At 67.0% G+C, this 57,671-nt stretch carries 53 protein-coding genes (1 of these 53 only partly in view); 34 read left to right on the plus strand and 19 right to left on the minus strand.

The features are described 5' to 3' along the window. The first annotated feature begins 330 nt into the window (after positions 1-330). Positions 331-1,470 (plus strand): lactonase family protein, encoded by a 1,140-nt coding sequence (locus ACFTS5_RS06795; protein ID WP_378628104.1) that lies wholly within the window; start codon positions 331-333, stop codon positions 1,468-1,470. A gap of 88 nt (positions 1,471-1,558) precedes the next feature. Next, complete coding sequence (locus tag ACFTS5_RS06800) at positions 1,559-2,452, plus strand: HpcH/HpaI aldolase/citrate lyase family protein (protein WP_378628106.1); 894 nt, start codon at positions 1,559-1,561, stop codon at positions 2,450-2,452. A 58-nt stretch (positions 2,453-2,510) separates the two neighbouring features. Here the strand turns inward: ACFTS5_RS06800 and ACFTS5_RS06805 are convergent, their stop codons facing one another. From ACFTS5_RS06805 to ACFTS5_RS06825, 5 genes are read right to left on the minus strand one after another with little or no spacing between them, the layout of a single operon-like run. Then, positions 2,511-2,963 (minus strand): MaoC family dehydratase, encoded by a 453-nt coding sequence (locus ACFTS5_RS06805; protein ID WP_378628107.1) that lies wholly within the window; start codon positions 2,961-2,963, stop codon positions 2,511-2,513. A 12-nt stretch (positions 2,964-2,975) separates the two neighbouring features. After that, on the minus strand, positions 2,976-3,845 hold the full coding sequence (locus tag ACFTS5_RS06810) for a MaoC family dehydratase N-terminal domain-containing protein (protein ID WP_378628109.1): 870 nt from the start codon (positions 3,843-3,845) through the stop codon (positions 2,976-2,978). Further along, the gene (gene fabG, locus ACFTS5_RS06815) at positions 3,842-4,588 is read right to left on the minus strand and encodes a 3-oxoacyl-ACP reductase FabG (RefSeq protein WP_378628110.1); all 747 of its coding nucleotides are present in this window, start codon (positions 4,586-4,588) and stop codon (positions 3,842-3,844) included. The genes ACFTS5_RS06810 and fabG overlap by 4 nt, the downstream gene beginning before the upstream one ends. Continuing rightward, entirely contained in the window at positions 4,585-5,499 is a 915-nt protein-coding gene (locus ACFTS5_RS06820; protein ID WP_378628112.1) for an HpcH/HpaI aldolase/citrate lyase family protein, read from the minus strand. Before ACFTS5_RS06820 ends, fabG begins: the two co-directional genes overlap by 4 nt. Then, positions 5,496-6,659, minus strand: a complete 1,164-nt coding sequence (locus ACFTS5_RS06825; protein ID WP_378628114.1) for an acyl-CoA dehydrogenase family protein — start codon at positions 6,657-6,659, stop codon at positions 5,496-5,498. The genes ACFTS5_RS06820 and ACFTS5_RS06825 overlap by 4 nt, the downstream gene beginning before the upstream one ends. Positions 6,660-6,792: 133 nt before the next feature. Between ACFTS5_RS06825 and ACFTS5_RS06830 the strand changes: the two genes are divergently transcribed. From ACFTS5_RS06830 to ACFTS5_RS06875, 10 genes are all read left to right on the plus strand, one after another. Continuing rightward, the gene (locus ACFTS5_RS06830) at positions 6,793-7,254 is read left to right on the plus strand and encodes a MaoC family dehydratase (RefSeq protein WP_101463091.1); all 462 of its coding nucleotides are present in this window, start codon (positions 6,793-6,795) and stop codon (positions 7,252-7,254) included. Between the two features lie 36 nt (positions 7,255-7,290). Further along, positions 7,291-9,246, plus strand: coding sequence for an AMP-binding protein (locus tag ACFTS5_RS06835; protein ID WP_378628117.1), 1,956 nt, complete (start codon positions 7,291-7,293; stop codon positions 9,244-9,246). Positions 9,247-9,248: 2 nt separating this feature from the next. Further along, on the plus strand, positions 9,249-10,418 hold the full coding sequence (locus tag ACFTS5_RS06840; protein ID WP_378628119.1) for an acyl-CoA dehydrogenase family protein: 1,170 nt from the start codon (positions 9,249-9,251) through the stop codon (positions 10,416-10,418). A gap of 14 nt (positions 10,419-10,432) precedes the next feature. After that, positions 10,433-11,590 carry a CaiB/BaiF CoA transferase family protein gene (locus ACFTS5_RS06845; RefSeq protein WP_378628121.1) on the plus strand — a complete coding sequence of 386 codons (1,158 nt, stop codon included), beginning with the start codon at positions 10,433-10,435 and terminating at the stop codon, positions 11,588-11,590. After that, entirely contained in the window at positions 11,587-12,393 is an 807-nt protein-coding gene (locus ACFTS5_RS06850) for an enoyl-CoA hydratase/isomerase family protein (protein ID WP_378628123.1), read from the plus strand. The genes ACFTS5_RS06845 and ACFTS5_RS06850 overlap by 4 nt, the downstream gene beginning before the upstream one ends. Next, positions 12,390-13,562, plus strand: a complete 1,173-nt coding sequence (locus ACFTS5_RS06855; protein ID WP_378628126.1) for a CaiB/BaiF CoA transferase family protein — start codon at positions 12,390-12,392, stop codon at positions 13,560-13,562. Before ACFTS5_RS06850 ends, ACFTS5_RS06855 begins: the two co-directional genes overlap by 4 nt. Next, complete coding sequence (locus ACFTS5_RS06860; protein ID WP_378628128.1) at positions 13,562-14,218, plus strand: GntR family transcriptional regulator; 657 nt, start codon at positions 13,562-13,564, stop codon at positions 14,216-14,218. Before ACFTS5_RS06855 ends, ACFTS5_RS06860 begins: the two co-directional genes overlap by 1 nt. Positions 14,219-14,254: 36 nt before the next feature. Continuing rightward, positions 14,255-15,403 carry an acyl-CoA dehydrogenase family protein gene (locus tag ACFTS5_RS06865; protein ID WP_378628131.1) on the plus strand — a complete coding sequence of 383 codons (1,149 nt, stop codon included), beginning with the start codon at positions 14,255-14,257 and terminating at the stop codon, positions 15,401-15,403. Between the two features lie 13 nt (positions 15,404-15,416). Next, on the plus strand, positions 15,417-16,634 hold the full coding sequence (locus ACFTS5_RS06870; RefSeq protein WP_378628133.1) for an acetyl-CoA C-acetyltransferase: 1,218 nt from the start codon (positions 15,417-15,419) through the stop codon (positions 16,632-16,634). 105 nt (positions 16,635-16,739) lie between these two features. Then, positions 16,740-16,958 carry a hypothetical protein gene (locus tag ACFTS5_RS06875; RefSeq protein ID WP_378628134.1) on the plus strand — a complete coding sequence of 73 codons (219 nt, stop codon included), beginning with the start codon at positions 16,740-16,742 and terminating at the stop codon, positions 16,956-16,958. A gap of 67 nt (positions 16,959-17,025) precedes the next feature. Here the strand turns inward: ACFTS5_RS06875 and ACFTS5_RS06880 are convergent, their stop codons facing one another. Beyond that, entirely contained in the window at positions 17,026-18,420 is a 1,395-nt protein-coding gene (locus ACFTS5_RS06880; protein ID WP_378628136.1) for an MmgE/PrpD family protein, read from the minus strand. 26 nt (positions 18,421-18,446) lie between these two features. Beyond that, positions 18,447-19,928: an aldehyde dehydrogenase gene (locus ACFTS5_RS06885; RefSeq protein WP_378628138.1), complete on the minus strand. Its 1,482-nt coding sequence runs from the start codon at positions 19,926-19,928 to the stop codon at positions 18,447-18,449. 282 nt (positions 19,929-20,210) lie between these two features. On the opposite strand from ACFTS5_RS06885, the gene ACFTS5_RS06890 reads away from it, so the two are divergent. Both ACFTS5_RS06890 and ACFTS5_RS06895 read left to right on the plus strand, forming a co-directional pair. Continuing rightward, the gene (locus ACFTS5_RS06890) at positions 20,211-21,383 is read left to right on the plus strand and encodes a CaiB/BaiF CoA transferase family protein (RefSeq protein WP_378628139.1); all 1,173 of its coding nucleotides are present in this window, start codon (positions 20,211-20,213) and stop codon (positions 21,381-21,383) included. Between the two features lie 2 nt (positions 21,384-21,385). After that, positions 21,386-22,120, plus strand: coding sequence for a nitroreductase (locus ACFTS5_RS06895; protein WP_378628141.1), 735 nt, complete (start codon positions 21,386-21,388; stop codon positions 22,118-22,120). Positions 22,121-22,255: 135 nt separating this feature from the next. On the opposite strand, the gene ACFTS5_RS06900 is transcribed toward ACFTS5_RS06895, so the two are convergent. From ACFTS5_RS06900 to ACFTS5_RS06915, 4 genes are all read right to left on the minus strand, one after another. Further along, positions 22,256-23,470: a CoA transferase gene (locus tag ACFTS5_RS06900; RefSeq protein ID WP_378628143.1), complete on the minus strand. Its 1,215-nt coding sequence runs from the start codon at positions 23,468-23,470 to the stop codon at positions 22,256-22,258. Between the two features lie 112 nt (positions 23,471-23,582). Continuing rightward, entirely contained in the window at positions 23,583-24,719 is a 1,137-nt protein-coding gene (locus ACFTS5_RS06905) for a lactonase family protein (protein ID WP_378628144.1), read from the minus strand. A gap of 146 nt (positions 24,720-24,865) precedes the next feature. Continuing rightward, entirely contained in the window at positions 24,866-25,069 is a 204-nt protein-coding gene (locus ACFTS5_RS06910; protein ID WP_378628146.1) for a hypothetical protein, read from the minus strand. 123 nt (positions 25,070-25,192) lie between these two features. Continuing rightward, the gene (locus ACFTS5_RS06915) at positions 25,193-26,071 is read right to left on the minus strand and encodes a helix-turn-helix transcriptional regulator (RefSeq protein WP_378628148.1); all 879 of its coding nucleotides are present in this window, start codon (positions 26,069-26,071) and stop codon (positions 25,193-25,195) included. 194 nt (positions 26,072-26,265) lie between these two features. Between ACFTS5_RS06915 and ACFTS5_RS06920 the strand changes: the two genes are divergently transcribed. Next, positions 26,266-27,867, plus strand: a complete 1,602-nt coding sequence (locus tag ACFTS5_RS06920; protein ID WP_378628150.1) for a sigma-54-dependent Fis family transcriptional regulator — start codon at positions 26,266-26,268, stop codon at positions 27,865-27,867. Positions 27,868-28,115: 248 nt separating this feature from the next. Here the strand turns inward: ACFTS5_RS06920 and ACFTS5_RS06925 are convergent, their stop codons facing one another. Together ACFTS5_RS06925 and ACFTS5_RS06930 are read right to left on the minus strand one after the other, a co-directional pair. After that, on the minus strand, positions 28,116-29,549 hold the full coding sequence (locus ACFTS5_RS06925; RefSeq protein WP_378628152.1) for an MmgE/PrpD family protein: 1,434 nt from the start codon (positions 29,547-29,549) through the stop codon (positions 28,116-28,118). A 108-nt stretch (positions 29,550-29,657) separates the two neighbouring features. Continuing rightward, on the minus strand, positions 29,658-30,731 hold the full coding sequence (locus ACFTS5_RS06930; protein ID WP_378628154.1) for a LuxR C-terminal-related transcriptional regulator: 1,074 nt from the start codon (positions 30,729-30,731) through the stop codon (positions 29,658-29,660). Between the two features lie 211 nt (positions 30,732-30,942). Here ACFTS5_RS06930 and ACFTS5_RS06935 point away from each other — a divergent pair, with 211 nt between their 5' ends. From ACFTS5_RS06935 to ACFTS5_RS06980, 10 genes are all read left to right on the plus strand, one after another. Beyond that, a complete protein-coding gene (locus ACFTS5_RS06935; protein WP_378628157.1) occupies positions 30,943-31,992 on the plus strand; it encodes a zinc-binding dehydrogenase in 1,050 nt (349 codons plus the stop codon). Positions 31,993-32,003: 11 nt separating this feature from the next. Then, the gene (locus ACFTS5_RS06940; protein WP_378628158.1) at positions 32,004-33,020 is read left to right on the plus strand and encodes an ABC transporter permease; all 1,017 of its coding nucleotides are present in this window, start codon (positions 32,004-32,006) and stop codon (positions 33,018-33,020) included. 44 nt (positions 33,021-33,064) lie between these two features. Then, a complete protein-coding gene (locus ACFTS5_RS06945) occupies positions 33,065-34,138 on the plus strand; it encodes a sugar ABC transporter substrate-binding protein (RefSeq protein ID WP_378628161.1) in 1,074 nt (357 codons plus the stop codon). 6 nt (positions 34,139-34,144) lie between these two features. Then, a complete protein-coding gene (locus ACFTS5_RS06950) occupies positions 34,145-36,313 on the plus strand; it encodes an ABC transporter permease (RefSeq protein ID WP_378628163.1) in 2,169 nt (722 codons plus the stop codon). Beyond that, complete coding sequence (locus ACFTS5_RS06955; RefSeq protein ID WP_378628164.1) at positions 36,310-37,392, plus strand: hypothetical protein; 1,083 nt, start codon at positions 36,310-36,312, stop codon at positions 37,390-37,392. Before ACFTS5_RS06950 ends, ACFTS5_RS06955 begins: the two co-directional genes overlap by 4 nt. A 5-nt stretch (positions 37,393-37,397) precedes the next feature. Further along, a complete protein-coding gene (locus ACFTS5_RS06960) occupies positions 37,398-38,912 on the plus strand; it encodes a sugar ABC transporter ATP-binding protein (protein WP_378628166.1) in 1,515 nt (504 codons plus the stop codon). Between the two features lie 105 nt (positions 38,913-39,017). After that, positions 39,018-39,725 (plus strand): alpha/beta hydrolase, encoded by a 708-nt coding sequence (locus ACFTS5_RS06965; protein ID WP_378628168.1) that lies wholly within the window; start codon positions 39,018-39,020, stop codon positions 39,723-39,725. After that, a complete protein-coding gene (locus tag ACFTS5_RS06970) occupies positions 39,659-39,919 on the plus strand; it encodes an alpha/beta hydrolase (protein ID WP_378628170.1) in 261 nt (86 codons plus the stop codon). The genes ACFTS5_RS06965 and ACFTS5_RS06970 overlap by 67 nt, the downstream gene beginning before the upstream one ends. Positions 39,920-40,031: 112 nt before the next feature. Next, positions 40,032-40,559 (plus strand): cupin domain-containing protein, encoded by a 528-nt coding sequence (locus ACFTS5_RS06975; RefSeq protein ID WP_378628172.1) that lies wholly within the window; start codon positions 40,032-40,034, stop codon positions 40,557-40,559. A gap of 229 nt (positions 40,560-40,788) precedes the next feature. Next, positions 40,789-42,159 (plus strand): MFS transporter, encoded by a 1,371-nt coding sequence (locus tag ACFTS5_RS06980; RefSeq protein WP_378628174.1) that lies wholly within the window; start codon positions 40,789-40,791, stop codon positions 42,157-42,159. A gap of 15 nt (positions 42,160-42,174) precedes the next feature. Here ACFTS5_RS06980 and ACFTS5_RS06985 read toward each other — a convergent pair whose 3' ends face one another. From ACFTS5_RS06985 to ACFTS5_RS07005, 5 genes are all read right to left on the minus strand, one after another. Next, positions 42,175-45,477: a protein kinase gene (locus ACFTS5_RS06985; RefSeq protein WP_378628175.1), complete on the minus strand. Its 3,303-nt coding sequence runs from the start codon at positions 45,475-45,477 to the stop codon at positions 42,175-42,177. 91 nt (positions 45,478-45,568) lie between these two features. Next, on the minus strand, positions 45,569-45,859 hold the full coding sequence (locus tag ACFTS5_RS06990) for a WhiB family transcriptional regulator (RefSeq protein WP_378628177.1): 291 nt from the start codon (positions 45,857-45,859) through the stop codon (positions 45,569-45,571). Further along, on the minus strand, positions 45,856-46,065 hold the full coding sequence (locus tag ACFTS5_RS06995; protein WP_378628179.1) for a hypothetical protein: 210 nt from the start codon (positions 46,063-46,065) through the stop codon (positions 45,856-45,858). The genes ACFTS5_RS06990 and ACFTS5_RS06995 overlap by 4 nt, the downstream gene beginning before the upstream one ends. Positions 46,066-46,088: 23 nt before the next feature. Then, a complete protein-coding gene (locus ACFTS5_RS07000) occupies positions 46,089-47,207 on the minus strand; it encodes an NDMA-dependent alcohol dehydrogenase (protein ID WP_378628182.1) in 1,119 nt (372 codons plus the stop codon). Positions 47,208-47,350: 143 nt separating this feature from the next. Further along, entirely contained in the window at positions 47,351-48,208 is an 858-nt protein-coding gene (locus ACFTS5_RS07005; RefSeq protein ID WP_378628183.1) for an acyl-CoA thioesterase domain-containing protein, read from the minus strand. A gap of 226 nt (positions 48,209-48,434) precedes the next feature. Between ACFTS5_RS07005 and ACFTS5_RS07010 the strand changes: the two genes are divergently transcribed. Beyond that, positions 48,435-49,175, plus strand: coding sequence for a GntR family transcriptional regulator (locus tag ACFTS5_RS07010; RefSeq protein ID WP_378628186.1), 741 nt, complete (start codon positions 48,435-48,437; stop codon positions 49,173-49,175). Between the two features lie 92 nt (positions 49,176-49,267). Here ACFTS5_RS07010 and ACFTS5_RS07015 read toward each other — a convergent pair whose 3' ends face one another. After that, positions 49,268-50,416, minus strand: a complete 1,149-nt coding sequence (locus ACFTS5_RS07015; protein ID WP_378628187.1) for a lactonase family protein — start codon at positions 50,414-50,416, stop codon at positions 49,268-49,270. A gap of 234 nt (positions 50,417-50,650) precedes the next feature. Here ACFTS5_RS07015 and ACFTS5_RS07020 point away from each other — a divergent pair, with 234 nt between their 5' ends. From ACFTS5_RS07020 to ACFTS5_RS07055, 8 genes are all read left to right on the plus strand, one after another. After that, positions 50,651-51,781 carry a lactonase family protein gene (locus tag ACFTS5_RS07020; RefSeq protein ID WP_378628189.1) on the plus strand — a complete coding sequence of 377 codons (1,131 nt, stop codon included), beginning with the start codon at positions 50,651-50,653 and terminating at the stop codon, positions 51,779-51,781. A 65-nt stretch (positions 51,782-51,846) separates the two neighbouring features. Next, positions 51,847-54,180 carry a nitrate- and nitrite sensing domain-containing protein gene (locus ACFTS5_RS07025; RefSeq protein WP_378628190.1) on the plus strand — a complete coding sequence of 778 codons (2,334 nt, stop codon included), beginning with the start codon at positions 51,847-51,849 and terminating at the stop codon, positions 54,178-54,180. A gap of 12 nt (positions 54,181-54,192) precedes the next feature. Next, a complete protein-coding gene (locus ACFTS5_RS07030) occupies positions 54,193-54,624 on the plus strand; it encodes a roadblock/LC7 domain-containing protein (RefSeq protein ID WP_378628192.1) in 432 nt (143 codons plus the stop codon). Continuing rightward, the gene (locus ACFTS5_RS07035; protein ID WP_378628195.1) at positions 54,621-55,004 is read left to right on the plus strand and encodes a DUF742 domain-containing protein; all 384 of its coding nucleotides are present in this window, start codon (positions 54,621-54,623) and stop codon (positions 55,002-55,004) included. The genes ACFTS5_RS07030 and ACFTS5_RS07035 overlap by 4 nt, the downstream gene beginning before the upstream one ends. Then, positions 54,985-55,587, plus strand: coding sequence for an ATP/GTP-binding protein (locus ACFTS5_RS07040; RefSeq protein WP_378628197.1), 603 nt, complete (start codon positions 54,985-54,987; stop codon positions 55,585-55,587). The genes ACFTS5_RS07035 and ACFTS5_RS07040 overlap by 20 nt, the downstream gene beginning before the upstream one ends. Before the next feature lie 99 nt (positions 55,588-55,686). After that, the gene (locus ACFTS5_RS07045) at positions 55,687-56,109 is read left to right on the plus strand and encodes an ester cyclase (RefSeq protein ID WP_378628199.1); all 423 of its coding nucleotides are present in this window, start codon (positions 55,687-55,689) and stop codon (positions 56,107-56,109) included. Between the two features lie 120 nt (positions 56,110-56,229). Beyond that, complete coding sequence (locus tag ACFTS5_RS07050; protein ID WP_378628201.1) at positions 56,230-57,384, plus strand: lactonase family protein; 1,155 nt, start codon at positions 56,230-56,232, stop codon at positions 57,382-57,384. Positions 57,385-57,502: 118 nt separating this feature from the next. Beyond that, positions 57,503-57,671, plus strand: partial view of a MarR family winged helix-turn-helix transcriptional regulator gene (locus tag ACFTS5_RS07055; protein ID WP_378628203.1) — the 5' portion only. Its footprint extends 260 nt past the window's final position; the window shows 169 of its 429 coding nt (coding positions 1-169); it begins with the start codon at positions 57,503-57,505; its stop codon lies off the right edge, out of view.

Below are 57,671 nucleotides of genomic sequence, written 5' to 3' on the forward strand. Positions count from 1 at the left end.
TTCACAAAGCCGGTGGTTCATTAAACACCGCCTCCCTCCGACTGGCTTTTCGGAAATATTTGCCCCCAAACCCAAATATTGCGTTTCTTGGCCCGGGTCTATTTTGTTCCACAGGGCCCTTCTGCTGTTCGTTGAAATCCAGAATTACTGCTGACCGAAATATTTTGTATGTCCACATTATTGGACATCTTGTTGCTGGATTCCTGCTTAGCCTCGCAGAGGAAGGACGGCGCGCAGGTTGGCGCCTTTTTCCTTATGTGAGCGCATATCGCGCGAATTCTGATCGGTCGGGAGCAGCGGTGCTCGCCGACCAGCTGGAGGTTTCACGAAATGTTCTGGACCAAGAACTCTCGTCCCCGACGGGCCGCGGCCGGTCTCACCCTCGCGCTCGCTCTCGCATCGGGTAGCTGGCTGGATTCCTCGGTCGCACTAGCGGATCCGGGAGCGAGGTTTGTGGTGATCACCGGGGCCGGTTCGTCGAATATCAGCGTGCTGGGTCTCGACAGCGCAGGCGGGTTGTCGAAGGTGGCGGGATCGCCGTTCGCCTCGGGAACCGGTGCGCTGGCGGTGACGATTACTCCAGATGGCCGGAAGGTCTATTCGGCGAACGTCGTGTCGGGCACAGTGAACGGATTCGATCTCGGTGCCGACGGCAGGCTCACTCCTATCGCCGACGCGCACTTCGACCTCGGCAGCCCCGGTGTGGGAATCCTGGCGGCACCCGATGGCAAGACAGTGTTTGTGACCACCGGCACGGTGACGAACGAGATCCGTGCCTACCGGATCACCAGCACGGGCGGACTCACCCCGACCGGGGCAACTCCGGTGCCGATCCCTGGGGTCAGCGGACTGAGCATGCCCGCCATCTCGCCCGACGGAAAGTATCTCTTCATGGTGGGCTGGCTCGACGCCACGGTGCTGAGCTATGCCGTGGGGCCGAACGGCGCGCTGACGCAGGTGGATTCGGTACCCGCTGGATTGATGTCGACTATTCCCGGCGTCACTCCGGACGGACGCTTTCTTTACACCAGCAATGAGGCGGAGGGCAATGTATCGGGCTATTCGATCGGCGCCGACGGGAAACTGACACCGGTACCCGGATCCCCCTTCCGTACCGGCTTGATGCCGCTGCCGCACGGCGCGATGTTCACTTCCGACAGCAAACGCATGTACATGGCCGAGGCGATGGCGGGCGGCATCGCCGGATTCGAGATCGCCGAGAACGGCGCGCTGACCACGCTGCCCGGTACGCCCTACAAGGCGCCGGCGGGCACGCTGCCGGGCCGTGTTCTGGTCGACTCGGTATCGCAACATGTCTTCCTCATCGACACTCTCACCGTTCAAGGCACTTCACGAGTGCATACCTATGCGATGGCGCCCGACGGGCGGCTCACGTTGACCGATGCCCCTTCGGTCGATACCGGCCTGCTCTTCGCCGACGGGCCGAATGCGTGGGTGGCGACCCAGTGACGATCGGTCCGAGCCCCTCGCGCGGCGGGATATTACATATATTATATTCAGGAAGAACTCATATTTCAGCTGCCAAGGGAGGCACACGATGAAACCGTACCGCTCGATGCTCTTCGTCCCCGGTCACAAGGGCACCTGGGCCGACAAGGGCGTCGCATCCGGTGCTGACGCGCTGATCCTCGACCTCGAAGACTCGGTGCCCGCCGCCGACAAGATCGAGGCACGCGGCATCGTCGCCGCCACCATCGACCGCCTCACCGCCGAGGGCGTGCGCCCCGACCTGTGGGTCCGGGCCAACCCGGAGATCAGTGGACTTCTCGGCGGCGACCTGGAGGCCATCGTGCGTCCGGGGCTGGCCGGACTGTTCCTGGCCAAGGTGTTCACCGCCGAGGAGATCGTGCGCCTGGACGCGGTCCTGAGCCACATCGAACAGCGCGAGGGTCTCGAGGTGGGCACCGTGCAGTTGATCGTGTCCTTCGAGACCGCGGTGTCGATGGCGCACTGCGAGGACATCGCGGGCGCGAGCCCCCGGGTGGCCTCGCTGCTAGGTGCCACCGGTCCCAACGCCGACGTCGGCCGGGAACTCGGCTTCGAGTTCACTCCCGGCGGGCTCGAAACGCTGTACCTGCGCAGCCGGATCATCCTGGCGGCCAAGGCGAACGGGCTGCACCACCCGGTGACCGGCGTGTGGCAGGACATCAAGGATCTCGAGGGTGCGCGTCGTTTCTGCCTGGACAACCGCCAGCTCGGCTACCGCGGTCTGGTGGCGATCCACCCGTCGCACGTGGCCATCGCCAACGAGGTGTTCTCGCCGTCGCCCGAGACCGTCGACTACTGCCGGCGCATGATCGTGGCGTTCCGGGAAGCCGAAGCCGCAGGCAGCGCCGCGGTCGACTTCGAGGGCCAGCACGTCGATCTCGCCCACGTCAAGACCGCCGAGGGCATCATCGCCCTGTCTGACGCGGTGTCGGCCAACGCGTAACCAGCACAAAAAGGAAGGGGGTGGCCGCGGCCACCCCCTTCTTCGTGTTCTGAGCTGATCAGCCCACGATCAGCAGAACCGTCTCGGCGACGCAGGCCGGCTTGGCCTCACCGCCGTCGAGCACATACTTCGCCGTCACCGAAGCTCCAGCCGGAGTCTCGGTGACATCGGTGATCGTGACGGTCGCCCGAAGTTCCGATCCGGCGCGCAGCGGCGCCGGAAAGCGAACCTTGTTGACGCCGTAGTTGACCCGGGCCGAGCCGAAGGTGAAATCCAGGAGCTCCGGCCGGAAATGGGAGATCAGCGAGAGCGTGAGATATCCATGGGCGATGGTGCCGCCGTAGGGTCCCGTGGCAGCACGCTCCGGGTCGACGTGGATCCACTGCTCGTCGTCGGTGACCACGGCGAACGCGGAGATCCGCGTCTGGTCGACGAGAAACGGTTCACTCGGGCCGATCGGCTCGCCCACCGCGGCGCGGACCTCGTCGAGGGTGGTGAAAACGCGGGTCACGAGGTCTCCTGGCTAATCGGTGGTGAGATCGACGGTGGCATTCGGTCCGGCGGATTCGCCGCCGGGGCCGAACAATTCGAGTGCGACACCGTCGGGTACCTCGGTGGCGAGCAGCCGGGCGGGCTGACCGCAGAACAGCGGCGCCCTGCCCCGGTGCCGTAGCTCGCGTGCGGGCGACCCGCCCATCAACCGGTGGACCTCCGCCAACGCGATGGCTTGCAACGGGCCGTGCACGACCAGCCCGGGGTAACCCTCCACACCGGTGGCATAGGGCCAGTCGTAGTGGATGCGGTGCGCGTTGGCGGTGGCCGCGGAGAACCGCGCGAGCAGTGACGGATCGGTGCGCAGCTCCCAGGCGTTGTCCGAGGCTCGGTGCAACGGCGTGCCCGGAACGGTGTTCTCGGCCTGCGGGAACACTGCGGGCCGCTCGGGGGCGGGCGCGGCCTCCCGATAGATCAGGTTCTGCGTCTCCTCGACGGCGAGTTCGTCAGTGTCGTCGAACAATCGGATCTGGACGTCGACCACCACCAGTGCGCCCGAGCGGCCCTTCTTCTCCGACACCGAGATGACCTCGGCCTCGCGGCGCACGGTCGATCCGACGAGAAGTGGTGCGTGGACACGGATCTCACCACCGGCGAACATCCGACGCGGCAGGTCGACCGGCGGCAGGAACGACCCGCGTCGCGGGTGTCCGTCGACACCGAGGACACCGGAGGCAGCCCACCGGGGCAGGGCCACCCAGTGCCACAGCGGTGGCAGCGGATCACCGGGGCCCGGGGTGGGCAGACCGTCGTCGAGCAGGGCCGCCAACGCGGCCACCGGAGCGGGATCGAGGAGCTCGGTGGAGGTTTCCAGATGCGGCTGCCAGTCGGAGGCGGTCACATGAACCGCCCGCCGGTCACCTCGAGCACGGTGCCCGTCATGTACGAGGACATGTCGGAGGCGAGAAACAGTGCCACCGTGGCGATCTCGTCGATCTCACCGGCGCGGCCGAGGGGAATCTCGGCCATCTTCTGGTCCCATACCTTCTGCGGCATGGCTTCGGTCATGGCGGTACGGATGAGGCCGGGCTGGATGGCGTTGACCCGAACACCCAGGTGCGCGAGCTCTTTCGCCGCTGCCTTGGACAGGCCGACGATGCCGGCCTTGGCCGCGGAGTAGTTGGTCTGGCCGGGCAGGCCGATCTTGCCCGAGAGCGAGGACATGTTGATGATGGCGCCGTTGCCGCGCTCGCGCATCACCGCACCGGCCAGGCGGGTGCCGTTCCAGGTGCCCTTGAGATGCACGGCGATGACCTGGTCGAACTGGTCCTCGGTCATTTTGCGCATGGTCGCGTCGCGGGTGATGCCCGCGTTGTTGATCATGACGTCGACGGGGGAGAAGGATTCGGCGGCGGCGTCGAGCAGGGTCTGGACATCGTCGGCGACGGTGACGTCACAGCGCACACCACGAGCGACAGCCGCGCCGCCGAGCTTGTCGGCGGCGGCTTCGGCGGCCGCACCGTCGATGTCACCGATGATGACGCGGGCACCCTCGGCGATGAACCGTTCGGCGATCGCGTAGCCGATGCCCTGGGCGGCGCCGGTGATGACGGCGGTCTTGTCGGCCAGAAGTGGTCCGGTCATGGTGCTTCCTCACTGTCGGTGGTGGCGCCGAGCTGCGCCAGGATGCGTCGGGCACGGTCGAGGACGGGCTTGTCGACCATGGCACCGTCGACAACGGCGACACCCGAAGTGTCGGTGATCGCCGCGAAAATTCTTCGTGCCCACGCCTGTTCGTCCGCGCTGGGCCGGAAGGCTGTGGCCACGGGGTCGAGTTGGCGTGGGTGGATGCAGAGTTTGCCGGTGAAACCGAGCCGCCTGCCGTAACGGGCGTCGTCGTCGACCAGGTCGGCGTCATCGACGACGGCGGTAACGCCGTCGATCGGGCCGGGCAGGCCCGCTGCGGCCGAAGCGAGCACGAGAGCGTGCCGAGTCCCGGCCAGCGCGTCGCGGTCGGTGGGGTCCACCCCGAGTTCGGCGGCGAGGTCGAAGGTGCCGACCGCGAGTCGATCCACTCCCGGTGTGGCGGCGACGGCTGCTGAATGCAGTACCCCCGCAGCGGTTTCGATCAAGGCGATCAGCAAGGGTTCGGTCCGGCCGATGGCGGCTTTGGGACGGTAGGGACCGCTTCGTCGACTCGACTGCCCCTCGGCGAGCGCCGCGACGACACCGTCGAGAACCCCGACTTCGGCTTTCGGCAGCATCACCGCGCAGCGCAGCGGTGCCAGTGCTGCGAGATCGTCGTCATGCCAGACGGTTCCGGCCGCGTTGATGCGCACGGCGCACTCGTTGCCCGCGTCGATCCAGGCCACGGCGTTCTCGCGCGCGGCCTCTTTGGCATCGGGGGCGACGGCGTCCTCGAGATCGAGTACGACCAGGCCGGGGTTCGCCGCAGCGGCCTTGGCGAAACGTTCGGGACGATCTGCCGGGACGAACAACAGCGTCGCGGCGGAGCGCACCCGCGTCGCCAGATCGGTGGCGATACCGGTACTCACGCGCGCTTCTTCGCTTCGCGCACGAGCCCGCCACCGATGATCAGGCGCTGGATCTCGCTGGTGCCCTCGTACAGGCGCAACAGGCGGACATCGCGGTAGATGTGCTCGACGGTGACTTCACGCATGTAGCCGCTGCCGCCGTGGATCTGCACCGCGTTGTCGGCGACCCGGCCGACCATCTCGGTGCAGAAGAGCTTGGCCACCGACGGTGAGATCCGCCGGTCCTCGCCGGAGACGTACTTGGCGGCGGCGTCGCGCACCAACGCGCGGCCTGCCATCACGCCGGTCTGCATATCGGCGATCATCGCCTGGACCAACTGGAAATCACCGATGGCCGTGCCGCCCTGGGTGACGGTGGCGGCGTAGGCAACCGACTCGTCGAGCGCGCGCTGGGCGGTGCCGACAGCGAGCGCGGCGATGTGGACGCGGCCACGCGACAGAGAGGCCATCGCGGCCTTATAACCTACGTTCTCCGAGCCACCTACCAGGGCGTCTGAGGGAACGCGGACATCGGTGAAGGTGACATCGGCGGTCCACGCACCCTCCTGACCCATCTTCGCGTCCTTGGGGCCGACGATGACTCCCGGTGTATCGGCGGGCACCAGGAATACGGCGATACCGGGACCGTCCGGGCCGGGCTCCGCGGTGCGGGCGAACGTGACGAACAGATCGGCCAGGGGAGCGTTGGTGATGAAGCGCTTCTGACCGTCGATCACCCAGTTGTCACCGTCACGCCGTGCACGGGTGCGCAGCCCCGCGGGGTTGGAGCCCGCACCGGGTTCGGTGAGCGCGAAGGAGGCCAGCACCTCGCCCGAGGCGATCCGCTCGAGCCACTGCTTCTTCTGCTCGTCGGTGCCGTAGTTCACCAGCACCTGGCCCGCGATGCCGTTGTTGGTGCCGAACAGCGACCGCAGCGACAGGCTGGTGTAGCCGAATTCCATGGCGAGCTCGACATCCTGGGTGAGATCGACGCCGAGGCCGCCCCACTGCTGCGGAATCGCGTACCCGAACAGCCCCATCTCGGCTGCGGCCTGGCGGATGTCGTCCGGAATCGCGTTGGTGTCGAGGATCTCCTGCTCGCGCGGGACCACCTTCGTGCGGATGAAAGTACGGACGTGGGCCAGGATCGGATCGAAGTCCTCGGCACTGAGTTCGGACACTCTCGGCTCCCTTGTTTGAGCGCGGTTGATACTAGATATAATATATGATGATACAATATATGATGAGTCCGCACGGTGGGGTACCATCCGTCCGGCACTATCTAGTACATAATATATTCCGAGAGGACGCGACATGGCTGGCCTGTATTTCGAGGAGTTCGAGCCGGGAATGGTCATCGACCATCCCACCCGCCGCACGGTCACCGAGGCGGACAACACGTTCTTCAGCGTGATGACCCTGAACCTGGCGCCGCTGCATCTCGACGCCGAGTACAGCAAGAACTCCATCTACGGTCAGCGCCTGGTGAACAGCCTGTTCATCCTCGGCCTGGTGTCGGGCATCACCGTGCCGGAGACCACCCAGGGCACCACCCTGGGCAACCTGGGCTTCGAGCAGATCAAGTTCCCCAAGCCCGTCTTCCACGGCGACACGATCCACGTGCAGACCAAGATCGAGAGCAAGCGGGAATCCAAGAGCCGCAACGACTCCGGCATCGTGATGTTTCGCCACCTCGGCATCAACCAGCGTGACGAAGTGGTCTGTGACGCCCTGCGCGTCGGTCTGATGATGAAGCGACCGGCCGAGCAGGCCTGATCCGGTCCGACGAATCACCAACGAGGAGGACACGTCATGGTGGACGTTCAGCCTGTCGAGCAGCCGGCCTGGGTTCCCGACGAGCAGATCCGTGAGCGCAGCCGTCTGCTGACGGCGATGCGCGGCTGGGGCTTCGGCGACGATGCCACGGCAGTTACCGAGCTCAACCGACGGGCGATCGCCGAACCCGAATGGTTCTGGCAGGCGGCGGCAACCGACCTGGGCGTGGACTTCTCGGTCCCGTTCGACCGCGCCGTCGACGAATCGGCCGGAAAACCCTTCCCTCGGTGGTTCACCGGCGGTGGTGTGAACATCGCGCAGCTGGCCGCGCATCGGCACGCACAAGGAAGCAATGCCGACCGCACCGCGATCGTTTACGAGGGTGACGAGGGTGAGCGTCGCACGCTGACCTTCGCCGAACTCGACGTCGAGGTGCGCCGCTTCGCCGCCAACCTCACCCAGCTGGGTGTGCGGCGTGGCGACCGGGTGGTGCTGTTCATGCCGGTGGTGCCCGAAGCGGCCGTGGCGTTCCTCGCGATCGCCATGATCGGGGCCGTCTCGGTGCCGACCTTCAGCGGGTACGCACCGGACGCACTCGCGACCCGCCTGCAGGATTCCGATGCGGTACTGCTGGTGACCGCAGACGGTACGACCCGGCGTGGCAAGCGCGTCGAGCTGAAGGCCACCGCGGACGCGGCGCTGGAGGCGGCGCCCTCGGTCCGCAAGGTCGTGGTCATCCGGCATCTGGGCACCGACGTGCCGATGCACGCCGGCCGCGATGTGTATTACGACGAACTCGACGCCGACCCGGCCCCGGTGGCGACCGCCGACACCGAGTCCAACGACCCGCTGACCATCGTCTACACCTCGGGCACCACCGGTCGCCCGAAGGGCATCGTGCACTCGCACGGAGGCTTCGCGGTGAAGACCGCGGTCGATTTCGGCTACGGCTTCGATGTGCACGACGGCGATGTCGTCTCCTGGATCACCGATCTCGGCTGGCTCGTCGGTCCGATGCTGATGACCGGCCCGCTGCAACTGGGCGCGACGATCGTGATGATCGAAGGGCTGCCCACCCATCCGACCGCGAGCCGGATGTGGGAGATCATCGAACGCAACGGCGTCACCGTGGCCGGTATCGCGCCCACCGCGGCTCGAGCGCTGAAAGCGGCGGGAGATGCTGTCACCCACGAGATGCCGAGCCTGCGGACCTTCGTTTCCACCGGCGAAGCCTGGGATGAACCCACCTGGTGGTGGCTGTTCTCCGAGGTCGGCGGTGGCAAGCGACCGATCGTCAACTACAGCGGCGGCACCGAGGTCGGCGGCGGCATCCTGATCGGCTATCCCTTCCTGCCTGCGGCCCCGGCGGCCTTCACCGGTGCACTGCCCGGCGTCGACGCCGCGGTATTCGGCGAGGACGGCAAGCCGGTCGTCGGTGAGATCGGGGAACTGGTGGTGCGCAACACCTTCCCCGGCATGACCCACGCCTTCTGGCAGGACCGCGAGCGCTACCTCGAGACCTACTGGAACCAGTGGGACGGTATCTGGGTGCACGGCGACCTCGCCAGCATCGATGATCAGGGCATGTGGCGCATCCACGGCCGCTCCGACGACACCATCAAACTCTCGGGTCGCCGGGTCGGCCCCGCCGAGATCGAAGCGGCGCTGTTGCGCGACAACAGGATCGCCGAAGTCGCCGTGATCGGCGTCCCCGACGAACTGCGCGGACAGCGCGCGGTGGCCTTCGCGGTCCTGCGCGCCGCGGGGGAGACCCCACATGACCTGCAGGACACCGCGACCGGCAACGCGGGGCGCTCGTTCGCCCCGGCGGTGGTTGTCGTGGAAAGCCTGCCCAAGACCAAGAACGGAAAAATCATGCGCCGGGCCATTCGGTCCCGGTTCCTCGGGTCACCGATCGGCGACATGTCCGCTCTCGACCCCACCACCCCACTCGAAGCGATCCCCGTGTCCGCGGGCGACGAACAGGAGTAGCAATGACTGCCGCTACCGACACCGATGACAATGTCGAGGTCGTCCGTCAGGCGACGCGAGAGCTCGCGCGCAAGTTCGACAACAACTACTGGCTCGACAAGGACAACAAGCACGAATACCCCTGGGACTTCGTGAAAGCCTTCGCCGCGGGCGGTTGGCTCGGCGCGATGATCCCCGAGGAGTACGGCGGCATCGGGCTCGGCCTGAAAGAGACCGCGGTCATGCTGGGCGAGATCTCGGCCTCCGGCGCCGGCATGAGCGGTGGCTCGGCGATCCACTTCTACGCGTTCCCGCCCGCGCCGATCGTGAAGTACGGCTCGGAGGCGATGAAGCGCGAGTTCCTGCCCCAGCTCGCCTCCGGCGATCTGCTGATGGCCTTCGGCGTCACCGAACCCACCGCGGGCGTTGACACTTCGCGGATCAAGACCAAGGCCACCAAGGTCGACGGCGGTTGGGTGATCAACGGGCAGAAGGTGTTCATCACCAATGCCCAGAACGCACACAAGATCCTGCTGCTGGCCCGTACCTCGCCGCGTCGCGACGACAAGCCGCTGTGGGGCATGTCGCTGTTCCTGGCCGACATGGATCGCTCCAAGATCACCGTCCGCGAGATCGACAAGCTCGGCCGCGCCGCGATCGACACCAACGAGCTGTTCATCGACAACCTCGAGGTGGCCGACGATCGCCTCGTCGGCGAGGTCGACAAGGGCTTCTACTACCTGCTCGACGGCCTGAACCCCGAACGCATCGTGGTCGGCATGGAAGGTGTGGGTCTCGGCCGCGCAGCGCTCGAGATCGGCGCCGAATACGCCAAGAACCGTATCGTCTTCGATCGCCCGATCGGCCAGAACCAGGCTGTGGCACACCCGTTGGCCGATTCCTGGATCCGTCTGGAAGCCGCTGAAGGCATGATCATGCGGGCGGCGGACTTGTTCGACGCGGGTCTGCCGTGCGGTCCCGAGGCGGCCGCGGCCAAGTACCTCGGCGCCGAAGCCGGCTTCGAGGCGTGTGACCGCGCGTTCTCCACGCTCGGCGGGTACGCCTACGCGAAGGAGTACCACATCGAGCGGCTGTGGCGGGAGGTGCGTCTGCTGCGTAATGCGCCGTTCTCCCAGGAGATGGTGCGCAACTACATCTCCCAGCAGGTGCTCGGCCTACCGCGTTCCTACTAGGAGGGGAAGAACCGATGACGGGACCGTTGACGGGTGTGCGTGTTGTCGTGCTGGCAGGCATGGGGCCGGTGCCCTACGTGTCGATGTTGCTGGCGGACATGGGCGCCGACGTCGTCCGGGTGGTGCGCCCGCCGCACCGCTCGGCGCGCGAGCTGAGCCAAACTGTCGGCCTGACCGAGGAGACCGATGTGGTCAATCGCGGTGTCGGGTCGATAGCGGTGGATCTGAAGGACCCGGCTGGGCGCGAAGCTGTTCTGCGCCTGGCTGATTCGGCCGATGTGTTCATCGAGGGCTATCGCCCCGGTGTCACCGAACGGCTGGGTCTGGGCCCCGAGGAGGCCACCGCGCGCAACCCCCGTCTGGTCTACGTCCGGCTCACCGGTTACGGCCAAACCGGTCCCCGCGCGCAGGACGCCGGACACGACATCAACTATGTCGCCCAGTCCGGCGCCCTGCACGCACTCGCGTCCGAGGGCGGCGCGCCGAGACCGCCGATCAATCTGCTCGGCGATTACGCGGGCGGTGGTGCGATCGGCGCGTTCGGCATCGCCTGCGCACTGGTGGAAGCCGCGCGCACCGGGCGCGGTCAGGTGATCGACGCCGCGATGGTCGATGGCGTCGCGGTGCTGACCGCGAAGTTGCAGGGGCTCCGTGCCGCCGGGCTGTACTCCGACGAGCCGGGTACCAATTTCCTGGATTCGGGCGCACCGTTCTACGACACCTACCGGTGCGCGGACGGTCGGTACCTGGCCGTGGGCGCCCTCGAACCCGACTTCTATCGCGAGTTCCTCACCAAGCTCGGTGTCGACACCAGCGACTGGCCCGGGCAGGACGATCGCGACGAGTGGCCACGGCTGCGCGAACTCATCGCCGAGGCGGTGGCCGGGCGCACCCGCGACGAATGGCAGCAGATCTATCAGGGAACCGATGCCTGCGTATCGCCGGTGCTCACCTTCGACGAAGCGGCGCAGGATCCGCACAATGTCGAACGCGGTGTGTTCGAACGGGTTTCGGGTGTCCTGCATCCGGCGCCCGCCCCCCGGTTCGGCCGGACCCCCGCTCGGGCGCCGTCGACACCGCCCGTGGGGCTGGGCGAACTCGATGACGTTCTCATGCGGTGGTCGACCACCGCGACTTCTACCGGCGCCGCTGCGGTGTCGATCAGCGAATGAAAGGACAATACGTGCCCGGCTACGAGGACTTCTCGTCGTTGACGATCGATCGGCCCTCGGAGGGCGTGCTGCGTATCGTCCTCGACGGGCCGAATCTGAATTCGGTTGGCGCCGAGGCGCACCGGCACCTTGCCGACGTCTGGCCGGTGATCGCACTCGACGAATCCGTGCGCGCGGTGATCATCCGCGGCGCGGGGGAGCGGGCCTTCTCCGCCGGTGGCAGCTTCGACCTCGTCGAGGACATGATCGGTGACTACAGCTCGCGGACACGGGTCATGCGCGAGGCGCGGGACCTGGTGCGCAACATCATCGAAGTACCCCAGCCGATCATCTCCGCGATCAACGGGCCGGCCGCCGGTGCGGGCCTGGTGGCAGCGCTGCTGGCCGACATCTCGGTGGCGGGTCGCCGCGCCAAGATCGTCGACGGGCACGTGCGCCTCGGCGTGGCGGCGGGCGATCACGCGGCGATCTGCTGGCCGTTGCTCACCTCGATGGCCAAGGCCAAGTACCACCTGCTCACCAACGAGGTACTCACCGGCGAGGAAGCCGAGCGTATCGGCATGGTGTCGCTGTGTGTCGACGACGACCAGGTCCAGGACCGGGCCATGGAGATCGCGCAGAAGCTGGCCGCCGGTTCGCGGGCCGGTATCCAGGGCACCAAGATGGCGCTCAACGGCTGGTACCGGCAGGCCATGCCGATCTTCGACGCATCGCTGGGCCTGGAGTTCTACCACTTCGGCGGCCCCGATGTCGCCGAGGGCGTCGGCTCCTACCGGGAGAAGCGGGAGCCCAAGTTCTCATGAGCACCGCACGCGCGCACGGCCCGCTGGCCGGTGTCACGGTGATCGGTCTGGAACAGGCCATCGCCGCCCCGCTGTGCACCCGCCATCTCGCCGACCTCGGCGCCCGCGTGATCAAGGTCGAGCAGCCCGGCTACGGCGATTCGACCCGTCACTACGACACCGTGGTCGGTGGCTTGTCGGCGCACTTCACCTGGCTCAACCACGGCAAGGAATCGGCGGCACTGGACCTGCGCGTGGCCGATGACCTCGCGGTCCTCGAAGCCATGCTGGCCGGGGCCGACGTGCTGGTGAGCAATCTCGGACCCGGCGCGCTGGACCGGCTCGGCCTCGGCGTCGACGAACTCGCACGCCGCTTTCCCCGGCTGATCATCGTCGACATCTCCGGCTACGGTCGCGGCGGACCACTCGACCACAAGCGCGCCTACGACCTGCTGATCCAGGCCGAAGCGGGCTCGTGCAGCATCACCGGCACACCCGGCAACCCCGCCAAGCCCGGCATCCCGGTCGCTGATATCGGCACCGCGCTGTACTCGTATTCGGCGATCCTGGCCGCGCTCTACGACCGCGAGCGCACCGGACACGGCGCGGTCGTGCCCGTGGCGATGCTCGATGTGGTGTCGGAGATGATGGGATTCGCCCTCAACCAGGTCCTGCACGCCGATACCGAACCGGTGCCGGTGGGAATGGGCTCGCCGATGATCGCCCCGTACGGCGCTTACCCGACTTCGGACGGGCAGACGGCGGTACTCGGAACTACCAGCGACCGTGAGTGGCGGCGGATGACCGACCTCATGGGTCGCCCTGAGCTGGCCGATGATCCGCGCTATCTGCACAACGACGATCGCGTCGCCCGCCGTGGCGAGGTGGATGCGATCGTCCAACAGTGGTGTGCCACCAAGACATTGGCCGAGATCCAGGACAGTGCCGACAAGGCTGGGATCGGGAACGCGCGACTCAACGGTGTGCGCGAACTCGCCGAGCATCCGCAACTGCGCGAGCGTGACCGTTGGCGCGAGATCGGCACTCCGTCCGGCCCTGTGCCCGCCCTGCGACCGCCGGGTACCGCACGTGACTGGCCGGTGGTCAACGGGTCCGTGCCTGCTCTCGGTGCCCACACCGACGCGATTCGCGCCGAGTTCGCGCCGACGGTGGAGTCGGGGAAGACCTGATGGATCTGCCACGCGTCGCGCAACCACCGAGCCTGAAAGCGGCTGCGGTGCAGGAGATCCGGCGCCGAATATTCGCGGGTGAGCTCCGTCCGGGTGACAAGATCGATCAGGACGAGATCGCCGAATTCCTGGGCATCAGCAAGCTACCCGTGCGCGAGGCGCTGATCGCGCTCGAGCTGGAGAGCATCGTCGACATGCCGCCGCGCCGTGGCGCGTTCGTGGCCCTGATGACGCGTGACGATGTTCGCGATCACTACTGGCTGCTCGGCGTGGTATCGGGTCTGGCTGCCGCACGTGCGGCAGCCAGGATCTCCGATGTGTCACTGGACGCGCTCGAGGCGATCCTGAATCGGATGGAAACATCGTCGAGCCGGGACCGCGAAACCCTCAACTTCGAGTTCCATCGAATGATCAACCGTGCGAGCGGATCCCGCCGCCTGCTCACCGAGCTCAAAGTACTGGGCAGCGCGGGACCACACGGCTTCTACGAAGCCCACGACGACTGGCCCGAGACGGCCGACCGCGACCACCGCGAGATCCTGACCGCGCTGCGGGCACGCGACGCGGACACCGCCCGCACCACGACCGAGAAGCACTTCCGGCACGGCGGCGACCGCGCGGTCGAGATGCTCGAAGCTCGCCAATTCTGGGCCTGATATAATATTTTATGCGTGAACTAGGAAAGGGTAGGCATGAGCCTCACAGCCGATGAGCAGCAGATGGTCGATCTGGTCGCCGACTTCGTCGATCAGCGGGTCCGCAACCGCGTGCGCGAGTTCGAAGAGGACGACATCTATCCCGAGGAGTTCATCGAGGAGATGAAGAAGCTCGGCTTCTTCGGACTGCTCGTGCCCGCCGAATACGGCGGTGTCGACGTGAGCACCGCCTGTTTCGCCGGCGTCACCGAGGAACTGGCGCGCGGCTGGATGAGCCTGGCGGGCGCCATCGGCGGCCACTCGGTGATCAGCTACCTGATCAAGACCTTCGGCACCGACGAGCAGAAGTCGAAGTACCTGCCGAAGATGGCCGAGGGCGCAATCCGCGCGACGATGGCACTCACCGAGCCCGCGGGCGGCAGTGACCTGCAAGCCATGCGCACCACCGCGGTGCGCGACGGCGACCAGTGGTCCATCTCGGGTTCCAAGACCTGGATCTCCAACGCCGCCCACTCCGGTCTGATCGGCCTGCTGTGCATCACCGATCGCGACGCCAAGCCCGCCCACAAGGGCATGAGCGTGATCCTGGTGGAGCCCGGTGACGGGATGATCATCTCCAAGAAGCTGCCCAAGCTGGGCTACCGCGGCGTCGAAGCCTGCGAGCTGGTGTTCGACGGCCGCAAGGTCGGCGACGACGCCATCCTCGGTGGCGTGCCCAACCTGGGCTGGAGTCACATGATGCGCGGCCTCGAGGTCGGCCGAATCCAGGTGGCCTCGCGTGCCTTGGGTGTCGGCCAGGCCGCGCTCGACTCCGCGGTGCGCTACGCCCAGGAGCGCCAGTCCTTCGGCAAGCCGATCTGGAAGCACCAGTCCGTCGGAAACCTCCTCGCGGACATGGCGACCAAGCAGCGCGCGGCGCGGCTGCTCACCCTCGACGCGGCCCAGAAGCTGGACGCGGGGGAGCGTGCCGACATGGAAGCGGGCATGGCCAAGCTGTTCGCCTCCGAGACCGCGATGCAGATCGCACTGGACGCGATCCGCGTGCACGGCGGCTACGGCTACTCCAAGGAATACGACGTGGAGCGATACTTCCGCGACGCGCCGCTGATGATCGTCGGTGAGGGCACCAACGAGATCCAGCGCAATGTCATTGCCGCACAGCTCATCGCGCGCAACGCGATCTGATCGGAGTCAGAAGATGTCAACTCTGCGCCGGGCCGCGATCGTTGCCCCCACCCGTACCCCCGTCGGCACCTTCGGCGGCTCACTTCGTGACGTCGCGGTCGAAGACCTGGGCGCCACCGTGGTCAAAGCCGTGGTCGAGCGCTCGGGTATCGATCCCGAACGCATCGACGACGTCGTGTTCGCCCAGTCCTACGCCAGCTCCGAGGTGCCCTGCGTCGGACGTTGGCTCGCCCTGCACGCCGGACTGCCGATCACCGTGCCCGGCATGCAGCTCGACCGCCGCTGCGGTGGTGGCCTGCAGGCGCTGGCCACCTCGGCGATGATGGTGCAGACCGGAGCAGCTGATGTCGTACTCGCCGGCGGTGTCGAATCGATGAGCCGCATCGAGTACTACTCGACCAGCACCCGCTGGGGTGCGCGCGCGGGCACCGTGCAGCTGTTCGACCGGCTCGACCGCGGCCGCGAGCGCTCCCAGCCCGAGGCCAGGTTCGGCAAGATCTCCGGGATGATCGAGACCGCCGAGAACCTCGCGCAGGACTACGGTCTGATGCGCGAAGAGGCCGACTCCTTCGCCGCCCGTAGCCATCAGCGTGCCGCCGCGGCGTGGGTGGAGGGCCGTTTCGCCGACGAGGTGGTGCCGGTGACGGTGCCGCAGCGCAAGGGCGACCCGGTCGTCTTCGCCGCCGACGAGGGCATCCGCCCGGACTCCACGGCACAGACGCTGGCGAAGCTGCGCACGATCACCCCCGGCGGCACCGTCACCGCGGGCAACTCGAGCCAGCAGAACGACGCGGCAGCGGGGCTTCTCGTCGTCGCCGAGGACCAGCTCGACGCCCTGGGCCTGGAGCCGATCGGCTACCTCACCGGTTGGGCCGCCGCGGGCTGCGAGCCCTCGCGCATGGGTATCGGTCCGGTACCCGCCGTCGCGAAACTCGCCGCGCGCCAGGGTAGCGACACGGTGTCGCTGCTGGACTCGATGGACCTGGTCGAAGTCAACGAAGCCTTCGCCGTGCAGGTCCTCGCAGTCCTCGAGGGCTGGAACTGGCGCGACCACGACCGCCTCAATGTCAACGGCTCTGGCATCTCCCTCGGCCACCCGATCGGCGCCACAGGCGTGCGCATGGTGACCACCTTGCTGCACGAGCTGCGTCGTCGTGGCGGTGGCCGTGGCCTGGCCACCATGTGCATCGGTGGTGGCCAAGGGATGGCCGCCACCTTCGAGACCGCCTGATCACCGTCAGGCACCGACTGTGCCCCGGCGAACCGAACAGGCCCGCCGGGGCACAGCCATTTACTCGAAAGTCGAACGTGATCCTATGAAGCAAGTCAGCACACCATGAAGCACGACAAGCAATCACCGTGTCCGGAAGAGCCCGACATTCGCCTGATGGTCCAATTTGCCACCATGCGTATGGAATTCGTGGCCTGCCTGACAGCAGCGATGGTGTTCGTCCAAGACGTGGCCCGCCGTCGCCTCTGCGATGTCACGGTGGCGGCGGCGCACTACACCGACCTGCCCCGACTGCCGAACGAACGCTTGTATTTGCTGCCTTGAGAAAGCTGAAGCCGGCTCGAACCTGAATCGCCCTGAGGCGATAAGGTCCGAGCCGGCTTCGGTCGTTTCAGAGACGCAGCAGTGCGGCGAACTCGGCGATCGGGGTCGTGGGGCCGCCGGTGGTGATCGCGGCGAGCAAGGCTTCGCTGCGATCGGCGCCCATGTCGGCGACGGTCAGGTCGCGGAACTTGGTGTCCAGATCGGCGGGGGTCATGGGGTTTTCGGCGGTGCCGCTCGGGTTGTCGACGAAGATGTGTTCGGTGGTGCCGTCGTGGTAGACGACGGTGATGTCGGCGACCCAGCGGCCAGGGTATTCGGCGTCGAGTTCGGTATCGACCTCGATCTTCACCCGCCGCGCCATGGCGGCGACCTCGCTGCCCTCACCCAGATCGAGGCGGCCCGCCATGAAGTCGTGGTGGGCGCGGAAACCGTTGCCGCGGCCCAGGATCGCCAGGGCGAACTGGAACGGCAGGCTGTACTGCAGGTGCTCGATGATCTGGGGGGCGTAGGCGTTGGCGTTCTGGTTGCCGATGATCACGTCGCCGCCGGACTGGATGCCCAGGCGCACGGATTCGACGTCGGCCGCCCGGGCGGTGAGCTGCTGGGCCCCGTCGATGTAGGCGTGGTTGATGCCGCAGCAGCAGTAGGGCTTCACCCACACGCGGGTGATCTCGAACGAGGCATCCGGTGCGAACAGCTCGGCCGCGTCGTCGGCGACCGGCCTGCCGACAAAGGTGCGGTAGAAACCCTTGCCACCGGAGAGGAACGTGGTCGGGCCGGTGATGCCCGCGGCGGCCATCTCCGCGGCGCGAATGCCGTTGCGCGTTCCGATACCCGAGTGCAGCCGCTTCACCGAGCCGCCCGAGGAGGTGTATTCGGTGGTGCCCGAGCTGTGGCTCATCGCGATCGAGAGCGCGTGCGCGGTGCGTTCGACGTCGAAGCCGCGCATCTTTGCGACCACCGCCGCGGCGCCGAAGGCCGACAGCAGACCGTGTGGGTGGAAACCGCGTTCGAGCAGTTGCGGCGCGGCCAGGATGCCGATGCGGGTGTAGACCTCGTAGCCGGCCACGATGCCGGTGATGACCTCGCCCATCGACGCCCCGAGTTCCTCGCCGACCGCGATGGCCGCCGAGACCACCGCGCTACCGGGGTGACTGGAACTGGAACGATGCGCATCGTCGTACTCGAAACCGTGCCCGTAGGTCGCGTTGACGAAAGCCGCGTCGGCAGAGCTCATTTCGTCACTTGACGCCGTGACGTGAGCGGCGCCGGGCGCGTGCGAGGCCTTGGTCAGCTCGAGCACGGCCCGGCTCCACGGCAGCGAGGCACAGCCGATCTGCACCGCCAGCTGGTCCTGCATCAGTCGGCGCGCGCCCGCGAGCGCGTCGGCCGGGATCGAGTCGTAGTCGAGTCCGGTGACCAGCTGGGCGACCGCGTTCTCGAGTGGGGGTAGGGAAGGCATGAAAGACCTTTCGGGGTATGCGAACGTCAGGCCAGCGTGTCCAGCAGTGACTGCGGGAGGCCGTAGGACTTGGACTCGACATAGGCGTCGAAGCCTTCGAGGCCCGCTTCACGACCGATGCCGCTGTTCTTGAAGCCGCCTAGCGGAGCGAAGAAGCCGGCGGGGGTGCCGTTGAGTTCGACTGTGCCGGTGCGGATGTGGCGGGCCACGGCCAGCGCATGCGCGGGGTCGGCGGCGAAGACCGAGCCGTTGAGGCCGTAGTCGGAATTGTTGGCGATCTCGATCGCCTCGGCCTCGGTGTCGAAGGTGTGCACGGTCAGCACGGGACCGAACACCTCCTCCTGGGCGATCCTCGCGTTGGGGTCGACGTCGGCGAAGATCGTCGGTTGCACGTACCAGCCGCGATCGAGGCCCTCGGGTCTGCCGCCGCCGACGAGCACCTTGTTGCCGTCCGCCCGTGCGTCGGCGATGAAGCTCTCGACGCGCTCGCGCTGGCCGCGACTCACCAGCGGGCCGATCTCGGTCGCCGGATCGAACGGATCGCCCACCGGCATCGAGACGGCCATCTCGCGCAGCCGGTCGTAGAGTTCGTCGCGCAGTGAACGGGCGACCACGATGCGGGTCTTGTTGCTGCAGACCTGCCCGGTGTTGCGCAGCGACAGCGCCCGGATGATGGGTACCGCGACGTCGAGAGCGGTGTCATCGAGCAGGATCGCGGCGGACTTGCCGCCGAGCTCCAGGGTGACGCGGCGCAGGTCTTCGCCGCAGATGGCGGCTATCCGGCGGCCCGCGGCGGTCGACCCGGTGAACGAGACCTTGTCGACGCCGCGATGGCGGACCAGGTGCTCACTGACCTCGCGACCGGCGACGACTACGTTGACCACACCCGCGGGCAGACCGGCCTGCTCGAAGATTTCCGCGAGCAGGTAGGCCGACATCGCGGTCTCGGGCGACGGCTTGAGGATCGCGGTGCACCCGGCCAGCAGTGCGGGCGCGAGCTTGATGATGGCGATCTGCAGCGGTGCGTTCCACGGCACCACAGCCGCGACGACGCCGACCGGTTCGCGGGTGACCAGTGCGTTGCCGGTCACGGATCGGCGGATATCGGACCACTGGTACTGCGGCGCGAGTTCGAGGAACGCGTCGAGCAGCATCCGGGTGCCCATCGACTGCATCCTGGTCGACAGCGTGATCGGGCAACCCATCTCGGCGCTGATCAGCCTGGCCACCTCGTCCTGGCGCGCGGTGAGCGCCTCACTGACACGGGTGAGCACCGCGATCCGTTCGGCGAGTTCCATGCGGGGCCACGGGCCGGAGTCGAACGCGGTGCGCGCGGCGGCGACGGCGGCGTCGATATCGGCTTCGGTGCCCTCGGCGACTCGAGCCAGCACCTCCTCGGTGGCGGGGGCGATCACCTCGAAGGTCGCCTCCGACGACGGCTTTACCCACTCGCCGCCGATGAACAGCTTGTCGAACTGTCCCTGCCACAACTCTGTCTGAACACTCATTGGTCGACCTATCGTCTTAGTCGGCGATCGTGTGCCGGGTGCGAATTGCCTGGTCAGCGACATTTACTGAGGGCATTCTGATCGCGCCGTGTGACCCAGCTAATGTAAAGTATATGATATAGCCGAGGCCATCGGCGGAAGTTTCTGTGTCCGCCGCCACTATGCCTATCGTGTCGGTTACCTGGCTCACGCATGCCCGCCGATCCCGCTGGAATGTGACCGGTGGCACCACTGCGTAGAGATAATATATAATATGAGCCAGTGAGAAGAGGGAGACAGGCTATGCAGCACAGGCCGCTCGACGGTATCCGGATCCTGGAGATCGGGGGCTACATCGCGCTCCCGTTCGCCACGTCGATGTTGTGCGCGCTCGGCGCCGAAGTGGTGAAGGTAGAGCGCCCGGTGGTCGGCGAGGACTTCCGGCGCCATCAGAACGACGCCAGCCCGTACTTCCGGCAGTACAACACCGGCAAGCGCAGTCTCGCCGTCGACCTGAAGACCCCCGAGGGCATCGCGCTGGTGAAGGCATTGGTGCCGCACTTCGACGTCGTGCTCGAGAACCTCCGTCCGGGCAAGGTCGCGGCGATGGGGCTGGGGCCCGAGGATTGTCGCGCGCTGCGACCCGACATCGTCTACGGCTCGGTGACCGGCTTCGGCAACGGTGGACCGCTGGCGAACCGTCCCGCCTACGACACCATCGGACAGGCGTTCGGCGGCCTCTACTCGCTCTTCGGCGACGAGGGCCACCCCCAGCTGACCGGCGGTCTGAGCGCCGACCTGGTCACCGGGCTGAGCACTGCGGCGGGTGTACTCGCCGCACTGGTCGGTCGATTGCGGACGGGGCAGTCGCAGCACGTGGAGACCTCGATCATGGAGGCGGTCAGCGTGCTCGCGGCCGACGGCATCAGCCAGGCATTCGAGCTCGGCGCCGATCCCACCCGCCAGAGCAGGCATCCGCAGGCCCAGAACTTTTGTGTGCGGACCGCGTCAGGGGAGTTCTTGGCCGTCCATCTGTCCTCGTCGCAGAAGTTCTGGCAGGCTTTGTGCCGGGCGATGGACCGCACCGATCTCGCCGCGGACCCGCGCTTCGCCGAGTACCGGCCGCGCGAGGCGAACTACCACGAGCTGGTGCCACTCGTCGCCGCCGAGTTCGAGCGCCGCACATTCGACGAGTGGGAGAAGGTCCTGACCGCCGAGGATGTGCCGTTCGCGCCGGTGTTGTCGATGACCGGCTACGTCGAACACGAACAGGTCGACTGGCTGCGCATGATCGAGCCGCAGGACGACGGGCTCGCGCTCGTGCGACCGCCGTGGCGCTTCGAAGGTGAGCGGCCGGACCGTCCGGGCGCGGCGCCGCGCGTCGGCGCCGACACACGCTCCGTCGCGAGTGAGATCTACTCCGCGGAGCAGATCGACGAACTCCTGGCCGCGGGCGTGATCTCGGTGGAGGACTGACCGTGGCGCGCGCGACCACGACGAGCACTGTGGCGCAACCTGTTCCGATAGCGGACAGATCGGCTGTGGTGGCCGAGCTGTTGTCGAGCAGGTGGAGCTGCCGGGCCTTCGAATCGCGTGAAGTGCCACGGCCGACGATCGAGCGACTACTCAGCCTTTCGCAGCGGTCCGCGTCCTGGTGCAACACCCAGCCGTGGCAGGTGATCGTTACGACAGGGGAGGGCACCGAGCGGTTCCGGGCTGCGCTGGCCGACTACGCCGCGGGGAAGGGCGGTGAGCTCGGAGAGGAATTCGACTTCGCCCCGCCCGCGGAGTATCGCGGCGTGTATCGCGAGCGCCGCAGCACGACCGGTTGGCAACTGTACGAGGCCGTGGGTGTCGAACGCGGTGATCGTGCGGCGTCGGCGCGGCAGGCTTTCGAGAACTTCCGGCTGTTCGGCGCACCGCACGTCGCGATCGTCACCACCGCGGCGGAGCAGGGTGTGTACGGCGCCGTGGACAGCGGCCTCTACATCGGCACCTTCCTGCTCGCCGCGACGAGCTTGGGAATCGCCACGATTCCGCAGGCCGCGCTGGCAGGCCGCTCGGCCTTCATCCGGGACTACTTCGACATTCCCGAGGATCGAAAGGTGCTGGCGGGCATCTCTTTCGGCTACGCCGCCGTCGACCATCCCGCCAACAGCTACCGCACCGCGCGGGCGCCACTGAACGAGGTCGTGACCTGGCGTAGCGAGTAGTCCGTCCGGTTCGCGTCGAGGTCGAGGCGAACTCGGTCGGTATCGAAAGACAGTGGCCGGGTCGGTTGCGTCGGTACAACGAAGTACCGCGCAACCGACCCGGCCACTGTCGTATTCGACGTGGCGCCCCGACGGCTATCCGGTGCTGCCGAAGACCCCGGTGGAGCGCAGCCGGTGAAGTTCGCTGTCACTGAGGCCGAGCACCTCGGCGAAGACCTGGTCGGTGTCGGCACCCAGTGCCGAGGCCGGGTCGACCGGGCCGTAGTCGTTGTCCTCGCGGATCGGACTGCGCGCCGAGATGACCGGTCCGATACCGGGCTGGTCGAGTTCGGTCAGCACAGCACTGCCCGAACTTGCCTCGAAATCGGCGACGACATCGCTCATCTGCCGGTAGCGACTCCAGAGCACACCTGCCTCGGTGAGCGCCTCGCCCGCGTCATCGACATTCAGACCGGCGAACCAGGGACGCATGACCGCCGCGATGGTCTCACGGTGCACGTACCGGTGTGCCTCGTCGGCGAAGTCCACTCCCAGTGTTTCCTCGAGCGAGGCGATCACCTTCGCCGTCCCGGTGGCGGTGCACAGCGCATGCCACTGACGCGGCGTGAGAGCGACGACCATGACGCGCCCACCATCGGCGGTGACGAAGTCGGCACCGAACGAGCCGTACATGTAGTTGCCGTGACGCGGCCGGTCGCCGCGTTCGCGTACCTCGCTGAGCCACCCCAGATTCGCGACGCCGGCCAGGGCGACGTCGGCCAGCGCGATCTGCAGGTGCGCGCCCTCGCCTGAGCGTTCTCGCCGGTGCAGGGCCGACAGCAGTGCGGTGGTCGCGGTCATGCCCGCGACCAGATCCCAGGCAGGCAGAACGTGATTCACCGGCGTGCGCGAGTCCGCAGGCCCGGTGAGATCGGTGACGCCGACCTCGGTGTTCACCGTGTAGTCGACCGCTGGGCCGCCGCCCGCTCTGCCGCCGATATGCACCTTGATCACGTCCGAGCGCCGCGCCGCGAGTGCCTCGTAGGAGAACCACGGGCGGCCGACAGCGTTGTCCACGACGATGCCCGCGTCCGCGCCCGGTGCCGTAGCCAGGGCGAGGACCAGTTCGCGGCCCTCCTCGCTGCGCACGTCCACTGCCACCGATCGCTTGCCGCGATTGAGCGAGTTCCAATACAGGCTCTCGCCGTTGTGCTTCGACACCGGCCACCGGCGGTAGTCGGGTCCACCGCCGAGCGGATCGATCCGGATGACCTGCGCACCGAGCTGGGCGAGGGTCATCCCGGCCGAGGGCCCCGCCACGAAACTGGCGAATTCGACGACCCGCAAGCCCGCCAGGGGCTGCCCGCTCACGCGCGCACCACCGCGGGATGATCGAGGGGACCTGGCTTGTGCATCGCGCTCTCCTTCGTCTGCGGCGGACCGCTCCTCTGTGTGAAATATAATATATCTGACAGCCGGGAGCCTAGGGCGTCAGGACCATGATCGGGCCGTCGCCGAGGATGGTGCTGGTGTCCACCGACGGCAGGGCTGACCTGGTCAGCGTGCCGTCGGGCTGGACGTCGAAGGTGTGTACGCGCGTGGTGACGCCGGTGGTCAGCACGTCGGCCGCGTAGACGTGCCGCTCGTCATCGCTGAGCACCACCGTGCCGGGCCCCGAGCCCGACGGTGCTGGATAGGGGGATCCGGCCAGTGGGGTCAGTGCGCCGTCCGCCGCGATGGAGTACCCGGCGACGCCACCGCCCGCGACCACCGGCACATACACCCGCTTGCCGTCGGCGGTCACCTCGGCGCCGTGCGGCATGAGTCCGCTGGCATAGGGCGATCCGGGCGTGGGAGTGAGGTGCCCGTCTGTCCCGATCGCATATCCGGAGATATTGCCGCCCATTTCGTTGCTCACATAGACGAAGCGGCCGTCCGGTGTGTAGCTGGGGTTCACTGGGAGCATGCCACCGGAAACCGGAGCGCCGATCGAGGTGAGTTCACCGTTCGCGCCGATGGCGAAGCTGGACACGAGGCTGTCAAAGGGGCTGACGAACCGCAGGAATCGGCCGTCCGGGTCGATGCGGATCATCGGGATGGCGCTGAATCCGGGTACGGAGATCGACGCGGTATGCGTCAGCGCGCCGGTGGGATCGACCGCATAGGTCCTGATATGTCCGGGCACGCCGCCGACGGCGACGAACAACAGGGTGCCGTCGGCGGACAGGGTCGAGGTGACCGGTGCACCGCCGTCGATCTCGACCTCTGCGCCCGGAATCGGGCGCAGAGCACCCGCGTTGTCGATGCGGTAGCCGGTGACCTGCTGTTCGGCGGCCTGGCTGACATAGACAGCGTGCCCGTTGGGCGCGAGCGCCAGCGACAGGATGCCGAGGCCGACCGGCGTCTGGCCGACCTTGGTCAGCCCGCCGCTCGGCTCCACCCTCAATACTGTCACGTCACCACTCACCGTGCCGCCGACCAGGAGGAATTGGGCGTCGCCACCCGGTGCGGCCGCTGCCGGGGCCATCCAGCCTGCGCTGAGCAGCGCCGCCGCGAGCGCGACCGCCGTATTCCTGGTCCGCTGGGCGAACGCTTTCTCGGGTGTTGTGGATGTCGTCATCGACGTTCCTTCCGGCACGGAGCGCTGCTCCCGGCTCGCCGCGACGCGACGCCGCGCGCGGCACCGGAGTGCGCGGACTCGGCCCCCTGGTCGTTCGAATGTAGGAAGGATTCGATCCGATGACTGTCCAAGAACTCGGACACGGGCTAGGGGGAGCCCGTCATTCTGCGCATCGACACGGGTGCGCGCCAGCCGCAAGGTAGACCGCAGGTCGCTACGACCTCGTGGTGTGTGGAGCCGTCGGGGTAGTGCTGGGTCAGCAGCGAGGCCGACGCCGGATAGCCGCACGCGCCGCATTGTCCGAAGTAGTCGAGGAGTTCGCGGACGGTGGTGTTGATGGGCGCTGACACTACTTCGCTCCGGGTATCTGGTGGTGGGTCCTCGGACGGCGAGGCGGTAGGAACATTAAACATAATATATTTACGCACAGTTGAACTTTCCGCCACTCCGGGAAGAGTCGACGGCGGTCCGGCTCAGCCTGCGTGTTCGGTTGGGTTTCGCTCGGGAACCGGCGCCGACCAGGACATGAGGATGCGTAGCTTCTCGTGTGAGGTCGTGCCCACGTCGGCCGACCACAGGACCAACTGCTGTTCGGCGTCGCCGGAATAGCTGAAGGTGTCCCAATTCAGTGTCAGCTCACCGACATCCGGGTGGTGCAGGGTCTTGGAGCCGAACTCCTGGCGAGCCACATTGCGCGCTGCCCACCATTGCCGGAATTGTTCGTCGGCAATGGAGAGTTCGCCGACCAGCGCCGTCAGTTGCGGGTCGGTCGGATTGGCCGCCGCGTCCATGCGCAGGATGGCGACGCACGTGCGGGCAACGCCTTCCCAGTCGTCGTAGAGGGTGCGCATCGCGGGATCGGTGAAGACCATCCGCACGTAGTTACGCTGCCGCGGCGACATCTGTCCGAAGTCCGCGATCAATGCCGCGGCCAGGTGGTTCCAGGCAAGGATCTCGAGGTAGCGGCCGAACACCAGGGCGGGCGTCTCGGTGAGCTGATCCAAGAGGCGCTGCAGCTGTGGACGCACGGTCTTCTGGCCCCGCTTGGCCGGGCGGCGCTCCGACCGGCGAGCGAGATTCTCGATGTAGTCGCGCTGCGCGTCGTCGAGACGCAGGGCGCGCACCAGAGCATCCAGTACCGGCTCCGACGGAGCGAGGCGGCCCTGTTCGATCCGGGTGTAGTAGTCGTGGCTGATCGCGACCAGGTCGGCGACCTCCTCGCGGCGCAGGCCGGTGACCCGGCGCGGGGAGGCGCTGTGCACGGTGAGGCCCACGTCCTGCGGGGTCAGCTCGCCGCGCCGGGCTTTGAGGAATCCGCCCAGTTCTCGAAGGTGGGGCGCTCTGTCTGTCATTTCCCCACGATATGCCTGCTGATGCCCGGCGTGCCTGGGACAAATCCTTCCTATGCCGGCGAAAAAAACAGCCGTATCGGACAAAGCTGCAGGAAATCAACAGATATTGTGTATAAAATACAAGTGTGCTCGGTCACAGGACCGATCGTCGACCGCATCTCCACGCGGTCGGGAGAAGGTGGTGTTCAGTGTCCATGACTGTGTTGCAGGTTCACGGAGATACGACTCGACCGGACATCGAGTCGTCGTGGGCCCGATCGCGACTGAACGGCGTGCGCCGAGACGCGCTGCCGCCGTTCGACCTCGTGACCCGTACCTCCGAGAGCAATCTCGCACGCGCGGCCAATCCGGTGCTGCGGCGGGTGGCGGGCGAACTCGAGGGCACTCAGGTAGCCCTGGTGCTCACCGATCACGCCGGCCAGCTGGTCGACATCCACGGCGCCGCGCGGTCGATGCGCCACGCGATCGGCGACCTCGGTCTGGTGCCCGGCGTCCAGCTCGGTGAGGACCGGATCGGTACCAATGCCCTCGGCACCCCGCTGGAAACCAGGCGAAGCCTTCTCGTCCGTGCCGACGAGCATTATCTGACGGTGTTCCGGGGGTTCACCTGCTACGGCCACCCGATCTTCCATCCGGTGACGCGGCGACTCGAAGGTGTACTCGGCATCGGCTCGAAAACCGGCGCGGACTACCGGTTGTCGTCGCTGTTGGCCCGGCGCATGGTCCGTGACATCGAAGAGCGGCTCCAGCGTGATTCGCCGCGCGCCCAGAGCCGGCTGATGAGTGCCTTTCAAGCGGCTGTCGGTCGCCGGGGGCGCGCCGTCGTCGTCATCGGTGAGGGCCTGGTTCTGGCCACACCCGCCGCCGTCGACCTGCTCGAACCCGCCGATCACGCCGCAGTGCGCGCGTGCGCCGAATCCGTGCCGATCGGATCGCAGGAAAGCCACGAGCTCGCGCTGACCTCCGGACGCGAGGTGCGCCTGGTCTGTACGCCGATCGACGGAGCCGATGGTGTGCTCGTCGACATCACACAGGAATCCGTTGTCCGGCGCGGCAATTCGCTATCGGCCCACGTGCCGCGCTGGCCGCTGCTGGTGGTCGGTGAAGCCGGCACAGGCCGGACTACCGAGGCGCACAACATCGCGGGTCCTGGCGCTGTCACCCTCGACGCGACCGACATCGTTCTCGCGGGCGAGAGTGTCTGGGCGGCCCAGCTAGGAGAGGCGCTGTGGGGCGACGGACCCGCCGTGGTTGTCGAGAACATCCAGTTGCTCTCCCCGCAGCTCACGGCACTGCTCGCCCAGCGATTGCGGGAAACGACCCGCAACGTCGTCCTGACGTCGACTCCCGGCGAACACCTCGACGACATCCACGCCGCGGTACCGGCCCTGTGCAACGACCGCAGAGAACTGATCCCGCTGCGCAGGCGCAGGCACGAGGTCCCCGGCCTGGCCCAGCAGATCCTGACCGATGTCGCCGGGCACACCAGGACCCGGTTCACCGCCGAGACGATGCGGATCTTGGCGTCGCAGCCGTGGCGAGGCAACCTCGCCGAGCTGCGCCGAGTCGTGGAAGTAGTCGCGGCCGTGCGATCGGCAGGTGACATCATCCCCGCCGACCTGCCCGCCTCCCACCGCGGCGGCCAAGCACCCGGCTCCCCGATCCGCGAAGCGGAGCGGGAGGTCATCATGGCCGCGATCGAGGCCGCCGGCGGCAACAAGCTCCAGGCCGCACGCGCACTCGGCGTGAGCCGCTCGACGCTCTACAACCGGATCAGGGCATTGCGTATCGGGTGAGCGGACAGATTCCGCGCACGGATCGCGCAGCACATGCTGCGCTGTGGGTCGCACAAATGGGCGCAGCATCCTCAGTATTACGCTGCGCCGCAATATAATTCGTAGTGTCCAGAAAATTGGACATTTCTCTCCGATTCCACTCACTACTGTCGTCAGCGTCGGCTGGCGAACGTGGGGTCGCATCAGGGGGAGACGAAAAGCCCCGCTCGCGTAGGGGGCGAGCGGGGCTTTTCGGGGAGCGGGGGAAATCAGGCGGTCGTGCTGTTCGGTGCGAGCAGGCGCATCACCGTGCCGAAGTCGTCGACCTCGTCCACGCCGAGCACGGTGTCGACGACCTGATCGATCCTGTTCTCCGACAGCACATCCTGTGCGTTGATGCGGAACTTGGTGACCAGTTCGTCGGTGGTCATTCTGGTGGTCGGGTCGGGGGAGGGGCTGCCCTTGGGGTAGGTGCGGTCCGCGGAGAAGGTGGTGCCGCGGGCGTCTACTTCGATGCGGGTGGGCCGGGCGGACGGGTTCGCTGACAGTGCCTTGAAGTAGTCCGGGTGCGGTTCGAAGGTGACCTTGTCCATCAGGCCGAGCACCGAATCGCTGAACACGAGTTCCGGTGCGTGCCAAGCCCTGCTGGGGACCACTCGGTGCGCGCCGACCGACAGGCCGTGGGCGATGTCGAACTGCGCGTCGTGGGTCTTCTCGATGACCCGGCTCTGCCACAGCGGGTGCATCACCGCGGCCTCGCCCCAACAGCGGATGGCGTCGATCTCATCGGGCTTGATGTCGTTGGTCTCGAGGATCTCGGTGAGCGCGTGCAGCGGGGCGTGCAGGATGCGGCAGTGCGGGTAGGGCTTGTAGGACTGTTCGGCGAGGAAGCGCCATTCGGTGCCGAGCGCGTCGGTGATGTTGTTCGGTTCCCACCGCCGGGTGCCGATGTATTTGCGGAAGCCGACCTCGGCGTCGTCGAGGATCTGCAGGTCGCCGGTGTGGCCGAATTCGGCCATGTGCACGGCGGTGAGCGTGGCCTGGGTCAGGGTGCCCGCGAGCAGATACTTGAGGGTGGAGCTCGGGGCGTGCTTGATCCACGGGCGCATCGCGTTGACCGGGGCGGTGGCGGCGGCGATACCGAGCGCGTTGGCCAGGGTCTCGGTGGACTGGCCCGCGAGCTTGCCCGCGGCCGCAGTTCCACCGAAAACGGTGACGCTGTACCCGATCACGGGGGACAGATCCATCGAATCGTTCTGGACGTCGCGCAGATAGTCCATCGACTTGTAGAACCGGTAGGACATCTCGTGGGAGAGCGCGACGGCGGCGAGCACCTCGCGACCGGATCGCCCCCGGCTCTCGGCCATCGCCATCGTGGTCGGCAGCACGTAGGGCGAGACGTGGCCGGGCGGCAGCACCGCGTCGAAGTCCAGGGCGTTGATGAGCTCGCCGTTGGCGAAGGAGGCGCCGAAGATCGAGACCCGGTCGTCGGTGCCGATGATCGTGGCGTCACCGTCGGTGCCGCCGGTGAGCTTGCCGTAGTCGATGCCGATCTTGCCTTTGGGCTCGTCGACGGCGCCGAGCGCGCACCCCATCGCGTCGAGCAACAGCCGCTTGGATTCATCGACCGCCTCGGGCGGCAGTGTGTCGAAGTCGGCGTCGGAGGTGAATCGCGCCAGCTGCTCGACGATGGTGTCGGCCATGAACTGTCCTCTCGCAGGGGGTGCGGGAGGTAGTTCGACCAGCCGCCCCAGGTAATTGCACTATATATTATGTAAGCATTGCGAAGGGGTTAGCAGCAAGCTGCAGTTTCAGCGTACGACGGTTCCGCGCAGCCAGTAGGCGACTGCTTCGGCACGATTCGCCGCGCCGAGTTTGCGCAGGATATGGGTGATGTGGGTCTTCACCGTCGCCTCCGAGATCGCGAGTTCACGCGCGATCTGCCGATTCGCCCTGCCCGCGGCGAGCAGCTCGACGACATCGAGCTCCCGGGTCGAGAGAGCGGGCGTCTCGACAGGGCTGGGCGAGGCATCGACGGATCCGGCCAACCGGTCGAAACCGGTGCGCAGTGCTGTGACGCCGTCGAGCAGGCTCGCGCCGGTCAGCGCGTTGCCGAGGCCGGCGGCGAAGACCGCCAGCATCGCCCGAGCGGTTGCGTCGGCTTCGCGCCGCTGGAAGTAATAGTCGCCGTGGACCAGGCCGACGACCGTTCCGTTCATGGTCAGCGGCGCCACGGCGTAGGAGCTGCAGCGCGTCATCTCCACCAGCGGCCGGATGACGCGAGGATTGTGCTGGACGTCGAAGACGAGTCCGGGCCGGGCTCGCTGCACGATGTCGCTCTCGACGAGGTGTCCGTCCAGCGTCGGTGACGACTCACGCCCCGCCGCGATGATGGCATCGGCCCACGGCTCGTCGTCGACGACGAACATGGTGTGCAGGTGCCAGCGCTGCCCTTCGGTCGTCGAGACCAGTGCGCGGTCGAAGCCCATCGCACCCATCGCTTCCGCGGCCCTGCGCAACAGGTCGTCCACTCCCCGCGCGCCATGTAATCGCGCGATCGCCTGTGCGGCCATGCGCAGATGTGTGGCCGAGCCGGCGGCGTCGGACGCGGCCAGGTCGGCCTCGGTCGCGCGGATGCGGGCCAGCAGTGCGGTTGTCCGCTGGATATCGGCGCCGGCTGTCGTGTCGGACAGGGCAGCGACGGCGTCGTCCCACAGCTGCGTGAGCAGGCGTTTGGCCTCGCCGGGGGAGTGGGCGCCGGGTGGCTGGATCCGGCGGCCGAGGATCTCGGAAGCCTCGATGACGACGGCGGCCAACTCGGCGCCGAGTGTCGCGTCGCCGCTGGGTGTCCTCGTCTCGATCGCCACGTGCCAACTCCAGTCCATCTACCACGCCTATACAGAATATGCAATATATAGCCCCGCCGTCACCGGCAGGCCCGAATTGTGTCCGAAACCTGCGTCCGGCATCGTCCCCTGGTCGCAGCGCTGTACGACGTTCGGCTGATCGAGGTGGCAAAGCCTTGTGAGCAACAACACCACATATTTAATATTTTGCACAGCTTTAGATAGTGACCTGAGTCTCAGAGGAGAAACAATGCGGGGTGTTGTGTTCAACGGTGATCGCGACCTCGAGATCGCCGAGTTCGACGACCCGTCCCCGGGGCCCGACGACGCGGTAGTGGCGATGAAGGCGTCGGGGATGTGCGGTAGCGACCTGCGGTTCTACCGCGCGGCTCCCGGCGCCGCGCTCGCGGCCTTCGGCCTGTCGGGCGATACCGGCGGCATCATCGCCGGCCACGAGCCGTGCGGAATAGTCGTCGCGCTCGGCGCGAATGTGGACCAGCGCGCGGTTCGGGTCGGCGACCGGGTGATGATCTATCACTACGACGGCTGCGGATACTGCGATCGGTGTCGCACCGGATGGACCCAGATGTGTCAGCGTGGCGCGACGATTTTCGGGGCGACCGCCCACGGCGGGCACGCCGACTTCATCAAAGTGCCCGCCCGCACCCTGGTTTCGCTGCCCGATGACGTGAGTTTCACTGCGGGCGCGGCGATTTCCTGTGGAACCGGGACAGCGTTCGGCGCACTGCGCCGGCTGAATCTGGATGCCTGCGACACCATCGCGATCTTCGGTCAGGGACCGGTGGGACTCTCGGCGGTGCAGCTGGCGGCGGCCATGGGCGCCGAGGTGATCGCAGTCGACGTGCAAGCCGATCGAGTCACGCGAGCGATGGAGTTCGGCGCGGCCCACGCTATCGATTCCAGCAGTGCCGATCCCGTGGCGGCGATCAAGGAACTGACCGGAGGAGCGGGCGTGAGCTGTGCGCTGGACTGTTCCGGCGCGCCCGTGGCCAGGGTCGCGGCGGTCAAGTCCGCCGCGCAGTGGGGCCGGGTGGCCTTCGTCGGCGAGGGCAACGACGTGACCCTGGACGTGAGCCCCGACATCATCCGCAAGCAGCTGACGATCCTGGGCTCCTACACCTTCTCGCTGACCGGTCAAGCGGACTGCGCCCGCTTCGTCGCCGCGCACGGCCTCGACGTCGACCGCTTGTTCACCGACCGCTGGAACCTCGCCGACGCCGCCCAGGCGTACACGGAGTTCGACAAACAGGCAGGCGGCAAGGCCGTCATCGAGTTCTGAACGGGAGCATCATGACGACGACAATCGCGGCCACCTCGCCGCCCCCCAGCCTGCGCGACCGACTCGGTCGTTCGGAGCAGGCCTATTTCGTCCTCGGCATCACCGTGCTGCTGTGCGCGGTCGGCGCCGCCACCACGCCGGGATTTCTCACCACCGGCAATTTCGCCAGCCTGCTGCGACTGTCGGCGGCGTTCGGGATCCTGGCCGTCGGCGTCGCGATCGTCATCCTGGGCAAAGGCATCGACCTCTCGATCGCCGGTGTCGCACTCGGGTGTGCGCAAGCAACCCTGGCCCTGATGTCGAGTGGCATGCCCGAATGGCAGGCAATAGCCATCGCCGCGGCGGTCGCGCTGCTCGTCGGGCTGGTCAACGGCGTGCTCGTGGCCTACGTCGAGGTGCCGTCGCTGTTCGTCACCCTGGCAACCGGTCTGCTGGTCATCGGCGCGGTCGACATGCTGCTGCTCGACAGCAACTACTACGCGCTGCCCGCCGGATCGTGGATCGCGGAATTGAGCAACGGCTCGGTGCTCGGTGTGCCACGCCCGATCGTGCTCGCCGCGGCCGTGTTCGTACTGGCCTGGTTCTTCGTCACCTACACCACCGCGGGTCGGTTGATCAGGGCGATGGGCGACAACTTCGCCACCGCCCGAGCCACCGGCGCCCCCGTCCGCCCGCTGCAGGTGCTCACCTATGTGATCTCCGCGCTGCTGGCCCTGCTCGCCGGCTACCTGACCGTGTCGATCCAGGGCAGCGTGCAGACGACGGTCACCTCGTTCGACCCGCTGCTGTTCACCGCACTCACCGCGACCGTAATCGGCGGCATCTCGCTGGCCGGTGGCCGCGGCTCGATCCTGGGTGTGCTCGCGGGCTCGCTGTTCATCGGTGTGCTCAACAACCTGCTCGTGCTGCACGGTCTCACCTCCGCGGTGCAGGACCTGATCCGCGGCGGCGTGCTGATCGCGGCCATCGCCCTCGACTCGTGGCTGCATCCCCGCGACGAGGAAACCGCCAAGAGCGGCGAACTGTAATGCCCTCGCCTCGAAACACCTTCGCTCACAAGGAGTCTTCAACGATGAAGAAGAAAATGATCGCGCTCGCTCTCGCCTCGGTCTCGGCCGTCGTGATCACGGGTTGTTCCACCGGCGCACGCACGGCCCCCACCGGCCCCGCGGGCGGCGAGGGCCAGGCTTTCGGCGAGAACGTGCAATTGTTCGACGCGACGCAGCAGGTCCACGAGTCGATGCAGGGCAAGCGGATCGCCTTCGTGCCGATCCTCTACAAGGGCTACAACCTGACGATGAACTGGGGCGCCTCGATGGAGCGTGCCTTCGGCAACCTCGGTGCCGACTTCCAGGTCTACGACCCCAATTTCGACACCGACAAGATGACCAGGATCATCAGCGACCTGATCGCCCGCAAGGCCGTCGACGTGCTGATCCTGCACAACCCCGACGTCGGGGTGTTGTCCAAGCAGATCGAGGACGCCCAGCGCGCGGGCATCTACACGGTGGTGGTCAACATGATCTCGAGCCGCCTCGGTGACGCCTACATCGGCGTCGACAACATCGCCGCCGCCGAGGACATCGCCCAGCGTGCCGTGCAGGACTGCGAAAAGCGCGGCGCCCCCAAGCGATTGGCGATCATCGACGGCCCGGGCAATGACGCGGCCTCGCTGCTGTGGTCCAAGGGCGTACACAATGTGCTCGATCCGGCTGGGTTCGAGGTGGTGACCACCGCGCACACCCAGTGGCAGAACTCCCTCGCCCAGCAGGCCGCCGAGTCGATCATCCAGCAGCAGAAGAACAACTTCTGCGGGTTCCTGGTCACCTACGACCTCAACTCCGTCGCGGTCGGCGACGCGGTGCAGAGCGCGGTCGCGCGCGGGGTGATCCCCGCCGATTCGCTGGGCACCTACACGATGGCCACCGACACCCTGTGGTGTGACGCGCTGCGCGCGGGCAAGGTGACTGCCTCGGCCTCCTACGACGTCCAGGGCGTCGGCACCGCCGCGGTGGTGACCGCCCAGCAGCTGGTCCAGACCGGCGCACCGGCGGGCAGCAGCCACACCGTCGCGTTCGTGCCGCACACCATCGTGGACCGCGCGAACGTCGACAACACCACTATCGCCTGCTACAAGGGGCAGTGATCGGCGATGAAACTGCTGTCACGTTCGCGGGGAATCGACGCATTCCCCCTGACCGGCGGGAAGTGGCGTGATCGGCTCGCGCCGGCCAGGACCCTGTCAGATCTGTTCGAGAAACGCTGGATGGAGGGCGCGGTCCCGCTCGGTCTGGCCCTGTCGCTCAGCCTGCTGTTCGTCTTCTTCACCCCGGTCGGACCGGCCGATTCCCCGATCATCATGGACGAGGTCTCGGAGAAGGGACTGCTGGCCATCGGACTGACCGTGGTGCTGGTGTGCGGCGGCATCGACCTGTCGGTCGGCTCGATGGTCGGTCTGACCGCGATCGGCGCGATGGTCGCCTCCCGCGCCTGGGACTGGCCGATGGCGGTCGTCGCACCGGGCACGGTGGTGTTCGGCGCGCTGCTCGGCAGTGTGAACGGCTACTTCATCGCCTACCGGAAGATGCGGCCGTTCATCACGACCCTGGTCACCCTCGTGGCCTTCGGTGGCGCGGCCGCCGCGCTGCAGTCGGCGTACAGCTTTCAGCTGAGCATGCCCAAGCCCGATATCGTCTGGGACTTCCTCGGCGAGGGCAGCATCGCGCTGATCCCCACCGGGTGGTTCTTCTTCGGCTGTGTGCTGATCGTGGTGCATGTCGGTCTCACCCGGTCGCGGTGGGGTTGGTGGGTCGCGGCGGTCGGCAGCGATCGGCGATCGGCACGGCGCAACGGCATCCCGGTCGACCGGGTCACTTTTCTGGTGTACGTCCTCTCGGGTGCGCTGGCGGGGTTGGCCGCCCTGCTCACCTCGGCCAGGGTCGGGCGCACCGATCCGGATGTGGGTCAGGGCTGGGAGATCATCGCGCTCACCGCGGTGGTGCTCGGCGGCGTCAGCCTCAAGGGCGGTCGCGGCTCGGTGCTGCGGGCCACCGTCGGCATCATCGTGGTGCAGTTGATCCAGCAGGCCACCGTCGCGCTGCGGCTCGAAGGTTCCTACTACACGGTCATTCTCGCGACGGCGCTGCTCGTATTCGCCGTGCTCGACCTGCAGTGGGGCAAGTACCGGCAGCGCACCGCCGACAAGCTCAAAATCGATCCCGGCCGGATCACCCTCGGCAGCCTCATCGACGTCACCGAACCGGGCACGGTCTGGACGATCAACAACAGGACGACCGATGCGCCCCCGATCGGGCTCGGCAAGATCGAGGGCGCCGAGGACTGCGCGGTCGATCCCGAGGGCAATGTCTACTGCGGTGACCGTCGCGGCTGGGTGTGGCGATTCCGCGCCGACCAGCCCGACGAAGGCGAGATCTTCGCGCGCACAGGCGGTTTCCCGCTCGGCCACGGGTGGGACCGTGACGGGCAGCTACTCGTGGCGGTCGGCGGCATGGGGATCTACCGGATCTCCCCGGACGGTGAATCCGAGCCGATCGCGACGAAGGTCAGGCGCAGCCGCTTCTCGCTGCTCGACGATTCCGGTCTCCGCGCCGTCGACGATCTCGATGTGGCCCCGGACGGTTCGATCTACGTATCGGACTTCTCGACACGAAGCAACGCCGCCGAATACCTGGTGGAACTGGTGGAATCGCGGTCCAACGGCCGCGTGGTACGGATCGATCCCGACGGCAGCACCGAGGTCGTCGTCTCGAACAGTGTGTTCCCCAACGGAATCTGCACCTCGCACGACGGCCAGTCGATCCTGATCGCCAGCACCGGCCTGTGCCGAGTGGACCGGCTCTGGATCGCCGGACCCAAACAGGGGCAGCTCGAACCGGTGCTGGAGAACCTGCCCGGCAACCCCGACAACCTCAACCGCTCCTCCGACGGCAACTACTGGCTGCCGTTCGTATCGATGCGCACGCCGATGTCGGACCTGCTCAACCGCTATCCGGCCGTGCGCAGGCGGATGACCCAGGAAGTACCGCTGGACAGCTGGGTCGTCCCGCAGCTCAACGTGTCGTGCGTGATGAAGTTCAACGATCGTGGCGAAATCCTTCAGGTGCTGTGGGATTCGTCGCTGGCGAACTACCCGATGGTCACCGCGGTCAAGGAACGGGCCGGTCAGCTCTACCTGTGCGGTGTGAGCAACAACCGCATCGGCCGGTTGACGCTGGACTCCAGCGAAGTCGGGTCGATCGATCCGGCCGCAGTACCGGGCCTGATCGTGCCCGGACGACCGATGGTGGAGGTACAGCGATGAACCGCACGATCAGTGCGCTGAAGGAATGGCTGAACCCCGACTGGGCGCGACACCGCACGGTGCCGCCGTTCGAAGCGGGGCTACGGCCGAACCGTCGACTCGACGAAGGCGAAACCCTGCTCCCCGCCGCCGAGTTCGAGCCCGACGACGTGATCATCCGTGACTCCGGCGAAGTCGTCTTCTCCAGCGGCGACAGCATTTTCACGCTGACCGATGGGGTTGTCGCGCCGCTGGTGACGCTCGGCGGGCAAGTCGGAAGCCTGCTGGCGGTGCAGGACCGGTTGGTCGCCGCGGTCGAGGGCGTCGGCCTGGTCACCATCGATGCGGCGGGAACGGCGCACGACCTGTGCACCGACCCGGAGCTGGCTGTCTGCGTCACTGATCTGACACTGCTGCCCGACGGCATCGTGCTGGCCACCATCGGCTCGAGCGCGGTCCCGGACTGGGGCGCCGCCTTGGTCGCCGACGACCGCAAAGGGCGCATCGTGCGGGTCGACGGGTCGCGCGCGGAGGTGGTGGCAGAAGGCCTCGGGTGGCCCGGCGGCATCGAAACTGCCTCGGACAACGAGGTTCTGGTATCGCTGGGCTTCGATCATCGGATCGAGCGACGTGCGTCGAATGCGCTGGGTAAACCGGGAATACCGGTGGGGGCGAACCTGCCGATCTACCCCGGCCGCATCGCCGCCACCACGGACGGCTGGTGGGTCGCGGCGCCCTATGCGCGCAACCGCTTCACCGAATTGCTGCTCGACGAACCCGAATTGCTGCGCGAGATGACCGCGACGATCCGTCAGGACCAGTGGTTCGTCCCCCGGCTGCGGTGCCCGGACCCCTACACCGACACCCTGCAACTGGGTCAATTGCGGGTCCACGGCGTGATCAAACCGTGGGCGCCTGCCCGGTCCTACGGTCTGGCGTTCCGCATCGATCAGCGCGGTCGGATCACCGAAAGCGTGCATTCGCGCGCCGACAGCGACCGCCACGGGGTCACCGGCGTCTCGTCACGTGACGGCCGAATAGTGGTGGCGGCGCGTGGATTCCGCAACCTGCTCGCGCCGCGAACAGTGAACGAAAGGTGAGTACGGTGGCAGACAGCGACACCGCCGTTGCCGAGGAGCCGGTGATCCGGCTCAGCGGTATCAGCAAGCATTACAGCGGAACCTACGCGTTGCGCGATGTCGACTTCGAGGTCCGACCGGGCGAGATCCACGCCCTGCTCGGCGAGAACGGCGCGGGCAAGTCCACGCTGGTGAAGGTGATCTCGGGCGCGATCGAACACGACGCGGGCACGCTGCTCGTCACCGGTCGTATGCGCAACTTCAGTACCCCCAAGGAATCCGCCGAGGCGGGGGTCGCGATGGTGTACCAGGAGGGCTCGCTCGTCGAGTCGATGACGGTGGCACAGAACCTGTTCCTCGGTGACGAGAAACCGTTCAACAATCTCTCCCAGCTCAATGTGGTGGCACGAGAACTGCTGGAATCGCACAACTTCCACATCCGGCCCGAGGTGACTGCGGGCGCGCTCGGCATCGCCCAGAAACAGATGGTGGAGATCGCCCGCGCGGTGCATCGCGATGCCAAGGTGGTCATCCTCGACGAACCGACCGCGTCGGTGACCCCGGAGGAACGACTGCAACTGTTCCTGTCGATGCGCAGGCTCAAGCGCCAGGGGATCGGGGTCGTGTTCATCACCCACATGCTTGACGAGGCCTTCGAGGAAGCCGACCGGATCACTGTGCTGCGCGACGGCGAGGTACAGGGCACCCTCGACAAACCCGACTTCGACCGCACCGAGGTGGTGCGGATGATGGTGGGGCGCAGCGTGGAATATCAACGGGTGCCACCGAATCGGGAACCCGACCCGGCCCCGGTGCTCGAGGTCGACGACATCACGCTGCTGCCGGTCGTGCGCAACATGTCGTTCTCCGCGCACCCGGGGGAGATCGTCGGCATCTACGGGCTCGTCGGCGCCGGGCGCAGCGAGACCGCGATGATCGTCAGCGGGGTGACCAAGCGCAGGAGACTGCGCGGCGGCACAGTGCGGCTCAACGGCAGGAACGTGCGGTTCAGGACACCGCGTCATGCCCGCCGGGCCGGGCTGGTCTACATCACCGAGGACCGCAAGGCATCGGGCTTCTTCGGCCACTTCTCGATCGCGGACAATATCTATTTCGGGCACCTGTGTAGTGCGGCGAGGCTGCCACTGCTGGTTCGCCCCGGCGAACGCAAGTCGGTGGCGCAGCGCTTCGTCGAGCGGTTCCATGTGCGGACGCTGCAACCCGGCCGCGCCAAGCTCGAGGAGCTCAGCGGCGGTAATCAGCAGAAGGTGGTGCTCGCCAAAGGCTTGACCCGTCAGCCGCTGGTGGCGATCATCGACGAGCCGACCCGCGGCGTCGACCTCGGCACGATCACCGAGATCCACACGATGATCCGTGCGCTGGCCGACGACGGTGTCGCGGTGGTAGTGATCTCGTCGTACCTGCCCGAGATCCGGGCGCTCTCGGACCGCATCCTGGTGGCCAAGCAGGGCAGCATCGTGGCGGAGTTCGATCCGGCCGAGGCCGACGACGCGAAGCTGATGTTCGCGGCGGTGCACTGAGGGGGAAGGATTTCTCCCAGGAACAGAGTCGTCCTGTCGCGCGCTCGCCGAATCGCGGAGGCTGATGTCACCGGAACGATCCCCCAGCGAACCGAGGACATCATCGTGCAGAACATCGAATTCTCGAACGCCAGGATCACCATGGCGGGCGACCTGTTCCTCCCGGAGAACTTCTCCGCTGACCAGTACTACCCGGCCATCGTGTGTGTGCACCCCGGTGGCGGCGTCAAGGAGCAGACCGCGGGTCTGTACGCCGAGAAACTGGCGGCCCAGGGTTTCGTGACCCTGGCCTTCGACGCCTCCCACCAGGGTGAGAGCGGTGGGATCCCGCGACGCCTCGAAGACCCCTTCGCCCGGGTCGAGGACATCCGCGCCGCGGTCGACTACCTGTCCATCCTCGACTTCGTCGACGCGGACCGGATCGGTGCGTTCGGCGTGTGCGCCGGCGGCGGCTACGCCATCGATGCCACCAAGACCGACCGCCGGATCAAAGCTGTCGGCACGGTCAGTCCGGTCGATATCGGCGCGACGTTCCGCAAGGGCTGGGACGGTTCACTGCCGCTCGAAGCGAGATCGCCACGCTCGACGCCGTCGCGGGTCAGCGCGCGATCGAAGTGGCGGGAGGTGACATCGCCGAGATCGCGTACGTGCCCGAGACCCTGGACGCCACCACCCCGGCGGACATGGTCGAAGCGCACGAGTACTACCGGACCCCGCGGGCACAGCACCCGAACTCGGACAATCGGATGCTGTTCACCGCCAGCGTCACCCGGATCTTCGACTACGACGCCTTCGCGGGTGCTGAGTTCCTGACCCAGCCGGTCCTGCTGGTCGCAGGCTCCGCGGCGGGTTCGCTGTGGCAGGCGGAGCGACTGAACAAGCGCATTCCGGAGAACACCGACCTGGTGCTCGTCGAAGGCGCGGGGCACGTGGGTCTCTACGACCGACCCGAGTACGTCGACCAGGCCATGGCCGCCCTGACCCCGTTCTTCGAGACCAATCTCTGATTCTTGCCGGTGGCTTGTTCCGGAATGCTTGCGCGCTTTGTCAATGTGATATTGAATATATTATCTAGCGAAGAATCGGGCTCCCGCTCGATCCGGAACGAAGGGTGATGTCATGAGTGGTGAGCATCTGGCCAAGACCGCGCGGCGTGTGATCGCGGGGCTCGACGCCGACGGTAAGTCGACTGTCGCGATCGATGAGAACACCGCGACGCGGGTCGCGTTGCCCGCGTTCACGGTCAACGATGTGTGGCGGGTCGATGCACTGCCTGCGGCGATGGCCGATGGTGACACCTTGGCCGCCGACGTGGAGCTGGATCCGCCTGCCGCCGGTGTCGTCGTGCGTCTGGCGACCTTCCCGCCGGATGCCGAGATCGATCCGGCGGTGTACGCGGAGTCGATCGGCAATCTGCACGGTGAGGACGCCAAGGCCGAGGACGATGCGATTGTCGGCCTGCACGCGACGGAGACAGTCGACATCGCCACCATCATCGACGGCGAGATCTACGCGATCTACGAAACGGGGGAGACGCTGCTGCGCCCGGGCGACACTGTGATCAATCGCGGCATCAAGCACGCCTGGAGCAACCGGACCGACAAGCCGGTGACGATGGTCGCCGTCATGCTGCCTGCCAAGCGCTGACCGCATCACGGCGGTAGGTTGCGCGCGAGGCGAAGATCCGGTCTGTCGATCACCCGCTGAGTCTTCTTGGAACGCACAGGGTTCGGGAACTGTCACAGATTCCCGAACCCTGCTTGTGTTTCCGGACAATCCCGCCCTCTCAAAATGTATTCAGGATCATATATTGTGCGATATTGTGACCTGAGTCGCTCGGCAATGCCGCCGTGGCGGAGCGTTGAAGGAGAACGAGATGGATAGTCCGGCCCCGCGCCAGAAAAGCGGCCTCGTCGTAGTCATGCTCTGCTTTTTGACGATCGTGGCCGACGGCTACGACTTGATCGTCTACGGAGCCACCGTCCCCAGCCTGCTCGACGAACCCGGATGGGAGATGACCGCCAGCACCGCCGGTCTGATCGGCAGCTGGACACTGTTCGGTCTGATGGTCGGATTCCTGCTCGCGGGTCCGCTGGCTGATCGGGTCGGTCGCCGCAAGGTCATGATGGCGGGTGTCGTCTGGTTCTCCGCCGGCTGCGCGATCTGCGCGCTGGCCACCTCACCGGAATTCCTCGGCGCCGCCCGGTTCTTCACCGGCATCGGCCTCGGCGGCGTCGTGCCGTCGGCGGTCGCGTTGACGATGGAGTTCGCGCCGCGCAACCGCAGGCAGATCTACAACGGCATGATGCTGACCGGCTACTCCTTCGGCGGCATCATCGCCGCGCTCGTCGCGATCGCACTGCTGCCCGACCACGGCTGGCGCGTGTTGTACGCGGTCGGTGCCCTGTGCGTGATCGTGGTGCCCGCCATGTACTTCTGGCTGCCCGAATCGGTGAACTCCCTGGTGTCGCGCGGCAAGGACGCCGAGGCCGCGGAAGTCGCTCGCGCCTACGGTCTCGACATCGGCGCGGTGCGGGCCGAACAGCTGATCCAGCGCACCGCCACCGCGAACGGGGAGAAGGCGAGCGGATTCCGGATGCTGCTGACCCGGAAGTATCTGCCGTCGCTGCTGCTGTTCGTCGTGGTCTGCATCTGTGCCCAGCTGATCGGCTACGGCTTGAGTACCTGGTTGCCGGTGCTGATGCGCGAGGCGGGCTACCCGCTGGGATCCTCGTTGCAGTTCCTGCTGGTTCTGCAGGTCGGCGCCGTGATCGGCATGATCGGCGGTTCGATGCTGGCTGACCGATACGGCTCCCGGCGGGTTCTCGTGCCGTTCTTCCTCATCGGTGCGATTTCGCTGCTGGTGCTCAGCCGTAAGGTCGATACCGCGGTGCTGATGGTCGCGGTAGCGGGGGCCGGGCTCGGCTCCATCGGCAGCAGCTCACTCGCGTACGGCTATGTCGCCGCGAAATACCCCGCTTCGTGCCGCGGGTCCGCGGTGGGGGCGAGCATGGGGCTGGGGCGTATCGGTTCGATCCTCGGGCCGTCTATCGGTGGCTGGATCGTGGGTTCCTCGCTGGCGACCCACTGGAACTTCTACGCCTTCGCGGTGCCCGCGGTGATCGCCGCCGTCATCGTGATCCTGATGCCGGCCTCGACAGTCGATGACGAAGTCGCCGAAGTGCGCGCTCCCGACGTCGCGCCGGATCGCAAGCCCGGCGGTCTCGTCGTCGAGCAAGCGGGCTGACAGACCGGGCATCGCCTAGGTCGCCATCGCGTCGGCGGGCAGGCGGACCAGGCCGAGGCGATCGCATCGCCGGATCAACGGTGTGAGGATGCGATCGGCCTCGGCCGTGCGGTCGGCCCGGCGCAGGGCGCTGCCGAGCAGCAACCCGGCGCGCAGCGCGGCCAGCGGCCTGCGCTGCGCGTCAATCTCGGCGACCGAGTTCTCTGCGCGCTCGATCGCCGACCGGAGCTGATCCGTCGCCAGCAACAAACGGATCGCGGAGTCCTCATCGAATTCATCGATGGCCGTATCGATTCCGTCGTCGCGCCGGATCGTGCGCGTGTCCATCAGCCTGTCCGTCACGGTCGGATCGAGTTCGACGCCCAGACGCACCCGTTCGTTGCGGATCCGTGCGGCCAGGCGCGGCAGGTTCAGGCGTTCGGCATGCGACATCCCCTCGTCGAGGAGTTGCAGCGCGCCGCCGCGGTCGCCGCGCAGGGCGCGTACCCGCGCACCTGTCGCGTAGGTGGCCAGCATGAAGTCCACGCCGCCGCCACCTTCGGCCGACAGCTCTCTGCTCTGCGCCAATAGATCTGTCGCGATGTCGAGATCTCCAGTCTCATAACGCAATTCGCCCAGTAGCGCGGACGCGAGGCGAGTCGCGTGGGCGCCGGCGCCCATGGTCGTGCGTGCGGTGTCGAGCGCGGTCGTGAACAGGTCGTCCGCGCCGGGTATGTCGAGCTGTTCACGGGCGGCCACCCCTGCGAAACAGCGGCCGTACACCGACAGGAACGGGCCGGTCGCCTCGTGATACGGCGCCGCCCAGAGCTGCCATCGGCGCGCCTCGTCGAAGTCGAAGCGCTGCATTGCCGCGAAGGTGGCGATATTGGCCGCCACCCCGGGAATGCGCGGGGAGAAGTCGTCGGGTCGGGCCAGCGCGTCACCGATCAGGCCGTCCAGCTCCGATATCCGGTCGGCGAACATCTCTCGGACACTGATCGCGACATCGGCTTCCGCGCGCAGATCGGTGCGTTCGGGTTCGGCGGGTGGAGCCACGGCCAGCGCGGTCTCGAAGCGGGCTAGGGAGGACGCGGTGGCCGTGGGTCTGCGCAGGACAAGGTTGACCCAGACGCCGAAAAGCTGGATACGGGGCCTGGCCCGGCACACCCCAGCGGGCAGCTTCGCCAGGATGCCTTGCAACATGACCATTCTCGACCGCTCCAGCAGGTAACCCGCGTCCTGCTCGACGAGTTCGGCCGCGCGTTCGGGATTTTCCGCGGCAAGTGCCTGGTCGACCGCTTCGTTGAGCAGGTGATGATGCGCGAACCAGTCGGCGGCTCGCAGCCGGAGTGCTGTGATCTCGGTCGGGCGGTCCTGAGCGAGTCTGCGGCACAGGTATCCGGCGAACAACTGGTGGTAGCGGTACCAGTCGTGGGCGGGACCGGTGGGAAGCAGGAACAAGCCGCGGTCGGCGATGTCGGCGAGGAGGTCGGCGGCGTCGGTGCGGCCGGTCAGTGCGGTGGCCAGTCCGGCGCAGATCCGCTCGCAGATCGAGGTTGTCATGAGGAATTCGAGGGTGTCCGGATCCAGTGCGCCGAGTACGTTCTCGGCCAGGAACGTCCCGATATCGGGGTGCGTGGCAAGGCTGTCGAGTAGGCGCGCCGGGTCCTCGCCTGCACGCAGCGACAGCACCGTCAGCTGCAGTGCCGCGACCCAGCCGTCGGTGGCGCGGGCCAGCGCGGACACCTCGTCGGCGGCCAGGTGTACACCGCCGGCTTCGGCGAGGAACGCGTGTACCTCGTCGGGATTGAAACGCATTGTGGTGGCATCGATTTCGGCGAGTTCACCGTGGATGCGCAACCGGCTCAACGGCAGGTCGAGTCGCTCGGTACTCGTGACGACGAGGGGCAGATGGTGACAGCCGTGCTCGATCAGGAACCGGACCGCGTCCACCGAGGCGGGGGCGGTGACCCGTTGCCAGTCGTCGAGGATCAGCGTCACCCGCCGGTCGTCGGCGTGCAGCCCGTCGACGAGTGCGGTCAGCACGGCACGGGCCGGGTTGTCGGGGTCGGCTTCGAGTAGCCGGTCGAGGTCGTCGGAGAGAGCGGGAACCGCGGGTCTGATCGCCTCGGCGAGGTGGGTGAGGAACCAGGCGACATTGTTGTCGTCCTCGTCGACGGTCAGCCACGCCACCGCGGCGCCGTGCTCGACCAGCTCGTCGTGCCACTGGGCAGCCACGGTCGTCTTGCCGAATCCACTGGGCGCGTGGATGGCGGTGAGCCGGGTGCCTTCGGTGGTTCGCAAGTGCTCGAGCAGGCGCTTTCTGGCCAGAGTCGCCCGCGCCGGAGTCGGCGGGCGATATTTCGTGGCGGGTGTGGGAGGTGCGGTGGTGCGGTCGCGGGCTCGCGCTGCCGGTGCTATCGGCACCGCAACGGGCCGCTGGGTATCGGGGACTCGCAGGACATCGACCGGGCTGCCGGTACTGCGCTGGGCCGCAACCAGTTCCGCGCCGAGCGCGGCGGCGCTGTCCGGACGGTCGGCGGGATCGGTCGCCATCGCGTGCTCGATGACAGCCCTGACCTCGTCGGGTACATCCTGGTCGGTGAGATCGGGGCCGCGCTGCGCGGAGACCCGCAGGAACTGCGACAACACCTGCTCGCCGACGCGCCGCTCGTAGGCGACATGGCCGGTGAGGGCGCAGAACAGGGTTGCGCCCAGGCCGTACACGTCGGCGGCAGCGGTGGCTTGCGCGCCGCGCAGGACTTCCGGCGCGGCGAAAGCGGGGGAGCCGGTGACGATCCCGGTGGTCGTATGGAATCCGCCTTGGATCCGGGCGATCCCGAAATCGGTGAGTTCGGGCTCGTTGTAGTCGCTGAGCAGGATGTTGGACGGTTTCACGTCACGATGCAGGATGCCGGCCCGGTGCGCGGTCTCGAGCGCGCCCGCCATCTTCACGCCCAAGCGTAGTGTCGCCGCCCAATCCAGCGGGCCGACGGCGTGGATGCGTTGTTCCAACGAGCCACGCGCGTGATAAGGCATCACCAGGTAGGGGTGCCCGCCGTGGGTGGTGCCTGCTTGGAAGACCGCGACGATATGTGGGTGTCCGGACAGGCGGCCCATCGCCTGCTGTTCGCGCACGAAGCGTTGCAGTCCGTCGGGGTCGAGCTCGGCGGTCAGTACCTTCACCGCGACCACGCGGTCGAGATCGGGCTGAGCGCAGCGGTAGACCACGCCGAAACCGCCGCGCCCGATCTCCTCGGCGTCCTCGAAGCCCTCGGCGGTCAATTCCGCCGCGATCCCCGTGGCCGGGCTGCGCTGCGTCGGCATGTTGTCGGCCATTCAGGCTCGATTCGGTGCGGCCTCATGGCGGTGCGCTGGTGCGCCCGCCCTCTACCGAGGATAGTCCCGGTGCCGACCGTGTTCGACGATGTCAGGCGCGTTTCGGCCGGTAGTGCAGCCACCGGTATCTGGCGCGTTCGCGCGGTGTCATCCCGCCCCAGATACCGTGTGGCTCGTTCGCGGCGACAGCGTGGTCCCTGCAGTGGGTCAGGACCGGGCAGCTCGCGCAGATCTTCTTGGCGGCCAGCAATTTCCGGGACTCGTGGCTGGTGTCGTAGAAGTCGTTGACGTCGTACGCGCGGCAGGTGGCGTGCATCTGCCAGGCCCAGGTCTCCGCGCGCGGGGCGGGCAATTGCAACGCGTACACGCTCCCTCTGCTCATCGCGCACCACCGTCGGCGGCCACCTGCGCGCGCCGATGCGCGGCAGCGGCCAGTTCGTGTTCGCGGGCGCTGTCGGGTCCGCCCAGCCCGGCCAGATGGTCGTGCAACCGTGCCTTCGCCGCATACCAGGAGGCGAGTGTCTCCGCACTGGCGCCGCGGGAGGGGCGGCTCAGGCACAAGGCGGTCATTTCGATCAGCACGTTCATGGTCGGTCCTCCGACTCGCGGGATCAGTCGTAGACGACGACTCCACGCAGATTGCGGCCGGCGTTCATGTCGGCGAAGCCCTGCGTGATGTCGTCGAGGGAGTAGCGGGTGGTGACGAGTTCGTCGAGTTTCAGCGAGCCCTGCTGATACATCGCCAGCTGCGCGGGGATGTCGGCGGTGGGGGAGCTCGCGCCGAAGAGCGAGCCCTGCAGACGCTTCTGGTACAGCGTGAGCTCGTGCAGGTTGATATCGCCCGCGCCGACGGTGGCGTCGCCGAGCCCGACGGCGACACAGGTGCCTGCCTTGCGTACGGCGCCGAGCGCCTGGCCGACATGGCGTCCGGTGGTGATGCCGACTGTGACGATCGAGGAATCAGCACCTTGCCCGTTGGTCATCGAGCGTGCCAGTTCGGCCGCTTCGTCGATGTCGGCGACGGCGTGGGTGGCGCCGAGTTTCAGTGCGGAGTCGCGCTTGAACGCGACCGGGTCGACGGCGATCACGGCTGATGCGCCGGCATGGGCCGCGCCCTGGACCGCGTTGATCCCGATACCGCCGATGCCCATGACGATCACGACATGCCCGGGCTTCACCTCGGCCGAGTTCACCGCTGCGCCCCAGCCTGTGCCGACACCGCAGCCGGTCAGGCACGCGACGTCGAGCGGGATCGACGGATCGATCTTGATGGCCGAGACCGCCGATACGGTGGTGTACTCGCAGAAGGTGCCGAGCCCGGCGAGCTGACCGGTGGGTGCCCCGTCGAGGGAGAGCCGATACGAGGTGGGGTCGTCGAAGCGCGCGCCGGTGGCCAGGAACGCGCCGAGGTCACACAGGTTCTGATGGCCGTGTGCGCACCATCGACAACGGCCGCACACCGGCAGGAAGGAGAACACGACATGGTCGCCCTCGGCGAAGCCCTTGGTGCCGGGACCGACCGCCTCGACGACACCCGCGCCCTCGTGTCCCCCGGCCAGCGGAAGGATGCCGGGCGTCTGGGTGCCGACCGCGAAATGATCGTCGGAGTGGCACAGGCCGGCGGCGGCCATCTTCACCCGGATCTCGCCGGGGCGCGGGTCCTCGACCTCGAGTTCGACGATCTCGTAGGCACCGGGTGATTGCTGGAGTACCGCGCCCCGGGTCAGCATGACGTCTCGTTTCGATCCAACTGCCGCATGGGGGTGTCCACTCCTCCGGAAAAGAGAATATCCAACATAATATAATATAAGTGTCGCATGGCGCTGATCTGCGCGTCAACGATTCGGTGAGGTCGGGGGTCGGGGCCGATTTCTCAGTTGCCGACGGATGGATCAATTCCGATTTCGCCATCCGCCGTCGTGCCGAAGAACGCGGGCAGGTCGACGGCGCGGTGGGTGTTGGCCAGTGCCGATACCGTCGCGGTGCCGAACACTCCGGTGCGGTCGAACGCGACAGCGGTGCCCACGGAGATCCCGGCGTGCTCGATCCGGTCGGTGGCCGAGAACCCGACCGCGGTGCCCAACGGCAGGCGGACCAGCGCGAGCGTGATGTCGGCATTGATGAATTCCAGCCCGTTGCTGCCGAGATTGGCCACCACGTTCACCACGTCGGCGATCCCGGCGGTGAGCTGAAACGGTGTGATCGGCTCGCCCTCGACCACCGGGATCGGGTCGTGCCAGACCTGCTTACGCGCGTCGTTCTGCGCCCGTGCCGCATCGCCCCATCCGGAGCCTTCGCTGAAGTACAAGCGGTGACCCTGTGTCATCGACGCGCCCAGTGGTGGAGGCTCGGGGCGGGCGCCGCCGGACCACACCGCACCGGGCGGGCTCTCGCTCGGCGCGAGGAACAGTGCCGAGGCGCGGGCGACCGGTCCGCCGTCTTGATGTAGGACCGTGTCGATCAGGCACAGGCGCTTTCCTTCCCGCACGATGGTCGCCGAGGTGGTGCAGGGGCGTCGCCTGGCCGGCCGATACAGGTCCAGGGTCCACCTGACCGGCTGCAAGTCGGTGCGGCCGATGTCGGCGACAGCGCGCTCGGCCGCGCGAGCCAGCGCCGAACTGATGGCGAGTCCGCGCAGATGATCCACGCCCCAGCCGCTCAGTGCTTCTGTTTGCGGTACCAGTTCCGCACCTGTCCGGCCTGGCTCCGTGCGGAAGAAAGCTGACGTCATAGTGATCCTCTCCACCGTTTACGGCATGATATTAAATATATGATACCGTCAGATGTGCGTCCATAGACCTCCCGAGGTCCTTCTGACCCCCTGCTCGGGGACCTCGGGCGCCGGCGTCGATCACCGACGCGTACGTCACATCCGTGCGTGGAAACCCTCCGGTGATCGACGCCGTTCCATGGGTCGACGATGCGCGACAGTGTGTCCGAGACGCATAATGCATAACGTGCCGAACGACAATGACCCACTCCAGGCCGAATCCGCGACACGGGGGTTACCTCGCTCCGCGCATTCGCAACGCCAACAGTTGTCCGAAGATGTCGCGAGCTACGTTCGCGAGCTGATCATCTCGGGCCGGGTACGGTCCGGTGAATTCCTGCGCGCCGAGCCGATCGCCGAGGCGGTCGGCGTGAGCAACACGCCGGTGCGCGAGGGCTTGCTGTTGCTCAGCGGTGAAGGTTTCGTCGAACTCGTTCCTCGGCGTGGGTTCATGGTCTCGGCGTTCAGCAGGCAGGATGTGCGCGATCTGTTCTGGGCGCAGGCCACCCTGGCCGGTGAACTGGCCTCGCGGGCGGCGAAGTCGATCTCCCCGCGTCAGCTCGCCCACCTGGCCGACGTGATCACTCAGCACGAGCAGGCGGTCGCCGACGGCGCCGACCTGGACCGCATCGTGGCGCTGGGCCATGAATTCCATCGCACCATCAACCTGGCGGCCGACTCGCGCAGGCTGGCGCTGTTGCTGCGCTCGATCGTCAAGCAGCTGCCCAACCGGTTCTACGGCAACATCGAGGGCCACGCGAACGAGTCGCTCGACTTCCACCCGGCCATCCTCGAAGCGTTGCAGAAGCGGCGTGCGAAGGCGGCTAGCACTTTGATGCGCGATCACATCATGTCCGGCGCCGACGAGCTCATCGTCATGCTGGAGAAACAGGGCATGTGGTCGACTCCGGAGCGATCCACCGCATAATCCCGGTTCACCGTGATCGAGATCGGCGGTCAGAAGACGAAGAAGGGTCGGTGCCACAACCGAAAGGTTGGGGCACCGACCCTTTTCTGTGTCTAAGGGGTCATGGCGACGACGGGGCCGTCGGACATGACGACACCGGTATCGATCGATGGCGCGCCCGATGGCGCGATGCTTCCGTCCGGGCGGATCGTGTAGGTGTGGATCCGGGTCGTCATCTGGGCGGTGAGTACGTCGACGAGGTAGAGGGTCTTGCCGTCGGGATGCAGCGCGACTTGGCCGGGCAGTGTGGCGGCGGGTGCCGCGTACGGCGAACCGGGCAGCTCGGTGAGTCGACCGTCCTCGTGCACATCGAAGCCGGCGATCGACTGGCCCATCGCATTGGGTACGTAGAGCCGTGTGCCGTCGGTTGTCACCACCGCGCCGTGTGGGACCCCATGAGTCGGGTAGGGCGAGCCGGGGGTGGGCGTCACCTGGCCGTCCTCGCCGATGACGAAGCCGGACAGGTCGAAGCCGAATTCGTTGCTCACGTAGAGATGGCGCCCGTCGGGGGTGAAACCCGGTGCCACCGGACCCAGCTTCACGGTGGTGGGGCCGAGCGGCGTCATGGTGCCGTTGCGCTCGATCGCGTAGTTGGACATGGTGTTGCCGAGATAGGTGACCACCCGCAGGAAGCGCCCGCCGGGGTCGACGGCTGCCATGCCGACGGCGCTGAAGCCGTCTACCGGCACGGTGGGAGCCCCGGACGGGGTGAGCGCGCCCGAGGCTGCGACCGCGTAGGACTCCACGTGGCCCGGTGCCCCGCCGACCACGACGAACAGTTGAGTGCCGTCGGGGCTGAGGGTCGCCGCGGTGGGCGGACCACCGACGGTGATGTCGGCACCGGGAATCGGGTGCAGGGTGCCGCTGTCGTCCAGGCGGTATCCGGTGACGCCGAAGTCGCCGACATGCGGAACGTAGACCGTGTGCCCGTCAGGAGCGACGACCAGCGAGAGAATGCCGAAGCCGGTGGCGAACGGGCTGCCCGGTACGGGGGCCAACGCGCCGTCATCGGTAACCCGCACCACGCTGATACCCATCGACGCGGTGCCCGCGACGATCATGAACCGGGAACCGGCCGCCGAGGCGACCGGCGCCGCCGCCCAGCTGAACGTGCTGAGCAGGGCGGCGATGAAAGCTAGTGCGGCACAACGAAGTAACCGGGTACCGGCCCGGGGTCGACGGGCGGCGGGTGTCGAAGTCATCGGTGATCTCCTCGATGAGATGCGGGTGCGATCGGCCGTGCGCGGATCGCATGACAAGCCGGAACGATCACATTTTGTATATGAACTTGCAATCATCGTTGTGCCGCGTGACAACGGTTCCCGCTGTTCGGTGCGGGATTTCAAAACTCGGCCTGGGTGAAGATTGCAGACTATATTGTGCGTAATTCAGGGTGGGCGACGTGGCCTGCCGGATACATGGAGGTATCGCCGCAGATGCTCAGGAACGCTTTCACGCCGCAACGAGTCGCTGTCGGTGTGGCCGCCGCGCTCGCGCTCTCGCTGTCCCCGAGCCTGGCGCACGCGGCCCCGGGCGACGCGCCGCGGTATCTGCTGGTCACCGGCACCGGTTCCTCGAACATCAGCGTCCTGCGCGTCGATGACAACGGCGCGCTCACCAAGGTGCCCGGCGCACCGTTCGCCAGTGACACCGGCTCACTCACCCTCGAGATCACCCCGGATGGTCGCCGCGCCTACGCCGGACACGTGGTGTCGGGCTCGATCATCGGCTACGACCTCGGCGCCGACGGCTCGCTGCACGAGATCGCGGGCACCCGAATCGACTTCGGCGCCCCGGTGATCGGGGTGACGATCACCCCGGACGGTTCCCGGCTGTTCGCGACCGTGGGCTCGCTCACCACCGAGGTCCGCTCCTTCGACATCACCGCCTCCGGCGTGCTCGTGCCGACCGGCGCACCCACCACTGCTGTACCCGGGATGAGCGGGCTGAGCCTGCCGCAGGTGACTCCCGATGGGCGCAATTTGATTGTGAGCACCTTCATCGGCGCGACGGTGACCAGCTACGCCATCGGGGCCGATGCCTCGCTGACTCAGGTCGGCGCCACGATGGCGACCGGCGAGCGGCCCGCACTGCCCGCCGTCACCCCGAACGGGCGCTACCTCTACATCAGCAACGAGGGCAGCAACACCCTGTCGGGCTATGTGATCGCAGCCGACGGCAGTCTGTCGAATGCGCCCGGTTCGCCCTACCCCACCGGCGGGACCCCGCACGGTTCGGCGATCACCGCCGACGGCACCCGTATGTACGTGCCCGCGTCGGCCGGCGGTGAGGTCGACGGCTTCCACATCGGTGCCGACGGAGCGCTCACGCCACTGCCGGGCTCGCCCTACAAGACTCCGGACGGCGCGATGCCGGGACGCCTCGTGCTCAGTCCCGACGAGGACGAACTCTTCGTGATCGACAGCCTCACGGTGAGTGGGTCGGCCTGGGTGCACACCTACACCGTCGCCGCCGACGGCAGCGTCGCTCCGTCGGGCCTGCCTGCCGCTGATACCGGAGTGGTGTTCCACGACGGTCCGTCGGCTCACCTGACCCCCGCACGATGACGCACCGCGGTGGGCCGCCCGGCCCACCGCGGCGTCCGCGTCCGCCCACCCCGAGGAGACCCGCTGTGCCATCGGCCGCATCCGAGCCGAGCGTCGAGAACGCCCGCTCCGGCAGCCCGCGTCGTCCGTTCCGTGAACGATTCGGGACCAGCGTGCGGACCCGTGTGCTGGCCATCGCGCTGATTCCGAGCGTGGTGCTGCTCGCCACGGGCGCTGTCGCGGTCACGTTGGTCGGGGTCCGGGCGCAGTCGGTCAAGGAATGGTCCGACTACCGGGGCGCGAACATCGACCCGCTGCTGCGGTTCGTGACCTCGATCCAAGCCGAGCGACTCGCCAGCGTCACCGCGCAGGACCCTTCGCCTACTACGGCCGCGGATCTGCGCGCCAGCCGCGACAACACCGACCGCGCGATCGCGGAGACCGCCCGTATCGCGTCGTCAGCCCAGAACCTGGACCAGGACACCGGCGCGGAATCCATCAAGGCGCTGGGCGATCTGATCGGGCGCATGCAGGTGATCCGAGAGTCGGTCGACAGCAGGCGAGCGACCACAGGCGACGTGGACCAGTACTTCACCGATCTGATCGCCGCGGTGCTCGGCGCGGGTCAGGAGTCGGCGCGATTGAAGTCGTCGGACACCACGACGATGGATGCCGAGCTGACCTCGCTCGAGCTCCTGCGGGCGGCCGAAAGTCATTCGCGGGTGGTCGGTCTCGTTGCCGCGGGCGCGGCCAACGGCATGCCTTCGCTGAGGGAACGGCGAACGCTCGCCCAACATATCGGCGTGTACCGCAAGCAGTTCGACCTCATCGACACCCGCTTGTCGCCGGAGGTACGGACCAGCGTGCGCGCCCTGACCACCGGTACCGACTGGCGTCTGGGCACCACCGGCGAGGACGAGATGTCCGAGCGGGGCATGCTGACCATGCTGGCCGAAGAATGGCTGGCAGCCGAGCACGCGGTGGACACCCGCATGATCGCTGTGATCCGTGATCAGTTCCGGGTGACGGTCGACGCGACCAGCGCGGCGGCCGACCGGATGATCAACCAGCTGCTGATCGTGTCGGCCATCATGCTTGTGGTCACCTTCTTCGCGGTCTCTGTGTCATTGGCGCTGGCCAATCGGCTGCTGCGCCGACTGCGCACCCTGCGCTCGGCCAGTCTCGATCTCGCCAACGAACGACTGCCCGCGCTGATCCGCCGCATCCACAACGGCGAGCAGGTCGACGCGGAGGCCGAAACCGCCGTGGTCGACCGCGGCCGTGACGAGATCGGTCAGGTCGCCGAGGCATTCGCCGCGGCACAGCGCACGGCGATCGAGACCGCGATCGGTGAGGCGAGCACCCGCAACGGCTTCAACAAAGTGTTCCTCGACATCGCCTTTCGCAGCCAGGCACTGGTTCGCCGACAGCTCGATGTACTCGATGTCGCCGAGGCCCGCCAAGACGACCCGGAAGACCTGGAACTGTTGTTCCAGCTCGACCACCTGGCCACTCGCGCGCGTCGTAATTCCGAGAACCTGCTGATCCTGGGTGGGCGCTCACCGGGCCGCCGCTGGCGTAACCCGGTGGCGCTCGAGGAGATCGTGCGCAGCGCCGTGTCCGAGACCGAGGGCTACGCGCGAGTGAGCGCCGTCCGGCTGCCCGCGATGCGAGTGCTCGGTACTGCCGTGGCCGACCTCGTCCACCTGCTGGCCGAGCTGATCGACAACGCGACCGCGTTCTCGCCGCCGGACGCGCCGGTGGCGGTGCACGGCAACTCGGTCGGCAGGGGAGTGGTGGTCGAGGTCGACGACCAGGGCCTCGGTATCTCCTTCGAGGAGCGTGAACGCCTCAACGCGCTGCTCGCCGAGCCGCCGCAGTTCCACGAGATGGCGTTGTCGGGACATCGTCACCTCGGTTTGTTCGTGGTGAGCAGGCTCGCCGCGCGCCACGGTATTTCGGTGACCCTGCAGGAATCTCCGTACGGCGGCGTGCGGGCGATCGTGTTGGTGCCGTGGGCCGTGCTCGAGGCCGGTGACGACAACCCGACGGTGGCGGTGGAACCGGTGCGCGGGCGTGATGTCGTGCACCGAGTGCCCGGCGCAACCGCATTGCCGGGTGCGCCACGACCTGATCCGCACCCGGCACCCGCCCTGCCGGACCGGGTCGGACGCACGACTGCCGTGGGGCACAACGGATATCCCGTCGAGCAGGCCGACCGACGGCCTGCCCTGCCGAAACGCGATCGACTCACCCATCTGTCGCCTCAGCTCAGCGTCGATGTCGAGGAAACCGACACGCGCCCGACGGCTCCCGAGTCCCAGCGAGTACGCGCACCCGAAACGGTGCGCGCCGCGATGAGCGGGCTGCAACAGGGCACGCGTCGGGCACGTGGCCGATCACCCCATACCCACCCCTAGAACGGTCTGAACATGAACGAGGACATGACAGCTCGCCAAGCTCCGGCCGGTACGCTGGACTGGCTGCTCACCAGTCTGGTGAAAACGACATCGGGCGCCGAACAGGCGGTGGTGCTGTCCGCGGACGGCCTGGCGCTGGCAGGGTCGGCCGGTATCGAGCGCGAGGACGTCGAGCATCTCGCCGCCATGGCGTCAGCGTTGCACAGCTTGGCTCGTGGCGTCGGCACGCGCTTCTCCAAAGGTGCGTTGCATCAGACCGTGGTCGAGCTCGAGCACGGGTACCTGTTGGTCACCGAAGCCGGGCACGGCGCGTGCCTGGCATTGTTGACCAGCGCCGATGCTGATCTCGGACTGATCGCCTACGAGATGAACGTCATCGTCGGGCAGGTGCGCGATCACCTGTCGGCGGCTCCGAGGAATTCGATGACCACGCGAGTGCCGTGAGTGAGGGCCCGGATGAGATGTGGGGCTACGAGGACGACGATCCGGGCCCCCTGGTTCGGCCGTTCGCGCTGACCCGCGGTCGAGCGGGCCGGGAGCTGCAGGATCTCGACATTCTGACCCTGGTGATCTCGGTCGGCTACGACTCCGATGTGAACAAGCTCGATCGCGAGTACGCCGAGATCTTTCAGCTTTGCCGCCATCGGCCGCTGTCGATCGTCGAAATCGCCGCCCACACGAAGTTGCTGATGGTCACCGTCAAAGTGCTTGTCAGCGACCTCATCGCGGCCGGTTATGTCATCTTCCGATCCCCACCACGGGCCGACGCGGGCCCTGATCCCGAACTACTGCAGGCGGTACTCGATGGCATACGTAACCTCTGACGGCCCGGCGGTCATGTCCGCCGAACTGGCGGTAAAGGTCTTGGTGGCAGGCGGATTCGGCGTCGGCAAGACGACGATGGTCGGCGCGATCAGTGAGATCACCCCGTTGCGCACCGAGGAACAGCTCACCGAGCTGAGTACCTCGGTCGACGATCTGCACGGCATCGAAGGCAAGCGGACCACCACGGTCGCACTGGATTTCGGCCGGATCACCATCAATCCCCGAGTGATCCTGTACTTGTTCGGGACACCGGGCCAGGACCGGTTCTGGTTCCTCTGGCCGGAGCTGTCACGGGGTGCGCTGGGTGCGGTGGTCCTCGTCGATACCCGCCGACTGGCCGACAGTTTCGCCGCGGTGGACTATTTCGAATCCCGGCGGATCCCGTTCGTGGTCGCGGTGAACTGCTTCGACGGTGCGGATTGCTACGAGACCACCGAAATCGGTGCCGCGCTCGGCGTGCCGACGCATGTTCCGATCCTGCTGTGCGATGCGCGAGACCGTGCGTCGTGCAAGGAAGTTCTGGTGTGCCTGTTCGAATACATCATGGCGAACTCGACTGCGGTTCGTCACCGGTCCCATTGAATTCGCCAGGCGCCCAACATCTCTAGCGGAAAATCGGATGCACAATATATTGTCCAGGTTGCAGCAACTGCGGATACAACCCCATCGAAAGGTTCACCAATGAGCGATCTGCTCGATCTCGTCAACGTGCACTACGCCGGCCTCGAAGGCGGCGATCTCGACCTGGCCGCGAGCCCGTTCACCGAGGATGTCGCGGCGGAGTTCCCGTCCGGTCCGCTCGCCGGCATCGAGGCACTGCGCGGGCTGATCGGTGCCTTCATCACCGCATTCCCCGGCATGAAGATCGAACGTCGCAACACCTGGGTCGACGGTGACACCGCCGTCGCCGAAATCGTGTTCACCGGTGTTCAGACCGGTCCGCTTGCGACCGCCGAGGGCGAGGTGCCGCCGTCCGGCCGCACGGTGACTTTCCCGCTGATCGACACCTTCACCCTGCGCGATGGCAAGGTCTCCGAGCATCGCGTCTACTGGGACAACGTGAGCTTCCTGACCCAGCTCGGGCTGCTGCCCGCCCAGGGCTGAGCAGCTGTCCATCGGAAACCCCTTCGGCTCGGCCGGAGGGGTTTTCGCTGTTCGTGAGGGTCGGTGGTGTGCAGGTTTCTGGACAGTTCACCTGCCCGTTCGGGCCATAGCCTCCCAGGTATGACCTCTGATTCAACGTCGACAGGTGGTTCGGGAATCCGGCGCGCGCGAGCAGGATGGGTTCTTGTCCTTGCCGCGACCGTCCTACCCGGCTTCACGGCGACAGCACAACCCGCCGCGGCCGACAGCGCCGGATACCACATCTACGCCCACGGCTTCCTCAGCGACGGCATCGCCGGATACAACGCCTCCGACACCGGGCAGCCCACCCCGATCGCTGCCCGGGCTCCGTCCGGCATGCCGAACTGGCCGCAGGCGCCTTCGCCCGACGGCCGATTCCTGTTCGTCGCGCCCGGTGTGAACCCGCAGCTGATTCCCTATGCGATCGGCGCCGAGGGTGAGCTGACCGCCGGTGCGGCCTTCCCGCTGCCTGATGTCCCGGTCGACATCATGTTCGCGCCCAATAACCGCGACGTCTACGTCGTGGTCGGCTTGCAGAATGCCCAGGTGGTTCCGGTGCGGATCGCCCCCGATGGGACTCTCACCGCCAACGGTCCCGCGACACCTTTCGGTGAATCGCTCGACGGCGTCGCTTCGGGAACGGTGTCCCCCGACGGCAAGCAGCTCTATGTGGCCAGCCTCCTGCGGCGCCAGCTGCTGGTGTTCGACCTCAACGCCGACGGCACCGTGTCCCCGGTCAAGCAGCGGGTTTCCACCGGTCTGAACCCGATCTTCCCGCGGGTCACACCCGATGGACGGCACGTGTACATCATCAACGAGATCAGCGGTTCGGTCTCGGGCTTCACGCGTGCCGAGGACGGTTCGCTGACCGAGATCGCGGGATCACCGTTCCCTACGGGCATGCTGCCCCATGTCACCAGCATCACCCCCGACGGCCGCTTCCTCTATGTGCCCAATATGGGTTCGGGGCACATCAGCTCCTTCGCGATCGAGCCGAACGGTGTGCTGACCCCGCTGCCCGATGTCGCCTTCGCGCCGGAGAAGCCGGGCACGTTCGCGGAGTCCTCGGCGATGTCGCCCAGCGGTGACGTGCTGTGGGCGCTGGGGACCGACCCGATGCGCGGCGGCGAGGAGATCCTGCGACGGTTCACCGTCGGCTCCGACGGCGTGCTCGACCTGGACGAATCGGTGGCGATCTACACCGGCACGTACGTGGCCGACGGACGCACGATGTCGCTGGTTCCACGCCGCTGAACCCACTGAGAAGGCCCCTCCGACTCGAAGTCGGAGGGGCTTTTTGTGTTTCAGGTCTATGCCCAGCATCACCGCAGTTACGCAACTAATTTGCTCAATTTAGTTGTATGGTTGGCTAATGACCGCTGACCCGTCCACTGCCCGAGAGCTGGGGGAAGTACTGCGTCCGATCGCCCGCCGACTGCTCGCCGGACGGACGATCTCCGGGGGGAAACTCGGTGTGCTCGGCTATCTGTCCAGCCATGGCAGGGCCACCGCTACCACGTTGGCGGGGATTCAAACCGTCA

Source organism: Nocardia sp. NPDC056952 (assembly GCF_042674185.1).
In the GTDB taxonomy this organism is placed as follows: domain Bacteria; phylum Actinomycetota; class Actinomycetes; order Mycobacteriales; family Mycobacteriaceae; genus Nocardia.

Coding starts and splice junctions, on each gene's coding strand:
- ACFTS5_RS06885 (WP_378628138.1), bottom strand. CDS start 19,928: ATGAGTGTTCAGACAGAGTTGTGGCAGGGACAGTTCGACAAGCTGTTC.
- ACFTS5_RS07020 (WP_378628189.1), top strand. CDS start 50,651: ATGCTCAGGAACGCTTTCACGCCGCAACGAGTCGCTGTCGGTGTGGCC.
- ACFTS5_RS06950 (WP_378628163.1), top strand. CDS start 34,145: ATGAAACTGCTGTCACGTTCGCGGGGAATCGACGCATTCCCCCTGACC.
- ACFTS5_RS06940 (WP_378628158.1), top strand. CDS start 32,004: ATGACGACGACAATCGCGGCCACCTCGCCGCCCCCCAGCCTGCGCGAC.
- ACFTS5_RS06985 (WP_378628175.1), bottom strand. CDS start 45,477: ATGGCCGACAACATGCCGACGCAGCGCAGCCCGGCCACGGGGATCGCG.
- ACFTS5_RS07040 (WP_378628197.1), top strand. CDS start 54,985: ATGGCATACGTAACCTCTGACGGCCCGGCGGTCATGTCCGCCGAACTG.
- ACFTS5_RS06905 (WP_378628144.1), bottom strand. CDS start 24,719: ATGACGACATCCACAACACCCGAGAAAGCGTTCGCCCAGCGGACCAGG.
- ACFTS5_RS06975 (WP_378628172.1), top strand. CDS start 40,032: ATGAGTGGTGAGCATCTGGCCAAGACCGCGCGGCGTGTGATCGCGGGG.
- ACFTS5_RS07045 (WP_378628199.1), top strand. CDS start 55,687: ATGAGCGATCTGCTCGATCTCGTCAACGTGCACTACGCCGGCCTCGAA.
- ACFTS5_RS07015 (WP_378628187.1), bottom strand. CDS start 50,416: ATGACTTCGACACCCGCCGCCCGTCGACCCCGGGCCGGTACCCGGTTA.
- ACFTS5_RS07050 (WP_378628201.1), top strand. CDS start 56,230: ATGACCTCTGATTCAACGTCGACAGGTGGTTCGGGAATCCGGCGCGCG.
- ACFTS5_RS07005 (WP_378628183.1), bottom strand. CDS start 48,208: ATGACGTCAGCTTTCTTCCGCACGGAGCCAGGCCGGACAGGTGCGGAA.
- ACFTS5_RS06835 (WP_378628117.1), top strand. CDS start 7,291: ATGGTGGACGTTCAGCCTGTCGAGCAGCCGGCCTGGGTTCCCGACGAG.
- ACFTS5_RS06800 (WP_378628106.1), top strand. CDS start 1,559: ATGAAACCGTACCGCTCGATGCTCTTCGTCCCCGGTCACAAGGGCACC.
- ACFTS5_RS06920 (WP_378628150.1), top strand. CDS start 26,266: ATGACTGTGTTGCAGGTTCACGGAGATACGACTCGACCGGACATCGAG.
- ACFTS5_RS07000 (WP_378628182.1), bottom strand. CDS start 47,207: ATGCTGACCCGGGGCGCGGTACTCCAGCAATCACCCGGTGCCTACGAG.
- ACFTS5_RS06970 (WP_378628170.1), top strand. CDS start 39,659: ATGCTGTTCACCGCCAGCGTCACCCGGATCTTCGACTACGACGCCTTC.
- ACFTS5_RS06880 (WP_378628136.1), bottom strand. CDS start 18,420: ATGCCTTCCCTACCCCCACTCGAGAACGCGGTCGCCCAGCTGGTCACC.
- ACFTS5_RS06845 (WP_378628121.1), top strand. CDS start 10,433: ATGACGGGACCGTTGACGGGTGTGCGTGTTGTCGTGCTGGCAGGCATG.
- ACFTS5_RS06935 (WP_378628157.1), top strand. CDS start 30,943: ATGCGGGGTGTTGTGTTCAACGGTGATCGCGACCTCGAGATCGCCGAG.
- ACFTS5_RS06890 (WP_378628139.1), top strand. CDS start 20,211: ATGCAGCACAGGCCGCTCGACGGTATCCGGATCCTGGAGATCGGGGGC.
- ACFTS5_RS06830 (WP_101463091.1), top strand. CDS start 6,793: ATGGCTGGCCTGTATTTCGAGGAGTTCGAGCCGGGAATGGTCATCGAC.
- ACFTS5_RS06855 (WP_378628126.1), top strand. CDS start 12,390: ATGAGCACCGCACGCGCGCACGGCCCGCTGGCCGGTGTCACGGTGATC.
- ACFTS5_RS06930 (WP_378628154.1), bottom strand. CDS start 30,731: ATGGACTGGAGTTGGCACGTGGCGATCGAGACGAGGACACCCAGCGGC.
- ACFTS5_RS06915 (WP_378628148.1), bottom strand. CDS start 26,071: ATGACAGACAGAGCGCCCCACCTTCGAGAACTGGGCGGATTCCTCAAA.
- ACFTS5_RS06990 (WP_378628177.1), bottom strand. CDS start 45,859: ATGAGCAGAGGGAGCGTGTACGCGTTGCAATTGCCCGCCCCGCGCGCG.
- fabG (WP_378628110.1), bottom strand. CDS start 4,588: ATGACCGGACCACTTCTGGCCGACAAGACCGCCGTCATCACCGGCGCC.
- ACFTS5_RS06955 (WP_378628164.1), top strand. CDS start 36,310: ATGAACCGCACGATCAGTGCGCTGAAGGAATGGCTGAACCCCGACTGG.
- ACFTS5_RS06840 (WP_378628119.1), top strand. CDS start 9,249: ATGACTGCCGCTACCGACACCGATGACAATGTCGAGGTCGTCCGTCAG.
- ACFTS5_RS06860 (WP_378628128.1), top strand. CDS start 13,562: ATGGATCTGCCACGCGTCGCGCAACCACCGAGCCTGAAAGCGGCTGCG.
- ACFTS5_RS06925 (WP_378628152.1), bottom strand. CDS start 29,549: ATGGCCGACACCATCGTCGAGCAGCTGGCGCGATTCACCTCCGACGCC.
- ACFTS5_RS06850 (WP_378628123.1), top strand. CDS start 11,587: ATGAAAGGACAATACGTGCCCGGCTACGAGGACTTCTCGTCGTTGACG.
- ACFTS5_RS06875 (WP_378628134.1), top strand. CDS start 16,740: ATGAAGCACGACAAGCAATCACCGTGTCCGGAAGAGCCCGACATTCGC.
- ACFTS5_RS06995 (WP_378628179.1), bottom strand. CDS start 46,065: ATGAACGTGCTGATCGAAATGACCGCCTTGTGCCTGAGCCGCCCCTCC.
- ACFTS5_RS06945 (WP_378628161.1), top strand. CDS start 33,065: ATGAAGAAGAAAATGATCGCGCTCGCTCTCGCCTCGGTCTCGGCCGTC.
- ACFTS5_RS06865 (WP_378628131.1), top strand. CDS start 14,255: ATGAGCCTCACAGCCGATGAGCAGCAGATGGTCGATCTGGTCGCCGAC.
- ACFTS5_RS06795 (WP_378628104.1), top strand. CDS start 331: ATGTTCTGGACCAAGAACTCTCGTCCCCGACGGGCCGCGGCCGGTCTC.
- ACFTS5_RS07030 (WP_378628192.1), top strand. CDS start 54,193: ATGAACGAGGACATGACAGCTCGCCAAGCTCCGGCCGGTACGCTGGAC.
- ACFTS5_RS06870 (WP_378628133.1), top strand. CDS start 15,417: ATGTCAACTCTGCGCCGGGCCGCGATCGTTGCCCCCACCCGTACCCCC.
- ACFTS5_RS06980 (WP_378628174.1), top strand. CDS start 40,789: ATGGATAGTCCGGCCCCGCGCCAGAAAAGCGGCCTCGTCGTAGTCATG.